Genomic DNA, 57,671 nt, shown 5'->3' with positions numbered 1-57,671 from the left:
AGATAGCGGCAGCCTGCATCGTAAAAGGCCCGAATGGCATCGCGCCAGGTGGTCGCCAGATCGTCAAAGTAATCTTTCAGATCCGGGTAGACCGTGGCATCAATATCCTTGCGGCCACCGCGGAAATGCAGCACGCTCGGGCTCGGAATGGTCATCTTCGGCTGTGCGTTACCGCTGATGCTTTTGAGGTAGCGGAAATCTTCCAGCATAGGATGATCGCCGAAGCCCAGTTTGCCCGTTACGCGCACGCCATGGGCTTTGGTCTGCACCCCGTTGAACTGAATGCCCTGCTGGGAATCATAACGCTCTACGCCCTGTAGCCCGTCAAAGAAGTCAAAGTGCCACCAGGCGCGGCGGAATTCACCGTCCGTTACCACATGCAGACCGCAGGCGCACTGCTGCGCGACAACATGGCGAATGGCCTCGTCCTCAACCGCGCGAAGCTGACCGGCATCGATCTCACCGCTGGCAAATTGCAGACGGGCCTGTTTAACAGAATCCGGGCGTAAAAAACTGCCGACTACATCGGCGCGGTACGGGGCATGGTGTCGCTGCATGGAAATCTCCTCTGTCTGTCGGCGTTAATTGCCCACAGTGATAATTCATCTCTTGAATCTTTAGACTTCTGGATGTCTAAACGTCCTGAAAAGATGTCATACCGGCTCGCCGCCGACAAACGAGAAAATTTCATCTGTGTTGAAATAAATTCATGTTCACAGGGCGGGTGATGAAGATCCTGCAAACGCGAACCGCTCATCTTCCCAGCCGGTCATGCCCCCGAGCATAATCTTGACCGGCAGACCCAGACGCGCCAGCTTCAGCGCCGCCCTGTCCGCCCCGTTGCAGTGCGGGCCTGCACAATAGACGACAAACAGCGTGCCCTCTGGCCACGCTTTCATCCGCTCGGCGGTGATCTGGCTCCAGGGTAAATGCAGCGCGCCGGGCAGATGCCGCCGGGCAAAATGTTCAGGTTTTCCGACAACGTGCAGCAGAACAAAGTCCTGCTCACCGCTGGATACCGCGTGATGGACATCGGCGCAGTCCGTCTCGACGCTCAGACGACGCAGGAAATGCCCCACGGCTTCCTGCGGCTCAGCAGCCGGAAATTCAGTAACATAGCTCATGAATCTTCCTCATTTGTGGTGTTTGTGTTAACACTACTTTATCCCTTAATTCAGCCCATGAATGCGTCCGCCTATGCCAGAAAACAGCAAAAAGATGACAAACTTAAGACATCCCTCGCCGCGCGCGGTCGTGCTGGCATATGACGGTTTATGTACCTTTGAGTTTGGCGTGGCGGTAGAGATCTTTGGCTTGCCGCGCCCGGAGATGGGCGAGGACTGGTATCAGTTCGCCGTGGCGAGCGTGGATGACGGCGAGCTCCGGGCAACGGGCGGGATCCGTATTCTGGCCGATGGCGATCTGCGTCTGCTGGAGACGGCGGATCTGGTTGTCGTACCCGGCTGGCGAGGGCTGGATGACCCCGTACCCGACGCGCTCTGCCAGGCGCTCCGCGCGGCGCATGCCCGCGGCTGTCAGCTACTCTCGATCTGTTCTGGCGTTTTCGTTCTGGCAGCCTCAGGCCTGCTTGACGGGCGGAAGGCAACCACCCACTGGCGCTATACGCAAGCTCTGAAAACGCGCTATCCCGCCATCACCGTGGTCGACGATGTGCTGTACCAGGACGAAGGCGATATTCTCACTTCGGCAGGCAGCGCCGCAGGGATTGATCTGTGTCTGCATGTGGTGCGCCGGAATTACGGGATGGAGGCAGCAAACCGCGTGGCGCGTCGGCTGGTGATCCCGCCCCATCGGGACGGCTCGCAAACCCAGCAGCTTAGCCGACCGGTGGCTCAGTTGCGGGAGAGCCAGCGCCTGGGCCAGCTGTTTGATTATCTTCACCAGCATCTGGCCGTTTCCCATACCGTCGAATCGCTGGCCCTGCGGGTGGGTATGAGTCAGCGCACCTTTCTGCGCCGTTTCGAGGATGCGACCGGAACAACGCCCGCGCGCTGGTTATTAACTGCACGATTGCAGCGGGCAAAAGATTACCTCGAAAACAGTCGGCTCAGCATCGACAATATTGCGGAACAAACCGGATTTGGACAAAGCGGCACGCTGCGCCACCATTTCCGGCAGCAATTTGCGCTTTCGCCCGCGCAATATCGCAAACAATTTTCACAGCCGGTACGATAAACGGGCAAAAAAAAACCGCCATAATCTGGCGGTAAATGCTTGCATGGATAGATTTGTATTTTGGTATCTACGCTCCGGTATTCCATACCGGGATGTGGATCATCTGCAATCTACCACTGTGAGCCTCAACGAAGCATAAACGAATCGATTAACCCGCTTTGGTATTAATTTGCAGATAACGCATCAGCCCCTGCTCTGCACTCTGGCGGGCATCATCATTAATCGCTTCGAGATAAAACGCACGAGAGACCCCATACGGCGCCTGCTCGGATGGGTAAACGGCGAACTGGAAGGTTTTGCCCCTCGCCTTATTGGTACAGCCCAGCTCCCAGCGATCTTCACTTACCTGGGTGCTATTACATTCGACACGTCCGTAATCGCTGGTTAAATACGATCCGACACGGCTTTTTGCTGACTGAATATATTCTGGTTCTTCATTTGAATAGATGCTGGCCGCAGCACCCACCGCAACCACTACGCCCAGAAGTGATAGCACGATTATTTTTTTCATTTATTCGATCCAATCCTTAGCCAGAAAAATCTTATTGTAAATGATTTCCCAATAAATCTAGCTTCTCTTTGCATACCAGAAATGGGAGTTTACAACGGCGATATTGCTTTTAAGAATAGTCTTAAGTGAGTTTTATTGCGACCACAATTTTTGACAGTCTATTTTCTCAAATTTAAACAGTCGAATAATTACTCTATGAAATTATCCCTACGATGACCGTAGCGTATTTTCAGGGGATAATGGATGTTCAGAAAAGAATTTTCGCTACTGCTGGTGATTAGCGCCCTGTTCTCAGGGCAGATTATGGCGGAGCACAAAGGGCATGAATTTGTGTATGTGAAAAACGCCGACCATCAGCTTCGTCATGAAGCTGACAGCGACGAGTTACGCAGCGCGGCTGAGGAGTCTGCGGAGGGGTTGCGCGAGCACCATGCCTGGCAGAAATCGCGCAAACCGGATACCCACTCTGCGGGTTAGCTGCCTTTACGCTTCGGCAGGGTCTTCATCAAATCGTCAGGGCTGACGGAGGCCACAATGCTTCCCGGAGGCGGCATTTTGAAGATGTGATTCTTCATCTTGCCGATAACGTGCATTTCACACGGACGGCAGTCAAACTTCAGCGTCAGCACTTCATCGCCATTCACCAGCTGCATCGGCGTCGCTTTCCAGCTTTTAATATTGCCTTTCGCCTGTTTCGGACAAAGGTTAAAGGCAAACCGCAGGCAGTGTTTGGTGATCATCACCGGCACATCGCCCTTCTCTTCATGCGCTTCATACGCGGCGTCAATCAGCTGCACGCCGTGACGATGGTAAAACGCACGCGCTTTGTGGTTGTAAACGTTCGCGAGGAACGAGAGATGCGTGTCCGGGTAGACCGGCGCAGGCACCGTTTCGGCCTTACGGCTGCTGTGCGGATAGTTTGCCAGACGTGCTTCATCCAGCATCTCTGCCGTTTCACGGCGGAACTGGTTCAGCAGGCTGTTCGGCACGAACAGCGCGTCCGGCAGATTCACCTCAATATTGCGCGCGTAATAAATGGTCTGCCCCAGCTTCGCCACGCCATCCTTGAGGTTGCTAAGCGCTTTCTCCGCATTGTTCGCCACCTCGAACAGGCCGTCGAGCGTATGCGTCACGCTGATACCGTCTTCGCAGGTCATGGTCAGGATCAGCTGCTCTTCCCAGCCCCCCAGCGCGATATCCACCGCAATGCGGCGCTCGCTGGAGGTCTTGAGCAAGGCCTGCTGCCAGTTGTGATCCAGGTTACGGTTAAGCGCCGCATTAGGACGGGCTTTGTAGAGATCGGCAGGCATTTCGTTCGGCCAGACGCGATAGCGATTTTCGCCGGTTTTCTCCACCGTATTGGCGCGGAAACCCACTACTTCACGTTTGATCATCACGTTGAGACCATCGCCGTTCGCCAGCGGCTCTGTAACCTGAACGTCAAGATGATCTTTCGCCACTTTCAGCACTTCACCCACCGGCAGGCCGATAAACTTCGGTGAATCGAACGCGCCAATATCCCCTTTACGGGCATTCACGAAATAGTCCGTGCTGCCGCGGTGGAAGGTCTTGTCCGTCGACGGAATAAAGAAATGCTCTGTACGACCGGCGGACGCGCGCGCCAGGTCACCGCGATCGTCGATGATGGCATCCAGCATCTGACGATAATGGGCGGTGATATTTTTCACGTAGCTCATGTCCTTGTAGCGCCCTTCAATTTTGAAGGAGCGTACACCGGCATCGATCAGCGCGCCGAGGTTGGCCGTCTGATCGTTATCTTTCATCGACAGCAGGTGTTTTTCGAATGCCACCACGCGGCCCTGATCGTCTTTCAGGGTATACGGCAGACGGCAGGCCTGAGAGCAGTCGCCCCGGTTAGCGCTGCGCCCCGTCTGGGCGTGAGAGATATTACACTGCCCGGAATACGCCACACACAGCGCACCGTGGATAAAGAATTCAATGGTCGCGTCGGTCGCCTGGTGGATATCGCGGATCTGGTTCAGGTTCAGCTCGCGCGCCAGAACAATTTGCGTAAACCCGACGTCCGAAAGAAACTTCGCCTTCTCAACGGTGCGGATATCGCACTGGGTGCTGGCGTGCAGCTCAATCGGCGGGATATCCAGTTCCAGAACGCCCATATCCTGAACGATCAGGGCGTCAACGCCGGTCTGGTAGAGATCGGTAATAAGACGCTGCGCGGGCTCAAGCTCATCATCATGAAGAATGGTGTTCAGGGTCACGAACACCTTCGCCCCGAAACGGTGGGCGAACGGTACCAGCTCGGCAATGTCGCGCAGGCTGTTGCTGGCGTTATGACGGGCACCGAAGCCAGGGCCGCCAATGTAGACGGCATCTGCTCCGTGAAGAATGGCTTCACGGGCAATGGCGGCGTCGCGGGCCGGGCTTAGCAGTTCAAGATGATGGGAGTGCAGGCGCATACTTCGTCGTTATCCGTTATGGTCAAAATGGCGGCTATTGTAGTCAGAAGTCTGTGCCAGTGAAACCGTTTTGCGACGCTTTAGCGGGGATAATGGATCAGAGAGTGAAAATGCACCGTCCGGGCGCTGCTGTTGCGGTACGCGTGCGGTTTATCGCCGGCAAAACGCACGCCGGAATCAGCGTATAGCGTGCGCCAGACACCGTCAATCTGCATGTCCAGCTCACCGCTTATCACCACCACGTGCTCGATCACCCCGGCTTCGTGCGGCGTGGACTCACTCAGCGCGCCGGGCGACAGGGTGATGGAGAAATGGTCGAACTTAATCTGTTCATCCCAGGGGAAAAGCGGTTTCACCACCATCGCCTGCTGCTGCGGATCGAACACCGCCTGCGGTTCGCTCTCTGGAGTGATAAACGCCGAAAAAGGTACGTTCAGCCCAGTGGCGATTTTCCACAAGGTAGAGACCGTCGGGCTGGACTCATTGCGTTCGATTTGCCCAAGCATCGCTTTCGACACGCCCGTCTCTTCCGCCAGTTTCGACAGGCTCCAGCCCCGCGCCTGACGCAGCGCTTTCAGTGTGGTTGCCAGGTGTTGAGTGATATCCATAGTTCCTCCCGTTGCGGCAAAGCATACCACTTGTACGCTATAGCGCACAGTGATACCTTATCCCGGACGTTATAACGCACAACGGAGTATCCATGCGATCGACTGCCTCTCTCTTTCCTGCCGTGCTGGCCGGTTTTGTTGCCGTTCTGGTGGGCTATGCCAGCTCTGCCGCCATTATCTGGCAGGCGGCTGCGGCGGCTGGCGCCAGTACACAGCAAATTGCCGGATGGATGACCGCGCTGGGGCTCGGGATGGGGATCAGCACGCTGGCATTGTCGTGGTGGTATAAAGCCCCCGTGCTGACCGCCTGGTCGACTCCCGGCGCGGCGCTGCTCGCCACCAGCCTGCAAGGCGTGACGCTGGCGGAAACCATCGGGGTATTTATATTCGCGAATGCGCTGATTCTGCTGTGCGGCGTCACCGGCCTGTTTGCCCGGTTGATGAAACTAATCCCGCACTCGCTTGCCGCCGCTATGCTGGCGGGCGTGCTGTTACAGTTTGGCCTGAAGGCATTCAGCAATCTTGAGGGACACATTTTTCTTTGCGGCAGTATGCTGGCCGCCTGGCTGGTGACCAAAGCCGTAGCGCCCCGGTACGCCATTGTCGCCACGCTGCTGGTGGGCGTGTTCGTGGCATGGGCCGGAGGTGACGTTGTCACGAACAGGATGACGTTATCAGTCATCATGCCGGAATTCATTGCCCCTGCGTTCACCTTCACCAGCCTGCTCAGCATCGGCTTACCCTTCTTCCTGGTGACCATGGCGTCGCAGAATGCGCCCGGCTTCGCCACCATGCAGGCATCGGGCTATCCGCTGGCGGTCTCACCGCTGATCGTTGCCACCGGCGGGCTGGCACTGCTGTTATCCCCCTTCGGCGTTTATTCTATATGCATCGCCGCCATCACTGCCGCCATCTGCCAGAGCCCGGACGCCCATCCGGATGCCAGTAAACGCTGGCTGGCCGCGGCGGCGGCAGGCGGGTTTTATCTGCTGGCGGGGGTGTTCGGCGGGTCGATTTCCGGTCTGATGGCCGCCCTGCCGCTGAGCGGCATCCAGACGCTGGCCGGGCTGGCCCTGCTCGGCACTATCAGCGGGAGTTTGTATCAGGCACTGAACCATGAAGCAGAACGCGACGCGGCGATCGTTACCTTCCTGATGACCGCCAGCGGCGTCACGCTCCTGGGAATTGGCTCCGCCTTCTGGGGGCTGGTGCTGGGAGGGATCTGTTACGCCGTCTTCTCACGCCTTCGCCGCGCGTAGCTGTGACGGCGTAATGCCGGTCATGCTGCGAAAACGGTTACTGAAATGGCTGGCGGAGTTAAATCCGCAGGCCAGCGCGATGTCGGTGAGCGGCGTGGTCGTGTGCTGTACCAGCGCTTTGGCCTTCTCCATGCGGCGCTGCATAACGTACTGATGCGGCGCCAGCCCCATCGACTGGCGGAACATCCGCGCAAAGTGATACTCACTGAGTGCGGCCTGGCCCGCCAGTTCCGCCAGGGTTAAGGGTTGTGCAAGGTTTTCCTCGATAAAGGCCAGCACGTTGCGCAGTACAAACGGTGATAACCCGCCGGTCACTACCGGCAGCTTCCACTGTACGCTGGAATAGTGCTGGACCAAATGCGTCAGCAATAAGGTCGACGCGGTGCTCAGAGTGAGCTGATTGGCGTTTTGCTGCCAGTCGCAGCCGAGCAAAAATTGGCGATAAAGGGCGGTGATTTTCGGATCGCTGCCGAAGATTTTTTCCTCCAGCGTCAGCGATAGCGGTCGTTTATCCCAGATTTTCTCCCCCACGTCCCGCAGGTGTTCATCGGTGCAGTAGAGGTGCACAAACGACAGGTCGTCACGAATATCCCACGTGGATTCGCTCTCTTCCGGCATCAGACAAAAACGGTCCGGCCCGCCGCCATTTTTCCAGCCACACGGCGTTTTTTGATAGCTTTCATAGCCATCCGCCACATACAGGCTAAGGGTGTGATGGTTGCTTTTCACCGTGATCGTGTCGTGCTTGTTGTACCACGCCGCCAGTTGAATGCCAGTATTGAGCGCGACGGTTTCCCGCAGCACTGCATTTTGTTGGCGTAACGTTTCAAAGGTGTCGTAAACGAGAGACATGGCCGTAAACAGGTGATTAATCAGACTGTCAGTCTAAGAAGTGTTGCAGCCTGTTACCAGCCATTGTACGAGAAAAAAGCGCAAGAATTTGCAAGTCCGGCGCAAGGCGATGAAAGCCGGGCCCCCCTTCTTTCGCCACACTGTTGTTTTTCGCGGTATGAGAAGAGAGACACCATGAACGCATTACTCTATGGGCTGGTCGTTGTGATCTGGGGCACGACCTGGATCGCCATTTTTTTACAACAGGGGCCGGTTGCAGCGCCGGTCTCCATTTTCTGGCGCTTCGCCGTGGCCAGCGCCACGATGATGATCGTCCTGGTCGCCCTTCGCCGTCTGCGCAGGCTGGCGCTGCGGGATCATCTCTACTGCATGCTTCAGGGCTGCTGCGTTTTCTGTTTCAACTTCTGGTGCTTTTACACCGCCGCCGCCCATATCAATACCGGCCTTGAGTCGGTGATTTTCTCGATGGCCGTGCTGTATAACGCCATCAACAGCTTTATCTTCTTCGGCCAGCGCCCACCCGCACGCTTCTGGACGGCGGCAGCGCTGGGGCTTATCGGGATCATTACCTTGTTCTGGAACGATCTGCTCGCCAGCGGCTGGAGCGCGTCGTTGCTTACGGGCATCGGGCTTTCCGCCCTCGGCACCTACGGCTTCTCGTTGGGGAATATGATCAGCATGCGTCATCAGCGAAACGGGCTGGAAACTATGACCACCAACGCCTGGGCGATGCTGTATGGCACCGTCGTGATGGGCCTTATCGCGCTCTTCAGGGGCGATAGCTTTATGCCGGAATGGACGGTGAGCTATATGGGGGCGCTGCTCTATCTTGCGCTGTTTGGCTCGGTGATTGCCTTCGGCGCCTACTTTACGCTGGTAGGCCGCATTGGTCCCGGTAAAGCCGCGTACAGCACCCTGCTGTTCCCGCTGGTGGCGCTGTCGATTTCAACGGTGTACGAGGGTTACGTGTGGCATCTCAACGGGATCGTCGGCCTGCTGTTGATACTGGGCGGGAATATGGTGATGTTTACGAAGCCGGAAACCTGGTTCCGCCGCCTGCGGACGGCATAAAAAAACGGCCTGCGAAAATGCAGGCCATTTGTATTAATTTGCTGTCTGATGAACATCAAACATGGTGGCATCCGTCGCCATGTCATCCACAACCTGCTTCAGGGTGCCGAAGCCCATCGGCGTATTCTCGTTCGCCAGCTCTTTCCCTTCACCTTTACGAACAACTTTAACCACCGGTTTGTTCGTGGCCGCGTCGATCAGCTCACCTTCGAAGAACAGATGCGTATCCATGGTACGATGGCCCGTTGCCATCTGCGTACCCGCAACCAGCAGCGCCACAGGCACCACTTCATAGAACTGCAAACCTTCTTTGTCTGAGCTCACACCCGTGATGGCGCCGCGGAAGATCAGGCTATGTTTGCCCGGCGTCGTCACAATCGGCTTACGCTGGCCAATCGCGGTTTTCAGTTTGGTATTGGTATAATTCAACAGCTCATCAAGCGTTTTTTGCCCAAGCTGAGTGGTCGGTTTTGGCGTCGGATAATAGGTTATCGGCGTCCAGATAATGCTGTCGTAATTCGCCTCATTATAGGACGGGTCAACCCAACGCAGGGTTGGCTTCCCGGTTGCAGATTTCATCTCCTGCAAGCCGGAGTAATCTTTTAAAAAGCCTGAATATTGATCGGGGGCTGCGACTTTTGACGCACAGCCGGAAAGGGCCAACAGACCAGAAAGCACTGCAACTTTAAAAAAAGTGTGAGTACGCATGATGGTATTCCATTTTATCTGCAAGTATGCACTTGAAGTTATAACAAAAAACCGGGCGATGTGTTGTGGCAAAAAATGACGAAGACAGCACAAATAGCGAAAAAACTGCCCAACCGAAACCGGGCAGTGAAAAATTACTCCTTCAGGTCCACTTGCCAGAACAGGTGCTTGCCGAAAGGATCGATTTCATAGCCCGTGACCTCTTTACGGACTGGCTCAAAAATCGTCGAGTGGGCAATCATTACCGCCGGCATTTGATCGTGCATCATCTGCTGCGCCTGCTTGTACAGCGCCACGCGTTTTTCGCGATCGGTTATCGATTTAGCTTCGGCAATCAGGTTATCAAACGGCTTATAGCACCATTTGGCCGAGTTCGACCCGCCGTTGGCGGACGTACAGGTAAACAGCGGGCCGAAGAAGTTATCCGGATCGCCCGTCGCCGTTGTCCAGCCCATCAGTGCGGCCTGATGCTCCCCGCCCTTCACGCGCTTCAGGTATTCGCCCCATTCGTAGGTCACGATTTTGGTCTGCACGCCCACTTTCGCCCAGTCCGCCTGGATCATCTCCGCCATACGCTTCGCGTTCGGGTTATACGGCCGCTGCACGGGCATGGCCCACAGATCGATGCTTACGCCGTTGGCAAATCCCGCCTCCTTTAGCAGCGCTTTCGCTTTTTCTGGATCGTAATCATAGTCTTTCAGCTCGCTGTCGGCACTCCAGACGCCAGGCGGCAGCAGGTTTTTCGCCGCCGTGCCGGTGCCGTGGAACACCGCCTCAATGATGGCCGGTTTGTTAATCGCCATCGCCAGCGCCTGGCGCACTTTTACGTTATCCAGCGGCGGCTTTTGCGTGTTAAACGCCAGGAAACCGGTATTCAGACCGGCCTTGCTCATCAGGTTGATGTCTTTGTTAGCCTTCACACGCGGCAGGTCCGCCGGATTCGGGAACGGCATCACCTGGCACTCATTCTTCTCGACTTTGGCAAAACGCACCGAGGCGTCCGGCGTGATGGTGAACACCAGACGATCCAGCTTCGATTTTCCCTGCCAGTAGTCAGGGAAAGCGGTGAAGAGGATGCGGGAATCCTTCTGATATTGCGCCAGCTTAAACGGCCCGGTGCCAATCGGCTGCATATCGACCTTTTCTGGCGTGCCCGCTTTCAGCATGGCATCGGCATACTCCGCCGACAGAATGGAGGCAAAGTACCACGCCAGATCAGCGACAAACGGCGCTTCCGGATGCGCCAGGGTGAAGCGCACGGTGCGATCGTCAACTTTATCAATGGCGGTAATCAGGCTGCCGAACTCCAGACTTTCGAAGTTGGAATAACTGCCGTTGGAGACGTTATGGTAGGGATGATTCACATCCTTCTGGCGCATAAACGAGAAAATCACGTCGTCCGCGTTGAAGTCGCGCGTCGGCGTGAACAGCTTATTACTGTGGAATTTCACCCCTTTGCGCAGGTGGAAGGTGTAGATCTTGCCATCCTCGCTTACCTCCCAGCTTTCCGCCAGGCTCGGCACCAGTTCGGTAGTGCCCGGTTTGAAATCGACCAGACGGTTATAAACCGGTACGGCGCTGGCGTCCACGCTGGTCCCCGACGTATAGAGCTGAGGGTTGAAATTTTCCGGCGATCCTTCGGAGCAATACACCAGCGTTTTTGCCGCGACGGTGGAACTGACCGTCAGTGCAGCAAGCGCCAGCGTTATCATTGTGAATGTGCTTTTCATCATTTATTCCTGTCTTTTTAATTCGACGGCTAATTACTTCTTTTGCCATTTCATAAATAACATTAAAGTGATGGCGCAAACACATGAAAAATAAATACAGAAGGAAACACTATGGGCTCAGAACTCTCCAGACAATTAACCCAACGCTTTTTCCGCTATCTCGCCATCACCAGCCAGAGCGACCCGAAAGTCAAAACCCTGCCCTCCACCCCGGGTCAGCACGACATGGCGCGGGAGCTGGCGAAGGAGCTGAAAACGCTGGGGTTAGATGATATTGTGATAGATGAGTTCGCCACCGTTACCGCCGTGAAAAAAGGCAATGTTCCCGGCGCGCCGCGGATTGGTTTTATTACCCATATCGACACCGTCGACGTCGGTTTATCCCCGGATATTCATCCACAAATATTAACGTTTACGGGGGATGATCTCTGCCTGAATAAAGAGAAAGATATTTGGCTGCGCGTAAATGAGCACCCGGAAATTCTGGCTTATCCTGATGAGGAGATTATTTTCAGCGACGGAACCAGCGTATTAGGCGCAGATAATAAAGCGGCCGTCACCGTGGTCATGACGGTGCTGGAAAACCTCACCGCTGAACATAAGCATGGCGATATTGTGGTGGCGTTTGTACCCGATGAAGAGATTGGCCTGTGTGGCGCGAAAGCGCTGGATTTGAAGCGCTTCGACGTCGATTTTGCCTGGACCATCGACTGCTGCGAGCTGGGGGAGATTGTTTACGAGAACTTTAACGCGGCGGCGGCTGAAATTCGCTTTACCGGCGTCACGGCTCACCCGATGTCCGCCAAAGGGGTGCTGGTCAATCCGCTGCTGATGGCAACGGATTTCATCAGCCATTTCGATCGCCGGCAAACCCCGGAATGCACCGAGGGGCGCGAAGGTTATATCTGGTTTAACGGCATCCAGGCCGGGCAGAACGAAGCGATACTGAAAGCCAATATTCGTGATTTTGACAAAGATGGTTTCGCCGCCCGCAAGCAGCACATTGCCGATGTGGCGGCGCAAATAGCCGCGCAGCATCCCACGGCAAACGTGGAATACCGCATTGAGGATACCTACAGCAATATCAGCAATGCGATTGGCGAAGACCGCCGCGCGATCGACCTGATGTTCGAGGCGATGGAATCGCTCGGCATCACCCCAAAACCGATCCCCATGCGCGGTGGCACGGATGGAGCGGCCCTGTCAGCCAAAGGCCTGCTCACCCCGAACTTCTTCACCGGCGCCCATAACTTCCACTCGAAGTTTGAGTTTTTACCGCTGTCGTCGTTCGAGGCCTCCTGTCGCACGGCCCTGCAACTCTGTCTGCTGGCCGCGCGTTAAGCGGGCTTGCGTGCGAGCATGGTGGCGAAGCGCAGCTTGATACGGTTCCCGTTGGCATCGGTACGGTGGAGTTCCCCTACCTCTTCGTTGTACTTGATCAGCTCCCAGCTTTCGTAGTAGTTGCTCAGTTCACCGGTTTTGAAGGCAAACGGGAAGCCGACTGTGCACGGATAATCCTCCGTATCCATGGCAGCAACGATCAGGTTATAGCCGCCTGGTCTGGTGCAACGCTGCATATTGGCGATAAGACCAGGGATGGTATTCGCTTCGAGGAACATCAACACGACGGTGGAAAGAATAAAGTCGTATTCGCCGTCAAAGGTCAGGTTGTTCAGATCCTTAATCGCCGTTTTCAGATTCGCGATCCCTTCCGCCGCCTTAATGCGCTCGATGTTATCGATACTCATCGGGTTTTTATCCCACGCCGTCACGTCATAGCCGTTGGCAGCGAGGTAGAGGCTGTTGCGGCCATTTCCGCAACCCAGATCGAGCGTTTTACCCGGCTTAACAATGTCCGCGCTGAGCAGCACCTCTGAGTGCGTGCGGGTCAGCCCATATTTCTCAGTAAAGTAGTTTTCATCGACAGTCATTATTTTTCCTCAGATTGCATAAGCAGTGCCTTATCAGCGCGCACCAGAAGTTTGCCCTGCATCAGCAAGATAAAAGTACGGACCAGCAGCATCGCGATGATGAAGTTGGTGAAAATAAACAGGGGAACCGCGAGGGCATGAAAGAACCCTGACGGACTGCTCTGCCCCAGATGTAAACCGGTGGTCGCCAGCGCCGACACCCCGAACGAGAAGCTCCAGAACGACGCGTTGAACGGCTGCGACAGATACCACGGCATCAGACGCAGCATAAACAGGAGTTGCAACAGGCCATAGCCGAAAAGCATTTTGGCGAAGGTGTCCGCTTCGCCGCCGTTGACGCTAAACCAGGCGCTACAGGCCACCAGGGCAGGCGCAAGCTGGATCCCGAGCGAGGTACGAAGGGCAGCGGGCAGTTCGCCCGCGCTGCGCAGGCGTTGCAAAATGACCGGCTCCAGGCTCAGCCAGGAAAAGACCCCGGCACCAAGGAACACCAGCCCCGCGTCGTGGAAGCCTAGCGCACCGCAGGCCATCGCGCTGATAAAATTGTTCGCTACCGTCGGCAGATACAGTCCCGGCGTCGTGGCTTCTTCCGGATGCTTGCCGCGCCACAGCCCGGCGCTTTGCCAGGCGGCATACGCAAGCTGGATCACCACGCCCACGCTAAACAACCCCAGCGCCAGCGGGCGATACCACGGCACAAAGCCGATGGCCACCAGCAGCGTTGTGGCAGGAAACAGGCTGACAAAACTGCTCATTACCGGATGCCGCATCTCGGCCAGCACGCTATGTGGAAACCGTACCGCACGGGTAAGAAACGCCACGCTCAGAAGGAACCAGATCGCTACCGCCATCGCCACCAGGATCTCGCCCGGCCAGCGTGTCACCGGCCAGATGGTGCCGGCGTAACGCCAGGCGAACCCCATGCCTATGGTCCCGAGGACCATACCGAAATACCCGGCGGGCAAGTTAAGAACACGTTGGTTTTGGTTATGCATTTTTTTTAAACTTTAAAATGTATTTTAAATGCCATTTTAAGGGGTTTCCTGAGCGGACGCCAGCACTTCGAAAAACCAAAACTTTGCTACGTTTATTGAAAGGCTTTTCAGGGATATCACGATGACAAAAATATCGGCTTAGCAATGAAACGCGTCTCTGGCGCTGGCAGGACGGCTCAACGGCGTGCACAACGCCTCTCAGACAAATTATTGCCGTGAAGGATTTTAACGATGTGACCAGCGGGACTAAAGGCGGTTGGGTTGATGATGAACACGCGCTCGCCCAGGACGGGGATTGCTGGGTTTACGATGAAAACAGCGTGGTGTTTGCCGGGGCCAGGATATCCGGTAACGCCCGCCTCACCCAACCCTGCATCGTAAGCCACGGCGCACACGTTGGCGGCAACGGCTGGCTTGACGCGGCAGAGGTGAGTCACGGGGCGGTAATAAGTGACAACGTCACAATTCAGCACTCCACCGTACGCGGGGAATGCCGTATCGCGGGTGACGCGCGGGTGCTGCATAACAGCCTGGTGATTGCAGCTAAAGGGCTGACACCCGACCGTGAGCAGATCCTGCAAATCTATGACAGAGCCACGGTCAGCCAGTCGCGTATTGTGCATCAGGCGCAAATCTACGGCGATGCCATGGTGACCTGGGCCTTTGTTGAGCACCGCGCCGAGGTATTCGATCGCGCCATTATTGAGGGCAACGCGATGAATAACGTCTGGGTGTGCGACTGCGCCAAAGTGTACGGCAACGCCCGTCTGCTGGCCGGTCTGGAGGATGATGCCATCCCGACCGTGCGGTACAGTTCACAGGTCGCGGAAAACGCCCTCGTCGAAGGCAACTGCGTCATTAAACACCACGTATTAATAGGCGGCGAGGCGTGGTTACGCGGCGGGCCGATCCTGATTGATGACAAAGTGGTCATTCAGGGGCGGGCGCGTATCAGCGGCGATGTCCTGATTGAGCATCAGGTGGAAATAACGGACGATGCGGTTATCGAGGCGCTGGAGGGTGAAAGCATTCACGTCCGGGGAGCCAAAGTGATTAACGGCGACACGCGGATCACCCGGACGCCGCTGCTGGGGGCGCTATAGCGGGAAGATTCTGGCGTACAGGTTCACGTCATCGTAGCGACCGTTGAGCATTTCCGCTTCCCGCAAACAACCTTCCAGCGTGAAACCGTTGCGCTGCGCCACCCGGTTACTGCTCTGGTTATCCACGCGACACTTGATCACAAAACGGCGGATCTCACCGCGCTCAACGTAATAGCGCATAAACGCCTGGAGCGCCTGAGAAAGAATACCCTGCCCCTGATGCGCTTCGTCAAGCCAGTAGCCGATATACCCGGCCTTATTCGCAGGCTCGATCGCGTTGAAGGAGAGCACGCCTATCAGCTCGTCATTCATAAAAATCAGGAACATTTTGGCGTAACCGCGCTGGTGCAACATCTGGTTGCTCTGCACGTTGCGGCGCGTGTCCTCTTCGCTGCCGACATGCTGCGCCCAGTCAAAGGCGGTTTGCAGCCAGGTTTTGTTTTTGATTACGAGGTTATGCAGATCGGTGGTATAGCGCTCTTCGACGGCGCGAAGCTCGATTTCCTGGTTAACGGGGATGATTTCTGAAGACATGGTGCCTCTTAATTGCCGGGTGGCGCTAACGCTTACCCGGCCTACAAATGCGTCCGGAGCAGGCCGGGTCGCCACCCGGCACAAACCCATAAGGACTAGCGCATGATCCGGTCGTCAACGTAGTTACGTTTGTCCGGCGCGGGCGGGAAGTACTGGTACAGCCAGGTCTCGCTGATGGCATCGCCCTGACAGCGCAGGAACAGGCGCATATCCACCGGCTCGGTGGAGTCAGAGGTTGGATACCAGTCAAACAGAATGCGATACCCGTCGAACGGCTCGACGTAGAGGATCTCCACCTGCTTCGCTTCACCGCTGGACAGGGTGATCACCGGCTCAATGCCCTTCGGTGCGGCGGCCTTCAGATCGCCCCCGACGAAATCAATGGCAAAGCGACGGGCCCACACTTTCGGGTAATTTTCACCCGGCGCCCAGCCCTCCGGGAAGCCGCCCATACCGGTACGGGTGGCGTAGACGTTTGCCAGCGGGGAACGCACCGGCGGCTGTGCGCTCCAGTAGAGACGGTATTTGAAGTCCAGCTCATCACCCGCCTGCACCGGTTTCTCTGGCTGCCAGAAGCAGACCACGTTATCGAGCGTCTCGCCGGTTGTCGGGATCTCCATCAGGGCAATGGAACCTTTCCCCCAGTTGTTGCGCGGCTCGACCCACAGGCTTGGTCGCTTGTTATACCAGCCCATGACGTCCTGGTAATGGGAGAAGTCACGGTCAAGCTGCAACAAACCAAAGCCTTTCGGGTTTTTATCCTGGTAGGCGTTAAATTGCAGCTTTTGCGGGTTGTTCAGCGGCCGGCAGATCCACTCCCCGTTACCGCGCCACATCGCCAGGCGGTCTGAATCGTGGATCTGCGGATGAATAGTGTCGCACATGCGGCGTTCGTTGTTGCCGCAGCTAAACATGCTGGTCATTGGCGAGATGCCGAGCTGCTTGATGTCTTTGCGCGCATAGAGATGGTTTTCGACGTCCATGATCACCTGGCTCTTCTCACAGTGGATCACAAACTTATAGGCACCGGTAATGCTCGGGCTGTCCAGCAGCGCATAGACGGTAAAGGTGGAATCACCCGGCTTCACGGTTTCAAACCAGAAGGAGGTGAAATCCGGGAACTCTTCCGGGGTGTCGGTAAAGGTATCCACCGCCAGACCACGCGCAGAGAGGCCGTACTGGTAGGTATCATCCACCGCGCGGAAGTAGCTCGCGCCCAGGAACGAAACGATATCGCGTCGCGCCAGCTCCGGCGCTTTAAAGACGCGGAATCCGGCGAAGCCGAGGTCGCTCTGCCCTTCAAGCTGGCGGGTATCCACGCCCGTATCGCCGTAGCTGAACAGCTCAGGCCGGAAGTGGATCTCACGCGCCTGAGAGGTGGTTTGATCCAGCGAGAACATGCGCACGCGGCGGCGGAACCCCATCCCCATATGGAAGAACTGGGCGTCCAGCTGACGGCCTTCAATGTTATTCCACAACGACTGCTTCTCATCGTAACGGATGGCGTTGTACGCCTGCGGCGTCATGGTGGCCAGCGTTTCCGGCAGCGGACGCGGCGCACCGCCCCACGCGGTTTTCGCCAGATCGTGCGCCATGGATTGCAGAACAGAGAAGTCAAAGCGACGGCTCTGACCGTCGGCAATGTCGGAGTCAGCAGCATACGCCGCCTGGGAAAACAGAGAAGCAAGGCCAGAAGTGCCGCTCAGGGCAGCCATTGCCAGGGAACCTTTGAGAAAACGTCTGCGATTCATGCCTGAGAAAACGTCCTTATGGTCGTGTGAATGAGTTTCGCGCGCAGCGAAATGACGGCAAGAAAGAACGCACAGCCTAAACAAAAACGGTTAAGAATCCAATTGTTGGCGGGTGATTATCTGAACAAACCGAGAAATATTTTCTGTCGACCAGAACGGCCTGAAAGTGGTGTAAAAAACAGTAAATACACAAAATCATTCATGCTGGATCAAGGCGGCAAGTCTGAGAATCCCCAGGAGCTTACTCAAGTAAGTGACTGGGGTGAACAGACGTAGCCAACGCAGAGGCAGCCTGAAGGATGAAGTGTATTTAAAAGTGTCCCGGCTGGACATCAACAGCCGGGACCAACGAGGCGGTTATTTTACGCTGACATCGATACCCGGGAAGTACTTATCAGCCAGTTTAGCGATCGTGCCGTCGGCACGTACTTTATCAATTGCGGCATCTAGCTGCTTTTTGGTGGCCTCATCCCCCTTACGCAGCCCAAAGCCGATCCCACTGCCGAGGATGGTGTCGTCCGACACCGGTTTGCCGATAAAGCCAAACCCTTTACCCTGCGGCTTACTGAGGAAACCTGCCTGCCCGGCCGCTGACATGACCAGCGAGGCATCGATGCGGCCATTCAGCAGATCTCCCCAGGCCATATTCTGATCTTTATAAGACACCACGGTGACACCGTGCTTTTCCCAGTGCTCTTTGGCGTAAGTTTCCTGAATTGAACCCTGAAGAACGCCGATGGTTTTGCCCTTCAGCCCTTCGGTGGTAGCCTCTACCGCAGAACCGGCTTTGCCCACCAGCTGGGAGGGAATGCGATAGATGGGCTGGGTGAAATCAATGCTTTTGCGACGCTGTTCGGTGATGTTCATCGCCGAGTTTATGGCGTCGAACTTTTTCGCCACCAGACCGGGGATCAACGCATCAAACGAGGTTTCAACCCAGCTGCACTTCAGCGCGGCGGCTTTACAGATGGCATTTCCCAGCTCTACGTCAAACCCTTCCAGCTCCCCTGACGCATTGCGGCTTTCAAACGGCGGATATTCCGCTTCCAGCCCGTATCGCAACTCGGTAGCGGCAAACGACGAGAATGAACACAACAGTCCCATGCCGACAACTAACGCGCGTAATTTCATCTCAAATTCCTTAACGTGGTGTAACCCGACAAAGGGCCTGGGCACCTGCCCGTAACGTCGCCTCATCTTTCGCAAAAGAGAGACGGATTAACTTATTGTCCGTGCCATCGGCATAAAACGCCGACAGCGGAATGGTGGCAACCCCGTACTCGACAATCAGCCTTTTCACCATCTCGCTGTCGCGCTCGTCGCTAAAGCCGCTGTAATCCGCCAGAAGGAAGAACGAACCGGCACTTGGTAGCAGCCTGAACGGTGAGTCGGCGAGCAAACTTTGCAGCAGATCGCGCTTGCGCTGATAAAACGCCGCCAGCGACAGCCAGGTTTGCGGATCGGTCATGTGTTCGGCAAACGCGTACTGCATCGGCGTATCGGCCGAGAACATTAAAAATTGATGGACTTTACATATCTCATCCATCAGCTCCGCGGGTGCCACACAATAACCCACGCGCCAGCCGGTGACGTGATAGGTTTTTCCGAAAGAAGAAATAATCACGCTGCGCTCCGCCAGCTGCGGGTGCGTCGCCATTCCGTGGTGCGGTTCGCCATCAAAAACGACGTGCTCGTACACTTCGTCAGACAAAATGATGATGTCGGTGTGGCGCGTCAGCGCTGCCAGCTGGTGCAGATCGGCGGCTGAAAACACCTGCCCGCTCGGGTTGTGCGGCGTATTGACGATGATCATCCGCGTGCGCGGGGTAATAGCCGCCCGTACTTCATCCCAGTTCACGGCAAAATCCGGTACCGTCAGCTTAATGGCGATCGGCGTCGCCCCTTGCAGACGCACAATCGGCGCATAGCTGTCAAAGGAAGGCTCGAAATAGATCACCTCATCCCCAGGATGAACCAGCCCGCTGATGGCTGAGTAAAGCCCTTCGCTGGCGCTGGCGGTCACCAGCACCTCACTCGCCGGGTCATAGCGTGTGCCATAGAGCGTGGCAATTTTGTCCGCAATGCGCTCCCTGAGCGGTTGCAGCCCGGTCATGGAGGCGTACTGGTTATGCCCTGCCTCCATGGCGCGGGTCACGCCGGTGATAAGTTTTGGGTCGCAGGAAAAATTCGGCGCACCCTGAGAAAGGTTGATGGCGTTATGCCGGGCTGAAAGCTGGCCGATAACGGTAAAAATGGTGGTTCCCACCTCGGGCAATTTGGATCGTGTCTGCACCGGCGTTTTCAAAGTCATCCTCTGTCCCTTCTCGTGGTGAATGCATAACTATTCAAACAACAACTTCATTGCCGGGACAATCGAATTGTTGTCATAATAGCCATGACAAAAACGCATAGCTAAGGTGAGATATGTCGCGTCGATCATTTCCGCTCAATGCCGTAGAGACATTTATCGTGACCGCGCGTCACCTGAATCTAACCCATGCCGCCAGGGAGCTTTGTCTGACGCAGGGGGCGGTAAGCCGCAAAATCGCTTCGCTGGAAAGCTGGTTCGGCTTCCCGCTGTTCGAGCGCCATGCGCGCGGCCTGCGTCTCTCCTCTCAGGGAAGCGCCCTGCTGCCGGAGCTGCAATCTGCGTTTGAGCACCTGCTGAACGTTGCTGAACAGGCACGAACGCACCAGACCGTTATTCGTCTGAAAGCGCCTACCTGCGCGATGCGCTGGCTGGTGCCGCAGCTGCTACAGGTGGAGCGCGAACAGCCGGAACTCCAGATTGCGCTGACCACCACCACCGATCATAACGTCAATTTCAAAACCGAATCCTGTGACGCGGCGATTGTGTTTGGGACACACATGAGCGCCGGCGATCTGCTGTTCGAAGAGGCCTTAACCCCGGTGATGAGCCCGGTACGGGCCGGTTCTGCGCTGGAAACTCTCACCTTCCTTCACCCCACGCGGGACAAAACGGACTGGACGCTGTGGCTGGCGAAACAGCCGGGTCCGCCGCCAGCTATGCTCAAAAATCAACACTTCGAAACCATGGATCTGGCCATTACCGCCGCCATTCAGGGGCTGGGCATCGCCATCGCGGATGAAACGCTGGTGGAGGAGGACGTGCGCGCCGGACGGCTGATGCGGCCTTTTGACACAAGCATAAAGACGGGGGCGAGCTACCGGCTGATATTACGCGACGCACCCGGCCCGGAAAACGGACTGGATGCGTTTCGCGCCTGTCTGCTCAGTCGAGGCTGACGTGGTGTTTCATCACCCGTTTGAAGAGGCTCATACGGGCACGCATGAAGCGGTTTTCAAGCCGAAAACCTGCATGTTTATTCACACCGATACGTAACAGCACGTCTCGCCCTTTCCGGCAGGCGGGCCAGCGCGTGGGCCCTGTCAGGCTATCACGTCCCCCCGCATCCCGGGCGAAGCTCACCCAGTAATCCGCCACCTGAGCGGCGAAGGCCAGATCGCGTTCATTTACATACTGCCTCGAGGGTTCCACCTGTCCAAGGGTATCGAACACGTAGGGTACTTCGTTGCCGTGCCAGGCGCCGTTGATGTACGTCGCGTGCTCCGCTTCGGCCACATAATCAAACCAGTATCGCCAGCACAGGCCGCCCGCCCGCTGCTGGGCCTGCATCACCACGTATCCCATGGTGGTAAAGGCCATGTCGCGGCATACCTGCCTGCCAAGTTCCTCATCGCCCTTCACGCCAGGATAAAGCAGCTTTATCAGCCCCAGGCCAAAACGCCGCTCGCGGCGGAGCTTCTGGATCTGCCCGGCCAGATCGACCCCGAATACCGACATCACGCTGGCTTCGTCGCTGTTCGACCCAATCATCACCGGTACAGGATGCTGACGAGCCGCGAAGAAAACGTCGAGCATGGCCTCAGGCAAAACGCAGTCACCCACGATGGGCGCAGGGGCGATATTCAGCGGCGAGGTCAGCGGCCAGAACGCCTCAGGCGGGATCGCGCGAAGCTGTTCCGCGGTGGCATTTTGCAGGCCGAAATGGGCGGCAATCACTTCGCCTTTATGCATGGCCTGCCCGCGTGGGGTGTCGGGCAGCGTGTACCCGCTTTGCACAATGGCTTTATGGAACAGTCCTCCCGCAAGCGGGGAGGCCATCAGCGACAGCACGCTGCGCGCGCCGGCCGACTCGCCAAATACGGTGATGTTCTCAGGATCGCCGCCGAACGCGGCAATGTTATCGCGCACCCATTCCAGGGCCTGGATCTGATCGAGCAGCGCAAAGTTATGCACCACGCGCTCTTCTTCCCCCTCCAGCGCCGGATGGGCAAAAAAACCGAGGTGTCCGAGACGGTAATTGATCGTCACCACCACCGTGCCGCGCTTCGCCAGCGCCCTGCCGTTATACGGAGGCAGCCCGCCAGCACCGAGGGTAAATCCTCCGCCGTGCAGCCAGACCATCACCGGAAGCGGATCGGCGCGTGCGACTGGCGACCAGACGTTAAGGTAGAGGCAGTCTTCAGAGAACTGGCCGGGATCGCCGCCGCCCAGCTCCTGACAGCTTTCGCTGCTCTGCCAGCTGGAGGCGGAGAACGCCGTCGCCAGACGCACGCCATCCCAGCGCGCGGGGGGACGCGGGGAACGCCACCGCCACTGGCCTACGGGCGGCGCCGCATAGGGAATGCCGCACCACACGTGGGTATCGCCTTCAGTAAAACCAATCAGTGCGCCCTGGCGCGTTTCAACCACAGGGGCGGAGGGATTTTCCATACCAACCTTCTTTTTCCATCACACCCTTGCAGAGTAACGGTTTCAGAGCAAACCGCAACGCTGTTTGCTGCGCGCTTCCGCCTCCTCGTAAAGCGAAAACTCGTCGTACACCGCACAGCCGAGCGCGGCTTCGAAGGCATTGCGGCTGGCATTGCCGTGGCTGCGCGCCTGCGTTTCATTGCCAAGATTCGACTGGAAGATCCCCGCCGCACTGACGGGCAGAAAATCCTCGTAGGTGATGGGCTGTGCCACAACCCAGCCGCGCTCGATCAGCGGCTGCGGATCGTCGCCGGGACGAAATGCGTGGCGATGCGCCTCACCTGTCGGGGTCAGACGGTAGCGGAAATAAGCCAGCCGCTGACGGCGCAGGAACATTTCGCTGTCCGGGAAGGCGCTGAAGATCTCGCGCAGGTGAAGCTGGTGGGTCAGGTTGTCTTTGCCGGTCCCGGCCTGATTTAACAGACTGTCGTACAGCTCGCGTCCTTTCGGCGTAAGGGCCACGCCGCGCTGCTCAATCTCACCGAAACGCGCGGTATGGGTGCCCTTGTGTTCTCCCGCGAAAAGCACCGGCTCCTCCAGCGCCTTAAAGCTGGTCTGGCGCAGGAGGATCGGCACCTCGCGGCGCGGCGGGCCTTCTATCAGAATTTTCGGCTCAATGCCGTACTTCGGCATTAGCTCCTGCACCCGGTCGATATCCAGCGTGCGCGGCGTGAGATGGTTGATATGGCACCCCGGGAAACAGACCACGTCGGCAATCAGGCGATGTTCGTTGCTCAACGCCAGATAGGTTTCCTGATCGACCGTCGCATGGCGATGCCAGCGGAAGGTTTCCAGGGCTTCCTGCACAAATTCGCGCGCCTGTGCCTCAGTAAAGTGTCCCTGCGCATCATGCAGGTCGATCAGTTCCAGGCAGCGCGGCGTAAAGATGTTGCGCCGGGAGAGGATCTCCGCCGCCCTTTCGCGCAGCGCAACGTTTTCAATCAGCTCAAGGCGCAGCAGCGAGGTAAAAATGCGAAACGGATTACGGCAGAGCGCCGCATCGTCTGTCGGACGAAACGCCGTCGAGTGGACGGGCACGCCCGCCTGGGAGAGATCGTAATAGCTGACCGGGTACATGCCCATAATGGCGAAGATCCGGCGCAGGGTGGAAAGCTCCTGCGCGGTGCCAACGCGGATCGCACCGTGACGTTCAACATTCAGGCGCGCCAGTTCGTCTGCGTTTGCCAGTTGTTCATGTAAAAGTGGGTTATTTTCCAGAACCGCCAGGTTAACGTCCGCCACCAGTTCCAGCAAGGTGCCGTACTGCGGAACTTCCTGCTGGTACATCGCCGACATAGCCTGCGAAAAGTGTTCCCGAATATCATCAGCCGTGATGGTGTTCGCCATGATGTCATGCCTCCAGTGAATACTACCTGGAGTGTAGAGAAGCCCGTTCCTTTCGTTGGGAAGAATTTACGAATTGTGATCCAGGCAGACCAGTGGTCAAAGCGTGGGCATTTTCGAAAAACGGTTGTAACTCAAATAGATCAAATGTTAAAAATATTTTGCTATCAGGTTATCAAATTCAAACATCTTAACTTGTCACCCGCGTCGCTCTGTTTTTAACATCGCCTATGGAAAAAAATGGTCTGTTCAGTCAGCGCATACGCTTGCGCCATTTGCATACTTTTGTGGCCGTCGCTCAACAGGGAACGCTGGGGCGAGCGGCTGAAACCCTTAACCTCAGTCAGCCTGCACTATCCAAAACGCTGAACGAACTGGAACAGCTTACCGGAACCCGCCTGTTCGATCGCGGCCGTCTGGGCGCTCAGCTTACTCTCGTGGGTGAACAGTTCCTGACGCATGCCGTTAAAGTTCTCGATGCCCTCAATACCGCCGGTCAGGCGCTCAACCGCAAAGAGGAGTCGGCCAGCGACATCGTGCGCGTGGGCGCGCTGCCAACGGCGGCGCTGGGTATACTGCCTGCGGCGATCGGCCAGTTCCACCGTCAGCAAAAGCACGCCACGCTTCAGGTCGCGACCATGAATAACACCATGCTGCTGGCGGGCCTGAAGTCAGGCGAGCTGGATCTGGGTATTGGGCGGATGTCCGATCCGGAACTGATGAGCGGCCTGAATTACGAGCTGCTGTTCCTGGAATCGCTGAAGCTGGTCGTGCGTCCGAATCATCCCCTGTTGCAGGACACCGTGACCCTGAGCCGCGTGATGGAGTGGCCGGTGGTGGTCTCACCAAAAGGAACCGTTCCGCGTCAGAATGCGGAAGCGTTGCTGCAAATGCAGGGCTGCACGCTGCCTTCCGGGTGTATTGAAACGCTCTCGGCATCGCTGTCGCGCCAGCTTACGGTGGATTACGACTACGTGTGGTTTGTGCCGTCCGGCGCGGTGAAGGACGATCTGCGACGCGGCGTGCTTACGGCGCTGCCGGTAACATCGCCCGGCGCGGGAGAACCGATTGGGATCCTGACGCGGGTAGATGCCCCGCTCTCTGAAGGCGCCCAAACGCTGTTAAGCGCCATTCGTAAATCAATGCCTCTCTGACCCTAAACGCAGAACCCGCCGCGAGGGCGGGTCTGTCTTACTCAGAACGTTTCCCAGTTATCACCTGAGACGGCCCCCGCCGGGGTTAAAGGCGCGGATTTCGCTGCGGTTGCAGGGGCTGTAGTCCGTCCAGCCCCTGCCCCGATGAGACGAAACGCGCCAACGGCCTCCGTCAGACGTGCGCCCTGCTCTTCCAGCGAGGCCGCCGCCGCAGAAGCTTCTTCCACCAGCGAGGCATTCTGCTGCGTCACCTTGTCCATCTCGGAAATCGCCTGGCTCACCTGAACAATGCCGCGGCTCTGCTCATCGGACGCCGCTGCAATCTCCAGCATAATATCGGTGACGCGTTTAACCGCCTCGACGATCTCATTCATGGTATTGCCCGCCGCAACCACTTCCCCGGAACCCTGATCGATAAGCGACACAGATTCATTAATCAGGCTTTCAATCTCTTTCGCCGCATTCGCGCTGCGGCTTGCCAGGGTGCGGACTTCACTCGCCACGACCGCAAAGCCGCGTCCCTGTTCACCCGCACGCGCCGCCTCGACCGCCGCGTTGAGCGCCAGTATATTGGTCTGGAACGCGATACTGTTAATCACGGCGGTAATTTCAGAGATCTTCTTCGAGCTGGTGGAAATATTACCCATGGTTTTCACCACGCCGGAGACCATCTGCCCCCCGCGGCTGGCCTTACCGGAGGCATCTTCTGCCAGTTTACTCGCATGATGCGCGTTATCGGCGTTCTGTTTCACCGTCGCGGTGAGCTGCTCCATGCTGGCCGCCGTCTGTTCAATCGCCGCCGCCTGCTGCTCGGTACGGGAAGATAGATCGGTGTTACCCGCGGAGATCTCGCTGGTTCCACGGTAGATCTCCTCCGCCCCTTGCCGCACGGTGCCCACGGTTGTCACCAGCGCGTGCTGCATCGTATGCAGATCGCGCGTCAGGCGGCCAATTTCGCTGCGTCCGGTCGGTTCGTCCGGCATGGTCAAATCGCCTTTTGCGATATTTTCGATACGCGTAGCGGCTCGCTGGAGCGGGTTTATCACCGTACGGCGCAGCACCACAAAGGTGATCACCGCCAGCGCCAGCGCAAGGCCAAACGCGCCGAACATAAACATCAGCCCCAGCCGGGTGCGGGTGTGAGCCTGTGCCGTCAGCGCGTTGGCGCGTTCGGTGCGGATTTTTATCGCCTTCAGCAGCACCGCGTTATAGGCATCGTCCAGCGGACGCGCGGTCTCATTTTCGTGGTTAATAATGGCTTCAAACATGCCATTTTTGGCATATTTCAGCATCGGCTGCATACCGGCGATGTAGGCGTCATAGCGGGCTTTCAGATCGCCATCCAGCGCTTCATCAGCCGGGGTACGAACGGTGCGCTTCATATAGGCGGCAAATCCATCCTGCGACTGCCTGATGCGGATCTCAGCCTCAGCGATGTTTTGTTTCATCGCCTCCATCTCCGCGATACGGCTGGCCGCACCCGCGTGGATCATGTTGATACGGGCGGTGCGTAAATGGTTGGAACTGTTTGACAGACCGGTGCGCACCTGGATTTCTGCCGTGACATCCTGCTGATCGTTATCGGCCTGGAGCAGGAAATAGCCTGCCAGACCTGAGCTCAATGCAAACAGGAGAATAATGCCACCGAGAATGGAGGAAAACAGCGGAACCAGCCGGATGTGATGCAAGAAACTCAGCTTAGGCTGCGCCTGCATCGATGTTGTGTTGTCCATGACCGTCGACTCTCTTATAGGTAAGATGCGTAATAACACGCCTGTAAAAGAGTCATCGGCACGCCAGGGAATTAAATTACGTCTAAAAGCGCCGGACAGGTCACACTTTAGAGAAGATCTGGGAAGAAATGCCAGCGGAAAAAACCGCTGGCAGAATAATCAGTTGTCGCCGAAATGGATAACGGTGCGAATGGATTTTCCTTCGTGCATCAGATCGAAGGCTTCGTTGATCTGCTCCAGCGGCAGGCGGTGCGTAATGAACGGATCAAGCTGAATTTTACCGACCATCGCATCTTCAACCATGGCCGGCAGCTGAGTACGGCCTTTCACGCCGCCAAATGCTGACCCGCGCCATACGCGCCCTGTCACCAGCTGGAAGGGACGGGTTTTGATCTCCTGACCCGCGCCGGCCACACCGATAATGATGCTCTCGCCCCAGCCTTTGTGGCAGCACTCCAGCGCTGAGCGCATTACGTTGACGTTGCCGATACATTCGAAGCTAAAGTCCACGCCGCCATCGGTCAGCTCAACGATCACGTCCTGAACCGGTTTGTCGTAGTCTTTCGGGTTGATAAAGTCGGTCGCCCCCATCTCACCTGCGAGCTTAAATTTCTCCGGGTTGGTATCCACAGCAATGATACGCCCAGCTTTCGCCTGTACCGCGCCCTGGATAACCGCCAGACCGATCCCGCCCAGGCCGAACACCGCCACGGTGTCCCCTTCTTTCACTTTCGCCGTATTATGCACCGCGCCGATACCGGTGGTGACACCGCAGCCGAGCAGACAGACTTTATCCAGCGGGGCCTGCGGATTCACTTTCGCCAGCGAGATCTCGGCGCACACCGTGTATTCGCTGAAGGTGCTGGTACCCATGTAGTGATAAATGGGCTCGCCGTTATAGGAGAAACGGGTGGTGCCGTCCGGCATAAGTCCTTTGCCCTGCGTGGCGCGCACGGCCTGGCAGAGGTTAGTTTTGCCGGATTTGCAGAACTTACACTCGCCGCACTCTGCGGTGTAGAGCGGGATCACATGGTCGCCGGGCTTCAGGCTGGTGACGCCTTCACCCACTTCCACCACCACACCGCCCCCTTCGTGGCCGAGCACCGCCGGGAATACGCCTTCCGGATCGTCACCGGACAGGGTAAACGCATCGGTATGGCAAACGCCGGTGTGGGTAATTTTGATCAGCACTTCGCCTTTCTTCGGCGGAGCAACATCAATTTCAACGATTTTCAGCGGCTGGCCTGGGCCGAACGCGACAGCTGCGCGAGATTTCATGATGTCTTTCCCTTGTTGTGAGGTGTGTGGGTTTATTTTAGATAAGAGCGCAGTAAATGGCCGACTTCCGCCATCCGCACTGCCCGCTGATCCGGGGTGGTCTCCCCCGTCACCAGCTCATCTTTGAGGTGAATTTCGACCATTTCCCCCATCAGACCATTGGCAGCGCCGCGCACGGCGGCAATTTGCTGCAAAATGGCGAGACAGGGATCGCCCGATTCCAGGGCGCGTTCAAGGGCATCAACCTGGCCCCGAATGCGGCGGACGCGGGTCAGAATACGTTTTTTATCTTCGGGTGAATGCGGCATACGCCCTCCTGATACTATAGGGGGGTATTGTATCTGTTAATACGATTTTATGTAAACATGAAGTTTAGTGTGGGTTTTAAGTAGAGCCGTAGGAAATGTGAAAAATCAGCGTCTGGAGTTAATATTGGTGACTCGCTGATATACCAGAAGTGGGCAATCAGTTGCGTCATGAGCGAAAAGTAGATTGGATAAATCCATGGCAGACATGCACTGTCCCTTTAAAATTAACGTGTTGGTTGTTCTTGTTATTAAGTGTAATGCAAGTGTGGTACAGATGAAGTCATACAACGTCATTCTCCCTTAAAAATCCTACTTTTAAAGACTTGTGCAAGCACACTACCCCCCACTAAAGAATGTAGGTGTCATAAGAATACGAAAAAGAATAGACTAATACATGTTGGATATATTTATCTTTGATAACATTTAGCCTGTAGTAAACAAAATAACTCGGATACAGCATGTTCGGACAGAAAACATTGCTGAAACTGGTTCGGATCCGGTTTATCTAATAGAACTTCTATACACTTTGATAAATATTACTATCACAATTGGGTTTCACAAATTGAATTCGGATCACAACGCTTCATCATTAAGGAATGACTAAGTATGAAAAGAATTGTTCTCGCCTCTTTGGTTTTAGCTTTTTCGTTATCTGCTAACGCAAATCAATTAAGCATTGATGACCAAATTAATAATGCTTGCGCTAAGGCCTTAAGCGGTGACAAAGAACCTTTGGGTGACTTCCCGCCAGATAGTTATGCTGCAACAGTCAGTCCGAAAGTTAAAGATGCTTACAACGAAGTTTTAAAATCTCGGTCCTCTATTGTAAACGATCAGAGTTTACAGAATGCAACCAGTTGCGCCAACCTTGTTAGAGATAAACTGAAATCAAAAGGTGAGTACACAGAAGAAAAATAATTGCCAGGGTGGAGAAACAGCATTTTTTGTGGAACTGAACGCTTTCTCTATCAGAGTTCGTTCTTAAAAAAACATCGACAAGATAGTTCCGCAGCTGTGTTTTCCACCTCTCGCTGGTCCCTCAATACCCTAACATCCCGTTGCCTGAAGGCACCCTCCGTAATGACAGCGCCCGCCTAAACAGCACAGACGAGGCTGACGATATTTACGCTTTCGTCTCGTCGTGACCAACCCTATTTAGCTCAAAATGTTAAAAATCCGCACTTATATGGCACAATGTGAACAGAAATAACATTCTCGTCACCTAACATACTCGCTACAAACAAAATGGTGGTGTTAATGATTGTACTAAAGAGCTTTTTATTCTTCGTTGGCGCAGCAGCCGCCTGCGCACTTATTGTACTGTGTCTTTGGGTTGATATGCGGTTTGTCGGCCATGATATTCCGGAATTATCACTGACCGAAATTATGCAGGAAACGGTATTAGCGACTATTGTCTTTCTCCATTTTCGTCTGGCGAAAATGGACGAATCCATGCGTTACTGTAATATTCTGGTGGGCGGATTTTTCCTGACAATGCTAATTCGTGAACTGGACGCGCTTTTTGATCTCATTTCTCATGGGAGTTGGGTGTGGTTCGCGCTGATTACCTCTCTGCTGGCGTTAATTCGCCCCGTTATGCATTTTCGCGCTACCCTGGTACAGCTGGCAAAATATACCCAATCCCCCTGGTACGGCATTATGTTGAGCGGCCTGCTGGCTGTACTGGTCTTCTCCCGCCTCTTTGGAATGCAGGTGCTGTGGCACGACATCCTGGAGCATGGCTATATGCGTGTCGTGAAAAACGCCGTGGAGGAAGGTTCGGAATCATTCGGCTATATGCTGTGCCTGGCCGCATCCCTTGGCTATTACGTTACCTTTCGCACTCACGCACGGCAGAAACAGTCTCTTCGCGCTGCGTAGAGAACGACATTTTTTGGACTTTATGGTGGTCATGTAAGAAAGACATGTCCTAAAAAGGGTCAATCTGCCGTCGATTTCAGCGAATTCTCGCTCACTCCTGCAATCAGCGTCTATCCTTAGACTACCAACAAAAGGAGGCTGGAATGTCTGATTTCGACACTGATAAAAATGCACAGTACGCTGGCGATAAAGCCAAAAACAAACTTGATGAATTATCCGGCTCTGCGCAGCAGCAGTTTGGTGAATTCGTTGATTCCCCTAAACACCAGGTGAAAGGTGCAGCGAAAAAATATGCTGCCCAGGCCAGTGATGCCGTCTCGGATGTCACTGAAGCCGTCAGAAACAATCCCTTAACGGGCTTAATCGCTGCGGGTGCGGTAGGTATCGTTCTGGGACTTCTGCTGGGACGTAAATAATTTCAGGCCCTTCGGGGCCTTTCCTATTCCCCTCTTTCCTGCTCTTTCCCCCCCTATTGTTGATAGTTTTCCTGACAAAAACACGATCCACGTGAAAAGTTGTACAATTTTAATGTACAGATTTGATCGAATAGTATAAATTCAATGCCACTGATGTTACAAAATTGTTTGTTAACGGTGGAAAATTATGCGTCGCAACCATGCTCCCTCTACAGCAGAAAGCGCTATCACCTTGTATTTTAACAAGGATAACGTCCCAACACAGCAGGAAACCCTTGGTGCTATCGTCAGTGAGATCATCAAAGAAAATGTACAACTGAGCAGAATGACAATCTGTACAAAGCTGTTGCGCAGAATTGAAGAGTCAACGTCTGACGTTGAGAAAGCGCACTATAACGGTCTGATAGCCCTCTTCTTCGAGCGTTAACCTGAACACTGTTTTTTTAACTTACTAAGTTAGTCATGCTGAGTGAGAATAGAGCTCCTGAATGCGATGACTAACCCCATGCTACAGCCTCCTGCGTGTAGCAGAGTGAGATTGAAGCTATGCATAGAACTAAATTTGAACGACTTAAGGATGACCTTATCGGTGAGGCCGTATTATCCATACTGAAAGAGAACGGACCTATTACCTTTGCGTCTCTTGCTGGTCGCCTGCGGGCGATGGCTAACGTTGAATCAAATGATGAACGCAAAAATGCATTGATTGCCGCTGAAGATGAAGTACGCCAGCGTGTAACCGGCGTATCGCACGACCGGGGAAGAGTGATGGGCGATTATGATATTGGGCGCATGCGCTCTCTCTTTACTCACAACACGCTTCTGACCCCAGACAAGAAACACTAATTTTAACCGAAACGGTGACCACCATGAGTAAAGCGATTATGCAGCAAACGTATAATTTTGAAGCCCTGCAGGATAAAGGACTGGCGGAACATTTTCTTAATGCTGGAAAGCATCTCAGTGGTGAGGTTGAAGTGTTGGGCTCGGCAATACGCTGTATTATGCTGACCGGTGACAATCTCTCAAATAAAGAGATTATCCTGCAACTGATTCACGCCCTCGAAATTACCGAGGAGCCCGAAGCCTGCGATGTCATTCGAAACACGCTTGAAATTGTTGTCGGTTTTACGCGCGATGATATCTGATAACAGATTATTGCCCTGGTGAGTGACTGTTTTTGCTGGTGGTCGAAGAGTTAAGTCTGTCGTACCACCAGTATAGTGAAGCCATTAACTAAATAGCCGTACCATTCGATCCAGCTCTTCTTCTTTAACCGCCCGGGAAAGATAATATCCCTGGAAGCGCTTAACCCCTAATGCGACAAGTTTTTCAAATTTTTCTTCGCTATCGACGCCTTCCGCAACGCATTCCCTTCCCGTCATGTCGCTGTATATCTGTATCGCTTTAATAATGCTATTGTCATTGTCGTTAGCAACAAAGTGCTCAACTATATCGCGGTCAAGCTTCAGTCCATCAAAATTAATCTGTCGGATGGGTAACATAGCGTAATCTCTGGAAAAGCAATCATCCAGAAACAGCCGACACCCCTCGGCGCGTAAACGCTGGAGAGTGACAGGAATATTTGGATCCTTTGTTACATCAATGGTTTCAGCTAATTCGAAGACAAGTTTCCCGGCCCACTGCGGCTTCAGTAACATTTCAACGGCTTTTTTCGCCATTCCCGGCAGCGCATTCCCGGCAGCCAGTTGAGGAGGAATATTAACCGAAAAATAATATTTTCCATTGTATCTATTGATACCTGATACGGCCGCGTGAATGACTAACGCCGTCAGCTTGAGCCAAATTTCGCCATTTTTTATCCCATCCAGAAATTGGCCTGGTTTCAGGACCTGACCGTTTTTATGCCAGCGCAGCAGAATTTCAAAGCCTACTCCTTTTTTATCGCTATCGGTAATAATTTGATAAGCCGCAAAGATTTCCCGCTTATGTAACGCCTGCAATATATTTATTTCTGCTTCCGAAAACCCCTGCGCTTTGTTCTTTACTGCACAGACCTCATCCCTTAAGACACGTGCATCGCTAAACCACACTCTGATAAGATATAATTTACCCAACCCCACTTTACGATGAGTATAAATGGTTTTATCTGACAAACCTAACCTCGCTGACTGCTCTTTTATCGAAATACCTCGATAAAAATTCAGCAATACGATTAATTCACGTTTTGATAAACCATGCAGGCTTTCCTTACCTTCTTTCTCAGGTCCTTCACGCAATAAACGTGACGAATCGGCATGTACTTCAGAAATATTCTCTACACAATTCATTACCTCTGAAATATTCGCCACCCTGATCCTCGACAACGATCTGGTATTATTAACGAGACTTTTCAGCGTGGCATAAAGCCACCTTTCTGGTATTGCACCATACAGGGTCACGCTACAAATAACCGGCAGTGCATTCAGAACCGAGACCAACCGTTTCAGGCTTTCAAGAAAGGCAGTCACGTCGCGACCAAGAAAAACAGAAATATCAGGCTGTTGATTTTGCATCATTTTTTGCACATCACCTGAGCAAACTTCATCATCTTCAAAATGGAGCCGCGTGACGTTTACGCCACGAGACTTGAGAAGCAGGCTATACCCCTCGAAGGTGAAACCGCAGGCTGAAATAACGAATCGTTGCTTGTAGCAAGTACCTTGCATAAAAGGTAAGTTTTGAGACATAACCTGCTCCTGAGAATGCAAACATCATTCCCAAATGTGATTAAAGCCAATATTCTTTGTCGCATTGAATAATTTTACCGCACCCCATTTGGTTAATAAACCGTTATCAATGTTATGCACGGGAACATCTTTGCGTTAATCAACCCACTCATCCATATGCAGCATAAATATTACTTTCTTTTCATATAACGACAGTAAATATGCACTTCACAAGGTATAATGAAAATTCCGAAAAAGAAGACCGGACACTTCATCTTATCGGCCCAGACAAAAAGAGAAAATGCCATGGATAATCACATTTCATCCAGGGCTTTGCTACATCGAAGGGATGTTATTAAAAACAACCCGCGATTTGGTGAAGCTATAACAGAGCACTACAGAATCAATGATGCCATTTATAAAAAACAACCCTTGTTCTACAAAACGATGCTTCAGGAATCACGCTTCAACATAATACTGTCAATGTGTTGTTTTGTTTTTGGTAATCAGGCTGAATCAGTTTCAGAGATAAAGGCACTGTGTACCCGCTATAATATCGCCAGTCCTAACAGTGTTATCGCGATCATCACCATACTTAAGACCACCGGGCGAATTAAGACCTGGCGCTGTACCGAAGATCGCCGAAAAACAAAAATCGCGCCAACGGAAAAAGGACTGGATGAGCTGAAACGCTATATGTCTGGGGCATTTACGCCTGTCAGCATTCTTTATCCGACATTCAACATTAATGTTAACCTTCTGGACAATGACATTTTGAGGCACAACTTTTTCCGGCGCGCCGCAGAGTACCTTTTCCGCGGATTAACATTCAGGAAAGTGCTTCCGGAGGTGGGTTTATTTATTGATAAGGATGGTGGCCGAATGATTATGCTCTATCTCTATTTGCAGGCCATTAAAAACAAAACAGCACACGGTGCCATAATAGCGTATTCAGCCAGCACACTGGCAAAAGAATTTTTCGTCTCGCGTATCCACGTCAACCGCATTATCAAATCGGCGCAGGAGGCAGGTTACCTTAAAGATCGCGGCGATGGCCGGATGTCAATTTACCCGGCCTTTATCGAGCTGGTCGAAAATTATGCCGGATTATATTTTGCGTATGTCACACATTACATTAATGTGGTACCAAAAGAACGACGCCATGTTGTCAACATGACGCCTACACTCTGATCTGACGGGCGTTCGGTTTGCTGAACGCCTTTTTTATCGCTCGCGCAGCGCCTCTTTTGCCTTATTCAACGGTTTCAGCAGATAATCAATGACGGATTTACTGCCGGTTTTGATATCAACTGTGGCTATCATGCCCGGGAACACCGGGAATTCCTTGCCCTGCCTGTTGGTCAGATGGTTACTGTCCGTACGGATATAAACGCGATAATAATAAACATCCCGTTTAACCTCGTCCTGAAGGGTATCCGGGGAAATCATCGTCACCTCCCCTTCCAGCCCGCCGTAGATGGAGTAATCATAGGCGGTGATTTTCACCAGCGCTTTTTGCCCGGGATGGATAAACGCGACATCGCGCGGCGAGATTTTCGCTTCTATCACCATCTGGTCATCAAGCGGTACCAGGCTCATCAGTTTGCCGTTCGGCGGGATCACTCCGCCCACCGTCGTCACGTCAATGTCCTTCACGATGCCACGCACCGGCGCATTAAACGTTAAGCGGGTGAGTGAATCTTCGCGTCCTTTCATGACCGAACGCTGCGCTTCCATTTCCGCGTTCGCTTTTGCCAGTTCTTCGCGGGCGCGAACGTAGTACTGGTTTTTCATTTCGGTGATTTTGCTCTCCAGCTCATTTTTTTGACGTTCAAGGCGTAAGACTTCGACCTTACTGGCCGCCCCCTGCGTCACCAGCGGGCGCGTTAATGCCAGTTCACGCTGCACGAGATCTGCTCCCTGGCGTAAACCCGCCAGCCCTTTTTCAAGGCTTTCGCGACGTGACTGATAAAGCGCCGTTTCCTGTTTGACCAACTCAACGTCGTCATCCAGCTCTGCCGGGAATGTCAGCCCGGTGTCGTTCACCTCAGCATTCAGACGCGCGGCCGTCGCCATCGCGGCGTTTAATCGAGACTCGCTCTCCAGCACGCTGGACTCGGTTTTCGTCCGGTCCAGTTGGGCAAGCTGTTGACCACGCTCGACGATATCGCCCTCGCGCACCATCAGACTGTGAATAATCCCTCCTTCAAGGGACTGGATCACCTGCTCGTGAGAGGACGGGATCACCTTGCCGCTACCCGTCGTGACCTCATCCAGCTGGAACAGGCTGGCCCAGGTAATAAAGACCACCAGCAGGGCAAACAGCGACCATGCCACCAGCGACGAACGCGGCAGGCGCGGCTCCTTGAGCCGGCTGTTAAAGCGGGAGAAATCATTCATGCCACGCCCTCCGTTTTCAGTTTAACCGTGCGCTGCGGCGCCTGCTGCGGGGCCATTCCGTGCTGGCGTAAAATGGCATCACGAGGGCCATCCATCACCACTTTGCCGTTTTCCAGGACGATGATGCGGTCAACCAGGTCCAGAATCGGCAGACGATGCGTCGCCACCACCAGCGTCCGGCGCTTACCGAGCCACTGGTGCAGATGCTGGATAAACTGCTTCTCGCTGACCTCATCCAGCCAGGCGGTGGGTTCATCCAGCAGCAGAATATTCGGCGAGGTGATCAACGCGCGCGCCAGCAGCAGCGCCTGACGTTGCCCGCCGGAAAGCCCCGTTCCGCCCTCATTGATGATGGTGTTCAGCCCCATTTTCTGCTTGCGCACAAACTCCAGCGCGCCGCTGTTGACCAGCGCCTGATGGATTTCCTCGTCTGTCGCCAGCGGATTACCCATCAGGATGTTGTCACGTACGGAGCCGAAGAACAGCCGCGCCTGCTGGCTGAGCAACTGCATGTCGCGGCGCACGTCGGCCGGGTCAAGATGATTGAGAGCAATATCGTCCAGCAAAATGCTGCCCTGCTGTGGCTCCTGCATTCCCGCCAGCAGATGCAGCAAGGTGCTTTTCCCCGAACCATTCCGCCCGAGCACCGCCACGCGCTCCCCGGCGCGAATGCGCAGTTTGCTGATATTCAGCACGGTAAGCTTCTCTTCTTCGTCGTAATAAAACCCGACGTCGTCCAGCCGATAATCACCGCGCAGATGGGCTTTATGCACTTTTTTGCCGTGCTGGGGATCGTCAATCGGGCGCTGCATCAGGTCATCCAGTCCCTTGCGGGCCACCTTTGCCGACTGCCAGCGGGAGAGCACGCCGGAAATCTGCGACAGGGGCGCGATGGTGCGGGACGCCAGAATCGAGGTCCCCACCAGCGCACCGGTGGTCATGTCGCCGCTGATGACCAGATAACACCCCACCAGCAGCACCACGGCGTAGACGATAGACTGCACCTCCTGGGTCCATGTCAGCAGCAGCCCCGTCAGCCAGCGCTGCTTCATGCCGACGCTCGCGGCAACGTCATTGGTGTTATTCCACTGGTTCTGGAACCGCTGCTCGGCGCGCATTAGCTTGATGTCCTCAAGCCCCTGCACCGCTTCCACCAGCGTGGCGTTACGAATCGCCGATTCACGCATCCCTTCGCTGGAGAGTTTTCCCAGCGGGCGCTGCACCAGCAGGCCGGGAATGAGCAGCAGCGGTACGGCCAGCAGCACCACCAGCACCAGCGGGCCGCCAATCATCCACAGAATGAAGACGAACAGCAGGAAGAACGGCAGATCGGAGATAGCGGCAATGGTGGTGGAAGTGATCAGCTCCCGCACCGACTCCAGCTCGCGGATCTGGGCGATAAACGACCCGGTCGATTTCGACCGTGCGCCGTTTTTAATCCTCAGGGCGTGGGCAAACACGCGCTCGGAAATACGCAGGTCGGCGCGTTTCCCTACCACGTCCGAAATATGCACCCGCAGCATGCGCATGATGAATTCAAACACGATGGCGATCATCACACCGCCAAACAGCACCCACAGCGTGGCCTCCGACTGGGACGGCACCACCCTGTCATACACCTGCATGGAAAAGACCATGCCGGAGAGCGCCAGCACGTTGGCGACCAGCGCCACCAGCATTATGTCGCTGTAACGACGCCAGTCTTTCAGCGCCAGCTGCCAGAACCAGTTTTTCTCATAGGGTTTGATGTAATCATCCACGCGCGCATCCGGCGTGGACTCCAGGGGACGCAGCACCATCAGCCCCTTTAACCGCGAACCGAGTTCGTCGCGCGTCAGCGTCGTCTCCAGGCCCCCGTCGCCGCTAAACTGCACGCTGACGTTCCCTTCGTTGTCCATACGGTTGATGACCGCAATTTGCCCGCCGCTGAACTCCGCCAGCAGCGGTAAACGCCACGGATCGAGCGCTACGGCTCCCGCCGCCACCCAACGCATCCCCAGCCCAAGCTGGCGCGCCATCTCCTCCAGCACCAGCTGGCGTGGAGACTGGCTTTCATGGTTAATCGTGACCCGAACATGCTCCGCCGAAAAATCCAGCCGATAATATTTCGCGATGATGAGCATGCCCTGCAACCAGGGTTCGTACTGTGGATGTGTCTTCATAATGCTACGTCCTGTTCAGGGCGATGATTTCGCACTGAAATGATACCTTTCCGGGATGATTAGAAATCGAACACTGTCTAAACGAGCCCGCAAAATAATCTTGTGAAATATAGGGTTGTGGCTATTCGTGTAAAGAAACGCAAAAGGCCGCGAGGATCGCTCCCCGCGGCGTTGTTTTACGCAATTAACAGTTGATGATTGGCCAACAGCGTCGCCAGATCCGTCTGCACGCCGTTCAGCGTTACCAGCGTGGTGGGCGTGAACTGACCGCCCGTCCCGTCCAGGTCAACCTGGATCTCGGTGTTGCTGCCGTTTTGCACAACGCGGATGTAGTCGGCGATGTTGCCCGCGCTGCTGTCCAGCGTCGCCACGCCGTTCACGTAGCTCGCCGAGCCGGTGCCGGTATAGCCGCTGTCGGAAAGCAGGTCGCGCAGATCGATACGGTCCGTATCCGCCGTCCCTTCCCAGGTGCCAACGGTAAAGCCGTTCACCACATCGCTACCGTTACCGCCCGTCGCGTCAGACGCGTTGATCAGCTTATAGAGCAACGTATCGTGACCGCCGCTGCCGATGTTGAAGGTGTCGTTCCCGCCCCGGCCTTCGAACTGGTTATCACCGCTGTTGCCGGTGATCACGTCGTCATAGTCGGAGCCGTTAATCCCTTCAATATTCAACAACCGCGTGGTACCGAATCCGGTGTCCTGCGCCGTTGAGAGGCGCAAATCAACGGTTATCCCAGAGGTGGCATTACGATAATCCACCACGTCCATGCCGCCGGTATTGCTCCAGGTGTCGTAGTCGGAATGGGTATTCCAGCCGCCGGAGCCGTTATAGGTATAGGTCCCATCCTCTGCGATAAAGGTGTCGTTATACCCGGTACCGGTGATGGTTCCGCTGTGGCCGCCGGTGGCCGCTTCGGCGGTGAGAACATAACCCTCTTTGCCGTTGCCCGCGTCCAGGCCGGTCCAGGTGACGTTATCCGATACGCCGTTGGTGATCTTCACGATCTCCGCCGAGTAGGTTTCGTTCGGATCCAGCCCGTAGAAACTCACCAGCGCAGAGGTATCGTTCGAGCCAATGCCGGACTGAGCGTTGATGATCTGCGAGGCCACCAGCACGCCCGCAGCGTTATACAGATTGACCGTATTGCCGTAGTACGCGTTGATGCCTTCGCTATCGACAATGTGCAGATGCATCGCGGTACCGTCAGCGATCTCCGCATTGTTCTGCACCAGCACCACCTTACCGTTCTGCTGAGACACCAGCAGATCCTGCGCACCGTCCCAGTTGTAGTCCACCGCGGCGACGCCGGTGACGTTGGCCAGCCCAGAAGCCAGCTGGCTTGAAGTCCAGGTTGAGCCGTAGCCGTTGTTGGTGAACAGGGTCGCCGTCTGTGAGCTGCCGTAGGTGCTGAGCTTGATGATGTCCATCTGCCCGTCACCGTTCCAGTCTACCGCCACCGACAGATAGCCCGCCGTGGCGTTAGAGGCTTCCACCGCGCTTTTGGTCGTGGAAAGCTGCCCGGTACCGTCGTTGTAGTAAATCACCCCGCCGTTGTTGTTGTAGCTGCTGCCGAGGTACAGATCCATGTAGCCATCGCCGTTAAAGTCCGCCCACGTCATGGAGGCCGCCGTGGTGGTATTCGAGGCGTTGGCCACAAACACGTTGGTCAGGTTCTGGCCAATGGAAAGCGTACCGTTCCCGTTGTTGTTAATCACGGTGAGCGAGTACGCCCCGCTGCGGTTGGTGTGCTGCACGATGTCCACGGTACCGTCGTTGTTCAGGTCGACGCCGGAGATTTCACGCCCGGAATCGAACTGGCCGTAGAATCCACCTTCCCCGCCGGTGCCGTCCGGCGACAGAACGCCGTTGGTATTCACCAGGTAGGTCAGGGAGTCCATACCGGCATCGCCGTACGCCAGATCAAGATAGCCATCGCCGGTTTTGTCGTAGGCAATTACGCCGCCGTACCAGATGGTGGTTCCCATCGCCAGCTGGCTGGCGGTGTAGCTGCTGCCATCGTAGGTCCACATCACCTGCGTAGAGCCCGCGTAGGTGTTCTCCGTCGCAAAGATATCCTGCGTGCCGTTACGGTCAAAGTCAGCTGCCGTCTGGCTCACCACATAGTAGCTACGGGTGTTAGTTAACGTATTCCCGGCATAGGTTGAATCATCGCTGCTGGAATAAGACTGTCCATTAGCAATGATATTCCACAGCCCGCTGCTGTTCATGCCGAGAGTCATGGTTGAGTTGTTGCTGTTCCCCGCAGTGGTCGCCCAGTCGGTATTCACCGAGGTGGTATCGATCACCAGGCTACCGGTTGCCGTACCGGTGGTGTTACCGTTGCCCGCGCTACTCTTCACCTGCGCGGTTACGTCGTAACTCGCCACACTCAGGGCATCGCTGTCCGGGATCTGTAGATACCAGGTATTGTGATCCGGGTCGACGACCACCGCACCGCCGGTCTGGGAGGTGTAGGTTTTCCCGTTCACCGTCACCACCAGATATTCACCGTTCACCAGGTCTGCGGAGACCGTACCGCTGACAATCGGCGTGGTATCCGAGGTGGTCTGGGCAGTAATCGCCGCGGTGGTGGTCGGGATGCTGGTATCGACGTTCAGCACAAAGCCATCCGATTCCGTGTAGTTACCGGCTTTGTCGGTGACGCGCAGAATATAGGTGTGATTCCCGTCGAGCAGGCCGTTGTCCTGATAGGACCAGCTTGCGCTGCCGTTCATCGTGACCTGACCCAGCAAGATCCCGTCCCGGTAAAGCTGCACGATTTCGCCATCTTCCGGAGCGCGGTTAAGCGTACCGTTGATCAGCGGCGAGGTATCGTCCGTCGCGACTGATGCGCCGTACGTGCCTGTACGTTCACCTTCCCCGTCGGTATAGCTGACCACCGTTCCCACCGTGTCAGGCGGCGTGGTATCAACCGTTACCACCTGCGAAGAGGTTGAGCCGACGTTGCCCGCCTGGTCGATGATCCGCACCTGGTAGGTGTAATCCCCGTCCGCCAGATCGCGGGTATCCGTATAGCTCCAGCGCTGGTTAGTGACGGTAGTGTCAATCCAGGTATTACCGCCGTCGAGGCTGATCTGTACGCGCTCGTCGCTGGCCAGCGCGCTGCCCAACGAGCCGTTGATCGTCAGCGAGGTGTCCATGGTGATGAAATCACTCCCGGACTGCCCGGTATCTTCGCTGATGCTGTCAATGGTGATGCCGTACTGCGGCGCCTGGGTATCCACCGTCACGTCCTGCGTGGTGGTGGCCCCGACGTTGCCCGCCTGATCGACAACCCGCACCTGATAGCGGTAGTCGCCGTCGGCCAGGGTGCGGGTGTCGTTATAACTCCACCGGGTGCCGCTTACCGTGGCGTAAACCCAGGTGGTGCCGCCATCCATGCTCACCTGTACATACTCACCGGCCCCGAGTTCGGCCCCGAGCGTCCCGTTGAGCGTGTACGAGGTCGAACTGGTCAGGAAGTCGTTATTGTCGAAGCCGGTATCGACGGTGATGTTATCCACGGTCACCGTAATCGCCGCATCCGGCGCGACCGTATCGACCGTCACCTGCTGATGAGCGCTGGCACCAACGTTGCCTGCCGCATCCACTACTCGAACGTAGTAGTCATAGGTCTGGTTACCCAGCGTGCGGCCGTCCACGTAGTACCAGCTGTTGCCAGTGACGATCACGTTCTGCCAGGTGACCCCGCCGTCGATGCTGATCTGGGCATATTCGCCGTCGGCCAGCGTTGCGCCGAGCGAGCCGTGCAGCGTCAGGGAGGTGTCATTGGTGATAAAGTCGCTGCTGCTCAGGCCGGTATCGTCGCTGATGCTGTCGATAGCGATCGTTTTGCTGGCGTCCGGCGCGACGGTATCAATGGTCACCACCTGGCTGGTAGTGGCGCTGATATTCCCCGCGTCGTCAATCACCCGCAGCTGATAGTTGTAGTCTCCGTCGGCCAGCGTGCGGCCGTCAACGTAGGTCCAGCTCAGGCCGCTGACGCTCACGTCAGTCCAGGTTGCGCCACCGTCGAGGCTGATCTGAGCGTGGTCGCCGCTGCCCAGGGCCGCGCCGAGCGTCCCTTTCAGGCTGATCTGGTTGTCGCTGGTAATAAAGTCGCTGTCGGACAGGCCGGTATCCTGCGAGACGGAATCCACGGTAATAGTCGCCGCCGCAGGCTTCGTCAGATCGATTACCACGTCCTGGCTGTCCGTTGCCCCAACGTTGCCTGCATTGTCGATCACGCGCACCTGGTACTGGTACGTACCGTCGGTCAGGGTACGGCCATCGGTGTAGCGCCAGGTGGTGCCGGTGACGGTCAGGTCAATCCAGGTGGTACCGCCGTCAAGGCTGATCTGCGCCTTCTCGTTATTGCCGAGCTGCGCGGTCAGGGAACCATTCACCACCACCTGGCTGTCGTTGGTGATGAAGTCATTCGCGCTGAGGCCGGTATCGTTTTGCAGGGAATCAATGCTGATCCCCATCGACGGTGCGGTGAGATCCACGGTAACGGTATGGTTATCGCTGGCGCTGTTGCCGATGGCGTTGCTCACCTGCGCGTTAATCACGTACGAACCGCCGTCCGCCAGCGCGGTCACGTCTGCGCTGCCGACCGTATAGCTCCAGGTGCCGTCATTTTGAACGGTAGCCGTGTAGGTTTTACCGTTAAGCGTAATGGTCACCGTCTGGCCCGTTGGCGCATCGGTGGTGCCGCTGATAACCAGCGGCGTGCCGTGCTCGGCGGCGTTGACGATATCATCCTGCGCAAAGGTGTTAATGGCGATGGTCGGCACGTCACCGTTCAGCGTCACGTCGTGCGTTGCGCTGCCCGGGTTACCTGCCTTATCGCTCACCGTAGCCGTAATGGTGTAATCCCCGTCGCTCAGTCCGAGGAAGTCGCGTCCCGGCACGAAGACGGACCAGGAGCCATTCGCCGCCACGGTCGCCTGATAGCTGTGGCCGTTGAAGGAGACGGTCACCGTCTGGCCCTGCTCCGCGGTGGTGGTCCCGCTGATGGTCTGTCCCGCCAGCTGCTCGGCGTTGTTGACGATATCGTCATCGGCCACGGTGCTGATGGTCACGGCTGGCGCGACGGTATCGACCGTTAAGGTATGCGTCGTCTGGCCGTTATTACCCGCCTTGTCGTTCACCGACGCGGTGACCGTCAGCGCGCCTTCGCTCAGGTTGGCAAGATCGGCGGCCGGGACGTCGAGCGTCCAGGTGCCGTCGTTTGCCACAAGCGCAGTGTAGGTTTTCCCGCCCAGCGTGACGGTCACCGTCTGGCCTGCTTCCGCGCTGGAAGAGCCGTGTACGGTGAGCGGCTGCTGGGCTTCCGCCGCATTCAGCACATCGTCGCCCGACAACGTGTTCACGCTAATCACCGGCGCGGTGGTGTCCACGCTGATGGTGTGCGTCGCCGAGGCGCTGTTCCCGGCGCTGTCCTGCGCCGAAACAGAAACCTGGTAGCTCGCGCCGTCGGCCAGGGTGCCCACGTCGGCGGCCGGTACGGTGGTTGTCCAGGAGCCATCGCTCTGGATAGTGGCCGTATAGCTCTTACCATTCAGGGTGATAGTGACCTGCGTACCGCTGGCGAACTGCGCGCTGGAGCCGTTGATGACCAGCGACGCCCCCGCTTCTGCCGCATTGATCACGTCATCGCCGCTGAGTGTGTTGACGGTCAGCGCGACCGATGCGGTATTTACCACCACGTCATGGGTCTGGGTGCTGCTGTTGCCCGCGCTGTCGGTGATTGTCGCGCTGAGGGTCACGGTGCCGTCGGTCAGGGCAGAAATGTCGCTGGCAGGAACGCCCACGCTCCATTTGCCACTGGCGTCAACGGTGGTGGTGTACTGGTTCGAACCGATGGTGATGACCAGCTTATCGCCGACGCTCGCGCCGGTTGCGGTACCGCTGACGATCTGCGCCTGCCCGTGCTCAACGCTGTTGATGACGTCATCGCCCGCCACGACGTTAAAGCTGACGGTCGGCGGCGTGGTATCGAGCGTAATCGCTTTGCCCGCGCTGCCCGGGTTACCCGCGGCGTCACTCACGCTCACCTGCACGGTGTAGCCGTTGTCCGCCAGCGCGGACAGATCGGCCGCCGGAACGTTCACACTCCAGACGCCGCCCTGCTGAACCTGCGCGGTATAGCTATTGCCGCCGAGGGTGACGGTCACCGTCTGGCCGACTTCAGCCGTGGTGGTGCCGGAAATGGCCACGCCCGCAGCCGCTTCGCTGCCGTTGATCACGTTGTCGCCGGCTACTGTGTCAATGGTCACGGTTGGCGCCGTGGCATCGACGCTGTACTCCCGGCCCGCAGACGCGCTGTTGCCGTTCACATTGGTCACGCTCACCTGCACGCTGGCGTCGCCGTCTTTCAGACCCGCAAGATCCGAGGAAGGCACGGTGGCCGTCCAGTTGCCGTCGGCATCGACTTTGGCGGTGTAAGACTTGCCGCCAAAGGTGATGGTCACGGTCTGGTTCTCTTCCACATTGGAGGTGCTGCCGGACAGCACCAGATCCGCACCTTTCTCCGCCGCGTTAATCACGTCGTCGGTGGCGATGGCATCAATGCTGATCGCCACGGCTGCCAGATCGACGGTGACGTCGTGGCTGATAGAGACCGGATTGCCCGCCGCGCTCTGGCCTGCAACGGTCACGGTAACCGAGCCCGCAGCCAGGGCCCCGACGTCTGCTGCCGGGATCGCCGCGCTCCAGGTACCGTCTGCCAGCACGGAGGCCGCATAGGTTTTGCCATTGACGGTCACGGTGAGCGTAGTGCCTGCCGCCAGTCCGTCGCTGGAGCCGGTGACAATCAGGTTCTGTCCATGCTCGATGCTGTTAATCACATCGTCGCCCGCGACGGTATCTACGCGCAGGCCCGGCAGGCTGGCGTCGATAGTGATATCGCGCTCGCCCGTTCCCGTATTGCCATGGTCATTAGTGACGGTCGCTGACACCGTTAAATCGCCGTTGCCCAGCGCCGTCAGGACGGAATCCGGCACGTTGACGGACCAGCTGAGATCGCTCTGCACCGTCGCGGTATAGGTGTTGCCGCCGATGTTCACCGTCACGGTGTTACCGATGTCCGCGTTCGCCACCTTACCGGTAATGGTCTGGCCTGCGGCCACTTCCGCCGCGTTGATGACGTTGTCCCCCGCCACGGTGTTGATGGTGACGGTCGGCAGCGCGGTGTCGACCAGCAGGTTCGCCGTATTGCTGACGCTATTGCCCACGCCGTTGGTGGCGGCGGCGCTCAGGGTATAGTTCGCTTCGCCCAGACCCGCCAGATCCGCTGCCGGAACGGTCAGGCTCCAGGTACCGTCCGACGCCGTCGTGGCCGCGTAGTTTTTACCGTTAAGGGTCACGGTGACCACGGTGCCTTCCGCCAGGTTGGCGCTGGTGCCGTTGACGCTCAGATCCTGGCCTTTTTCTACCGCGTTCAGGACGTTGTCATCGCTGATGGCGTTGAAGCTGACCGACGGCAGACCGGTATCGACGGTCACATTATGCGTGCCGCTGCCGGTATTGCCCGCCGCGTCGGTGACTGACGCAGTGACGGTCACGCTGCCGTCGCTGAGGCCTGAAATCACATTCGCCGGGACGCCCACGCTCCAGTTACCCGCCGCGTCCAGCACGGTGGTGTACGACTGGCCGCCGATGGTGACGGTGACGGTGTCGCCCGCCGCCGCGCCGGTGGCGGAGCCGCTGATAATTTGCGCCTGATTGTGTTCAGCCACGTTAATCACATCGTCGCCTGCAACGGTGTGGATGGTCACCGCAGGTACGGTGACGTCCACCGTCAGGGTGTGGTCAACCGACGCCGGGTTACCCGCCTTGTCGCTGACTGAGGCGGTGACCGTCACGCTGCCGTCGGTTAATCCTGCCAGATCCGCCGCCGGAACGTTCAGCGTCCAGCTGCCGTTCGCGCTGACGGTTGTGGTGTAATCTTTGCCGTTCAGCGATACGGTCAGCGTCTGGCCTGCTTCGGCGGTACTGGTGCCGGAGATTGCCAGGTCGGACTGCGCTTCCGTGGCGTTCAGGATATCGTCGGTGGCAATCGTGTTGATGGTCACGGACGGCGCGGTAGCATCCACGCTGTACTCACGGCCCGCCGAGGCGCTGTTGCCGTTCACGTTGGTGACGCTCACCTGCACGCTGGCGTCGCCATCCTTCAGGCCAGCCAGATCCGCTGACGGCACGGTGTAAGTCCAGTTGCCGCTGTCGTCCACGGTGGTGGTGTAGATCCTGCCGTTCAGACTGATGGTCACGGTCTGCCCGGCTTCCACGTTGGTGGTCACACCGGACAGCACCAGATCCGCGCCCTTCTCCGCCGCGTTAATCACGTCGTCGGTGGCAAGCGCATTGATGCTGATGGCAACGGTAGCCAGATCCACGGTCACGTCGTGGCTGATGGTGATCGGATTACCCGCCGCGCTGTCACCGGTAACGCTGATTTTCACGGTTCCTTCCGGCCACGCGCTCACGTCGGTGGACGGGATCGCCGCGCTCCAGGTGCCGTCTGCCAGCACCGTTGCCGCGTAATCTTTACCGTTGACGGTAACCGTCAGCGCCGTGCCCGGCGCCAGCCCGTCGCTGGAGCCTGAAACAATCAGGTTCTGCGCGTGCTCGATGGTGTTGACCACGTCGTCACCCGCCACGGTATTCACGCGCAGGCCCGGCAGGTTAGCGTCGATAGCGATCTCGCGTTCGCCGGTGCCGGTGTTGCCGTGGCCGTTGGTGACGGTCGCCGTCACGCTCAGGCTGCCGTTGCCGAGTGCGGTCAGCACGTCAGACGGCACGTTGACGGACCAGGACAGATTATTCTGCACCGTTGCGGTGTAGCTGTGGCCGCCGATAGTCACGGTCACGGTGTTGCCCGCTTCGGCATTCGCCACGGTGCCGCTCAGGGTCTGTCCTGCCGCCACTTCCGCCGCGTTGATGACGTTGTCGCCCGCCACGGTGTAGATGGTAACGGTTGGCAGCGCGGTGTCGACAAGCAGGTTCGCAGAACTGCTCACGCTGTTGCCAACGCCGTTGGTGGCCGTCGCGTTCAGGGTGTAACTGGTCTGACCGAGACCGGCCAGATCCGCAGCCGGAACCGTCAGGCTCCAGGTGCCGTCTGCCGCAGTCGTCGCCGTGTAGTTTTTACCGTTCAGGGTCACGGTGACCACGGTGCCTTCCGCCAGGTTGGCGCTGGTGCCGCTGACGCTCAGATCCTGGCCTTTTTCAACGGCGTTCAGGACGTTGTCATCGCTGATGGCGTTGAAGCTGACCGACGGCAGACCGGTATCGACGGTCACATTATGCGTGCCGCTGCCGGTATTGCCCGCCGCGTCGGTGACTGACGCAGTGACGGTCACGCTGCCGTCGCTGAGGCCGGAAATGACGCTGGCCGGAATGCCCACGCTCCAGTTACCCGCCGCATCCAGCACGGTGGTATAAGTCTGGCCGCCGATGGTGACGGTAACGGTATCGCCCGCCGCCGCGCCGGTGGCGGAGCCGCTGATAATCTGCGCCTGATTGTGTTCAGCCACGTTAATCACGTCGTCGCCTGCCACGGTGTGGATGGTCACTGCCGGAACGGTGACGTCCACCGTCAGGGTGTGGTCCACCGACGCCGGGTTACCCGCCTTGTCGCTGACGGCCGCGGTCACGGTGACGCTGCCGTCGGTTAATCCTGCAAGGTCAGCTGCCGGCACGTTCAGCGTCCAGCTGCCGTTCGCGCTGACGGTTGTGGTGTAATCTTTGCCGTTCAGCGATACGGTCACCGTCTGGCCTGCTTCGGCGGTGCTGGTGCCGGAGATTGCCAGGTCGGACTGCGCTTCTGAGGCGTTCAGGATATCGTCGGTGGCAATCGTGTTGATGGTCACGGACGGCGCGGTAGCATCCACGCTGTACTCGCGGCCCGCAGACGCGCTGTTGCCGTTCACGTTGGTGACGCTCACCTGCACGCTGGCGTCGCCGTCTTTCAGACCGGTCAGATCCGCAGACGGCACCGTGGCGGTCCATTTACCCTCAGCGTCCACCGTGGCGGTGTAGTTCTTGCCGCCGAAGGTGATGGTGACGATCTGGTTTTCTTCGACGTTCGAGGTGGTGCCGGAGAGCACCAGATCCGCACCCCTCTCGGCGGCGTTGATCACGTCATCGGAAGCGATGGCGTCAATGCTGATGGCGACGTTTGCCAGATCCACCGTCACATCATGGTTGATAGTCACCGGATTGCCCGCGCTGCTCTGGCCTTCAACGTTCACGGTGACCGTGCCTGCGGCAAGGGCACTCACGTCCGCAGAAGGGATCGCCGCGCTCCAGGTGCCGTCTGCCAGCACGGTGGCCGGATAGGTTTTACCGTTTACGGTGACGGTCAGCGCCGTACCCGCCGTCAGGCCGTCGCTTGAACCCGTGATAATCAGATTCTGCCCGTGTTCGATGCTGTTAATCACGTCATCGCCCGCTACGGTGTCCACGCGCAGGCCCGGCAGATTCGCGTCGATAGTGATATCGCGCTCGCCGCTGCCGCTGTTGCCCACGCCGTTCGTGACGCTGGCGGTCACAGTCAGATCGCCATTGCCCAGCGCGGTGAGCACAGAATCCGGTACGCTGACGGACCAGGTGAGATTGTCCTGTACCGTTGCGGTGTAGCTGTGGCCGCCAACAGACACAGTCACGGTGTTGCCCGCTTCGGCATTCACCACTGTGCCGCTAATGGTCTGGCCGGTTGCCAGCTCCGCTGCGTTGATTACGTCGTCGCCCGCCACGGTGTTGATGATGACGCCAGGCAGCACGGATTCCACGTTCACGGTGTGCGAGGTGCTGGAGCTGTTGCCGACGCTGTCCGTCGCGGAGGCCGACACGGTGTAAAGCGCTTCACCCAGTTGCCCCACCTCGCTCGCCGGAACGGTTGTGGTCCATTGGCCATTGGTGTCCACCGTGGCGCTGTACGCTTTGCCGTTGAGCATCACGGTGACCACCGCGCCCGCTGCCAGCCCGGAAGCCGTACCTGTGATGGTCAGATCCTGCGTTTTCTCGCTGCTGTTGATCACATCGTCACCGGACACGGTGTCAATGGTCAGCACCGGCGCGGTGAGGTTGACTTCAACCTCGTGCGTTGTGCTGTTGCTGTTTCCGGCTTTATCGGTCAGCGCCGCGGTGATGGTGTAATCCCCGGCGGCCAGGGCACTCACGTCCGCCGCAGGCACGCCCACGCTCCACCTGCCGGAAGTGTCCAGGGTCGCGGTGTAATCTTTGTTATTGATGGTGACGGTCACCACGTCGCCCGCCGCCGCACCGGTCACGGAACCGGTGACAATCAGCGCCTGCGCATGCTCGGCGCTGTTGATCACGTCGTCGTCGGAAACGGTGTTAATGGTCAGCTGTGGCACCGTGGTATCCACCAGCACATCGCGGTCCGCCGAGGCCGGGTTACCCGCCTTATCCGCGACGGCTGCCGTGATGGTGTAATCGCCGTCGGTAATCGCGCCGATATCCGCAGACGGTACGGTGACGCTCCAGCTGCCGTTCGCCTGTACGGTGGTGGTGTAGTCCACGCCGTTCAGCGTCACGGTCACGGTCTGGCCCGCTTCGGCGTTGGAGACACCGTTAACGACCAGATCCTGCTGCGCTTCGGCCGCGTTGATGATGTTGTTGTCGCTGACGATCTCGATGGACACCGTCGGCGCGGTGGCGTCCACGCTGTACTCGCGGCCCGCCGAGGCGCTGTTGCCGTTCACGTTGGTGACGCTGACCTGCACGCTGGCGTCGCCGTCTTTCAGTCCGCCCAAATCGGCAGACGGTACGGTCGCCGTCCAGTTGCCGCTGGCATCCACCGTCGCAGTGTACAACTTGCCGCCGAAGGTGATGGTAACGGTCTGGTTTTCTTCCACGTTGGTGGTCGAGCCAGACAGCACCAGGTCCGCGCCTTTCTCAGCCGCGTTGATTACGTCGTCCGAGGCAATCGGATTAATGCTGATGGCGACTGCCGCCAGATCCACTTTCACGTCGTGGCTGATGGAAACCGGGTTACCCGCCGCGCTCTGGCCGTCAACGGTCACGGTGATTGTGCCTGCGCTCAGCGCGCCGACGTCCGCCGCCGGCATAGCCGCCGTCCAGGTGCCGTCCGCCAGCACGGTTGCCGCGTAGGTTTTGCCGTTGACGGTGACCGTCAGCGCCGATCCGATCGCCAGCCCGTCGCTGGAGCCGGTGATAATCAGGTTTTGACCATGTTCGATGCTGTTGATCACATCGTCGCCTGCCACGGTATCCACGCGCAGGCCCGGCAGGCTGGCATCAATCGTGATGTCGCGTTCGCCGGTGCCGATGTTGCCGTGGCCGTTGGTCACGCTCGCTGTTACGGTGAGATCGCCGTTACCGATAGCGGTTAAGACGTCAGACGCCACGTTAACCGACCAGCTCAGGTCGTCCTGAATCGTCGCGGTATAGGTGTTGCCCCCGATACCGATCGTGACAGTGTCACCGCTCGCCGCGCCGCTCACTTTCCCGCTCAGGGTTTGTCCGGAAGCCACTTCCGCCGCGTTAATCACGTCGTCGGTGGCAACCGCATTAATGGTGACCTGCGGCAGCGCGCTGTCGACCAGCACGCTATGGCTGGTATTCGCGCTATTACCCGCGGTATCGGTCACGCTGGCCGTCACGCTGTAGCTCGCTTCGCCCAGTACCGAGACGTTTGCCGCCGGAACGGTGACTCTCCAGTTACCGCTGGCATCGGTGGTGGCGGCGTAACTGATACCGTTCAGGGTTATGGTGATGCGGGTCCCGCCCGGCTGGTTGCTGGTGCCGGAGATCAACAGGTCCTGGCCTTTTTCGGTCGCGTTGATCACGTCGTCAACCGCCAGGGTATTGATGGCAATCACCGGCGCGGTCAGGGAGACGTCAAACGCGTGCGTCGCGCTGGTGCTGTTGCCCGCTTTATCGGTGAGTGTGGCGGAAATCGTCTGATCGCCGTTAGCCAGCGCGCCCACGTCCGTCGCCGGAACGCCCACGCTCCAGTTGCCGGACGCATCCAGCATCGCGGTGTAGTCTTTCCCGTTCAGGCTCAGGGTAATCACATCGCCCGCCTGCGCGCCCGTCACCTTGCCGGTGACAATCAGCGCCTGGCCGTGCTCGGCAATATTAACAATGTCGTCGCCCGCCACAATGTTGAAGGTAATCTGCGGCACGGTAGTGTCGACCAGCACGGACGCCCCCGCGCTGGCCGGGTTGCCCGCTTTATCGGACACGGTCACCGTGACCGCCGCGCTGCCGTCGGCGATCCCCGCCAGATCCGCCGCCGGAACGTCCAGCGTCCAGCTGCCGTTCGCCTGCACCTGGGCGATGTACTGATTGCCGTTGAAGGTCACGGTGACCGTCTGGCCTGCTTCGGCAGTAGACGTCCCGCTCAGGGTCAGATCCTGCGCCGCCTCTGCCGCATTCAGCATGTTGTCGCCGCTGATGGTGTTGATGGTGACCGCTGGCGCGGCGGTATCGACGCTGAATGCCTGCGAGGAAGAGGCCGCGTTGCCGTTCACGTTGGTGACGCTGACCTGTACGCTGGCGTCGCCGTCCTTCAGGCCGCTCAGATCGGCAGCCGGTACGGTGCAGGTCCAGTCACCGTTGGCATCGACCGTCGTGGTCCAGGTTTTACCCGCAAAGATAATGGTAACGGTCTGGCCCGCTTCAACGTTCGAGGAGGAGCCGGACAGCACCAGATCCTGGCCTTTTTCTGCCGCGTTAAGCACGTTGTCGTCCGTCACGCTGTTGATGCTTATCGCCACCGGGGCGAGATCGACATCCACAACGGTACCGATATTCACCGGGTTGCCGGAGGTATCCTGCGCGCTGGCGCTGATGGTGAGCAACCCTTCCGCCCACCGGGAGACGTCGGCAGCCGGAACCGCAGCCTGCCAGGTGCCATCCGCCAGTACCGAAGCGGAATAACTCTTGCCGTTGATGGTCACGGTGACGGTGCTACCCGCCGCCAGGTCGGTGCTGGTGCCGGAGATAACCAGGTTCTGCGCGTGTTCCATAACGTTAATGACGTCGTCACCGGCGACGGTATCAATGCGCAGGCCGGGCAGCTGGGCGTCAATGGTGACATCCAGGGAAGACGATCCGGTATTGCCGTGCGCGTTCGTCACGCTGGCCGATACGGTCAGGTCGCCGTTACCGAGCGCGGTTAACTGACTCTGGGTTAACGGCAGGCTCCAGGTGAGATCGTCCTGTACGGTGGCCGTGTATGTCTGCCCGCCGAGGATAATCGTGACGGTATCGCCCGATGCCGCGTTAGAAACCTTTCCGGTCAGGGTTTGCCCTGCGGCCACTTCCGCCGCGTTGACGATATTGTCGCCCGCGAGGGTGTTGATGGTGACCACCGGCAGCGAGCTGTCCACCAGCACATCGTGCGTGGCAGCGGCGCTGTTGCCCACATTATCGGTGACGCTCGCCGTCACGGTGTAATTGGCTTCACCCAGCGCGCTCACCGCAGAGGCGGGGACGGTAACGCTCCAGTTGCCGCTGGCGTCGGTGGTGGCGGTGTAGTTGATACCGTTCAGATTAACGGTGATGGTGGTTCCTTCCGGCTGGTTGCTGGTACCGGAAAGCAGCAGATCTTCGCCCTTCTCTGCCGCATTGATCACGTCATCCGCGGCCAGCGTGTTAATACCGATAACGGGCGTCACAGTATTGACCACCACATCCACTGAACTGCTGCCGGTGTTGCCGGATTGGTCGGTCACGGAGACGTTAATGGTCCAGGTGCCGTCCGTCAGCCCCTGAACGACGGACGCAGGCAGGCCGAGGCTCCAGTTGCCTGCCGCATCCACCACGGTGGTGTAGTCCACGTTATTGATGGTGATGGTGACCAAATCGCCCGCCGCCGCGCCGGTGACGGAGCCGCTCAGGATCTGCGTCTGAGAATGGGCCAGCTGGTTAACGGTGTTGGTGTCGGTGACGAAATCGTTGATGGTCACCTGCGGCACGGTGGCATCCACCAGCCCAACGCGGTCCGCGCTGCTGCTGTTGCCCGCCACGTCACTGACGGTGGCCGTCACGGTGACATTGCCATCAGTCAGCGCGCCAACGTCGGCGGCAGGCACGTTCAACTGCCAGCGACCGTCCGCCTGTACCGTGGTCTGGTAAGATTTACCGTTCAGCGTTACGGTGACCGTCTGGCCCGCTTCAGCGGTTGTGCTGCCGCTGAGCACCAGATCCTGCTGCGCTTCTGCCGCATTAATGATGTTGTCGTCGGTCAGGTTATCAAGCGTAATGGCTGGCGGCTGCGTATCGACGATCACCACGCGTGAGGCGTCCGCGCTGTTGCCGTTGACGTTAGTCACGCTGACGCTCACCTGCGCACGCCCGTCGATCAGCGTTTCCATCGCGCTCGCCGGAACGGTCAGGTGCCAGGAGCCGTCCTGCTGCACCTGTGCAGTAAAGGTTTGATCCGCGAATTTCACCACCACGGTCTGCCCGGCCTCCACGCCCTGCGTCTGACCAGAAAGCGTGACATCCGCGCCTTTTTCCGCCGCGTTGAGCATATCGTCAGTGGTTACGGTATCGATGGTGACGGCCACCGCATTCAGGTCAAGCTCGATCGGGTGTTCAGCCGCCACGGTGTTGCCCCAGGCATCTTCCGCGCTGACGCTGACGGTCATGCCTCCCGCCGTCCATGCCTGAAGGTCCGCCGCCGGCACGCCAATCTGCCAGTTGCCGCTGGCGTTAACCGTGGTGACGTATTCGACATTATTGATGGTAACGGTGATCTGTGTGCCTTCGGCCAGATGAGTACTGGAGCCGGTTACGGCCAGATCCTGCTGCTGCTCGATGGCGTTAATCACGTCATCGCCAGAGATCGTGTTCACGCGCAGGCCCGGCAGTTCGGCGTTGATGTTGATATCACGTTCGCCGGTGCCGGTATTGCCGTGCGCATTGGTGACAGAGGCGCTGAAGGTTAAATCGCCGTCGCCAAACGCCTGGAGGTCGGCCGATGGGATCGTCACGCTCCATTTGAGGTCGCTGCCAACCGTCGCGGTGTAGCTCTTGCCGCCCACGGTGACAGAGACGGTATCGCCCGCCGCCGCGCCGGTGACGCGTCCACTGAGGGTTTGGTCAACCGCCGCTTCGGCGTTATTGACCAGGTTATCCCCGGCAAAGGTGTTGACGATCACCTGCGGCAGCACGGTGTCTACCAGCAGATTCGCCTCGGCGGAGCCGCTGTTACCCACGCTGTCGGTGCCGCTGACTCTGACGGTGTAAAGGGTATTCGCCAGATCCAGCACGTCGGAAACCGGCACCTGAACGGACCAGCGACCGTTCTCAACGGTGGCCTGATAGTTAACGTTGTTCAGCGTCACGGTGACAGCGCTGCCGTTCGGCAGATTACTGGTCCCGCTCAGGCTCAGGGGCTGCATGGCCTCCTGCGCATTCAGGACGTTATCCTGGCTGATGGGGTCAAGGGTAAATTCCGGCGGGTTGCCGCTCAGCGTAATGCCGTGCGTCGCGCTGCCGGTGTTGCCCGCCGCATCGGTCACGGAGACCGAAATGCTGTGGCTACCTTCCCCCAGCGCGCCAATGACGGAGGCAGGCACGCCGACGCTCCAGCTGCCGTCCGCCTGGACGGCACCGGTAAAGGTCTTGCCGCCAACGGTCACGGTGACAACGTCGCCCTCCGCCGCGCCGTTCGCCTGGCCGGAAATAATCTGCGCCTGCCCCTGCTCGCTGGTGTTCAGTATGTCGTCGCCCGCGACGGTGTTGATAGTGACCACTGGCGCTGCGGTATCGACCGTGAAATCGGCGGTGGTGGATGACCCGTTACCCGCTTTGTCGCTGACGTTTACCGTCAGGGTGTGCTCGCCGTTAGCCAGCGCCTGTACTTCACTGGCCGGAAGCGTAACGGACCAGCTGCCGTCGCTGCCCACGGTCGCCGTGTGATTTTTGCCGTTTAGCGTGACCGTCAGAATCTGGCCCGCTTCCGCATCGGTTTTCCCCGTCAGCGTCAGCGGCTGATTATGTTCAGCCGCATTGATGATGTCGTCCTGGGCGATCGTGTCGACAGAGATCACTGGCGAGGCGGTATCCACGCCAATCGTCTGGCTGCCGGACACGGTGTTGCCCGCCGCGTCTTTTCCGCTGACGTTGACCGTCCAGGTACCATCGCCCAGCGCCTGTGCGTCGGCAGCAGGGACCTTCACGCTCCATGCGCCGTTTGCCCCCACTTCTGCGGTATAGGTTTTACCGTTGAGCGTGACGGTAAGCGCCGTTCCCTGGGCCAGGTTTTTGCTGGTGCCGGACAGTGTAAAGCCAGCGGCCTGCTCGCTGGCGTTGATCACGTTATCGCCCGCCGTGGTGGCGAGCGTCACGCTGGTATCCGCTGTAGAAACGGTTACGGTAATACTGCCCGCAGAGGTCGTTTTACTGCCGTCGATCTGTACGACGGACCAGGTATGTTCCCCGTCCGCCTGGGTCGGGAGTGTTACCGTCCAGGTGCCGTCCTTCGCGACCATGGTGCTGGCGATGGTGCTGCCGCTGCCGTCTTTAACCTGAATGGTCGCGCCCGGCTCCCCGGTACCGCTGAAGGTGGGGGTGTTGTCATCCGTGACCTCTTTTGCACTCAGCACGCCCTGCTTGTCACCCGCGTTGTCCGTCAGCAAAAATGTCGGCGTGGCGCTTTCGACTTCTTTTGTATTATCAATAACCCTGGTTTTGGTTTCGCCATCGCCGCCGTGAGCCAGCAGTGCGCCGATCGCACCGCCCCCTAACGCCGCACCGGCAATCCAGCCCCACGGCGCATCGCTTAAGACGCTTCCCTGCTCCAGGAAAGGTTCAATGCTGCTAATGGGTGCAGCCTGGGCGGTTAATTCGGTGGCGGCAACGCCTGATGCTTCCCCGGCATCGGCAAATGAAATATGCGTCAACGCCTGGTTATCGTTAAATACCAGTTCGGAATGATTATGGGTTTCCGTGTCTTCGACAAAATAATTATTGCAGCGGATCACGCTGCCATCTTTCATATAAATGAGGAGGTCATTCCCCTGGCGGACATAACGCACCACGTCCTGAGCAGAACCCTGAATTTCAATCACGCTCGGTGAGGAAATAGAGACCGAGAGATTCCCTTCACCGGTTAATTTCGTCTTCTCTGCCGTTTTGCGAATGATGACATCAACAACTTTTGCGGTACTCATATTCTTCTCCTTGCAGGTGCGCGTATTCCTGTGGATATGTCCACCAGAGGGATGTAGCTATCCTTGGGAAAAATCACCCATTATTGTCTGACTTATTTCGCGCAGAAAGGCGCGCCTTTTTTTAACTTAAATCAGGTAATTTCGCGGCAGCGTTTTTCTCTATTCCGATAAGCGGCATGAGATTATCCACCGCGGAGGCGTAATTAATCGCCGCACTCCAGCCATCGTATTCAGCCATTATTTTCGCTGAGGTGGCAGACCAGACATCCTGCTCCACGCTGAGCAGATCGTTAATGCTGCGCTTGCTCAGGGTATATTCATTTTTGTAGACATCGCGGGCGCGCAACGCATTTTCCAGCTGACGTTTCCCGGCTTCCATTCGTCCACGCGCCCCGGTCCAGTCGGCCTGTGCGACGGAGGCTTTTTGCAGGACATCAAAACGGGCCTGATCGACCTGGGACGATGCCATTGCCCTTGCGCCCTCGGCCTGACGGACGCGCGCCGAGACCGCGCCGCCCTGATAAAGCGGTGCGTCAATATTGAGCTGGATCTGATCATCCCAGTACGCGCGATTATCAGACTCATAGCGGGTGCGGCCCCCTTTCAGGCTTAAGGTCGGCCAGTGCTGAGACCTGGCGGTTTCTACGCCGTACTGGGCTGAACGCTCCATGTTCTGCGCGGCCATCACCGTTGGGATCAGTGAATAATCAATCCGATTGAGAGAATCCGGCTCCACGGCCAGACCTCCCGGAACCGGTGAATAGCGTTCAGCCTGTATGCCAGTTAATACCGCCAGCCGCGCGCGGGCGCTGTTCAGAGACGCATTATACTGCTCTACCGTCGCCTGCATCCCGGCGATACGGGTGCGGGTCTGAAGCTCATCAGAGGTGGAGCTTACGCCAGCATCGGCGCGGAGTTTTGCCAGTTGCTCAACGTTTTTAAGCGCCTGCACGTTCTCTTTTGCCGCCTGCAACAGATCGCTGTAGCGTTTTACTTCCACATAGCTGAGGGCCGTTTTTTCCGCGACGGCAGACATCGTGCTCATCAGTTGGTAGCGATAGCTGTCACGCTGAGCTGAAGACTGGCTGATGCTGTTATTGGTCTTGCCAAAATCGTACACCAGCTGCGTCAGGCTCAGGCCCCAGGCTGCGGAATTTCGCAACGAGCCGCTTGAATCGGTGGTCTGGCTGTGACCCGTACTCCCGTTCAGGGCTATTTGTGGCATCCAGCCACTGCGCGCTTCGTCTATTTGTGCCTGGCCGATCCCCAGTTGCGCAGCCTGCTGGCTCACCGAGGGGTCGCGATCGAGAGCGAAAAGAATACTTTCTTTCATCGTCATTGCCGCAACGGGAGATATCCCCGCCTGGCCGTTATTTGCATTAGCCGCAGTCACCACCAGCGAAATTAAGGTCAGGGAGACAGATAATCTGAGCAACCTGTTATTGCATTTCATCTTCATAATATCCCCCGACTCCAGGTGATAGCCAAATAAATACCCAGGAAGAGGTATAAATAATTCTTCAGAAATCCTCACCTCTTCTCGATTAATTTGGGTAATAGTTCCCCAAGCCCATTTCAATTGAGATGAGAGCCGTTCAATCTCTTTTTTTCTTTTAAGAATTTACTTAAATATTTATTGATTCGCAGCATAACAAAATG

Annotated in this window: 39 protein-coding genes and 1 pseudogene (1 of these 40 running past the window's edge); 16 read left to right on the top strand and 24 right to left on the bottom strand. The window is 57.1% G+C overall.

The genetic code is table 11. The features are described from left to right. Both IM290_RS11005 and IM290_RS11000 read right to left on the bottom strand, forming a co-directional pair. On the bottom strand, nucleotides 1-557 hold the 5' portion of the coding sequence (locus tag IM290_RS11005) for a cobalamin-independent methionine synthase II family protein (protein ID WP_193042170.1). Its footprint begins 547 nt before the window's first position; only the first 557 of its 1,104 coding nucleotides appear in the window; it begins with the start codon at nucleotides 555-557; its stop codon lies off the left edge, out of view. A gap of 156 nt (nucleotides 558-713) precedes the next feature. Next, nucleotides 714-1,124, bottom strand: coding sequence for a rhodanese-like domain-containing protein (locus IM290_RS11000; protein WP_023300088.1), 411 nt, complete (start codon nucleotides 1,122-1,124; stop codon nucleotides 714-716). Between the two features lie 73 nt (nucleotides 1,125-1,197). Here IM290_RS11000 and ftrA point away from each other — a divergent pair, with 73 nt between their 5' ends. Next, on the top strand, nucleotides 1,198-2,196 hold the full coding sequence (ftrA, locus tag IM290_RS10995; protein ID WP_193042171.1) for a transcriptional regulator FtrA: 999 nt from the start codon (nucleotides 1,198-1,200) through the stop codon (nucleotides 2,194-2,196). A gap of 148 nt (nucleotides 2,197-2,344) precedes the next feature. On the opposite strand, the gene IM290_RS10990 is transcribed toward ftrA, so the two are convergent. Continuing rightward, nucleotides 2,345-2,707: a hypothetical protein gene (locus IM290_RS10990; RefSeq protein WP_015570547.1), complete on the bottom strand. Its 363-nt coding sequence runs from the start codon at nucleotides 2,705-2,707 to the stop codon at nucleotides 2,345-2,347. Between the two features lie 243 nt (nucleotides 2,708-2,950). On the opposite strand from IM290_RS10990, the gene IM290_RS10985 reads away from it, so the two are divergent. After that, nucleotides 2,951-3,184 carry a DUF2554 family protein gene (locus tag IM290_RS10985; protein WP_015570548.1) on the top strand — a complete coding sequence of 78 codons (234 nt, stop codon included), beginning with the start codon at nucleotides 2,951-2,953 and terminating at the stop codon, nucleotides 3,182-3,184. Here IM290_RS10985 and IM290_RS10980 read toward each other — a convergent pair. Together IM290_RS10980 and IM290_RS10975 are read right to left on the bottom strand one after the other, a co-directional pair. Continuing rightward, nucleotides 3,181-5,145 (bottom strand): U32 family peptidase, encoded by a 1,965-nt coding sequence (locus IM290_RS10980; RefSeq protein WP_193042172.1) that lies wholly within the window; start codon nucleotides 5,143-5,145, stop codon nucleotides 3,181-3,183. The two genes, IM290_RS10985 and IM290_RS10980, sit on opposite strands and share 4 nt — an antisense overlap. A gap of 80 nt (nucleotides 5,146-5,225) precedes the next feature. Then, complete coding sequence (locus IM290_RS10975; protein ID WP_193042173.1) at nucleotides 5,226-5,753, bottom strand: helix-turn-helix domain-containing protein; 528 nt, start codon at nucleotides 5,751-5,753, stop codon at nucleotides 5,226-5,228. A 92-nt stretch (nucleotides 5,754-5,845) separates the two neighbouring features. Here IM290_RS10975 and IM290_RS10970 point away from each other — a divergent pair, with 92 nt between their 5' ends. Then, a complete protein-coding gene (locus IM290_RS10970; protein ID WP_039270769.1) occupies nucleotides 5,846-7,012 on the top strand; it encodes a benzoate/H(+) symporter BenE family transporter in 1,167 nt (388 codons plus the stop codon). Here the strand turns inward: IM290_RS10970 and IM290_RS10965 are convergent. Beyond that, a complete protein-coding gene (locus tag IM290_RS10965) occupies nucleotides 6,992-7,864 on the bottom strand; it encodes a helix-turn-helix domain-containing protein (RefSeq protein ID WP_032648282.1) in 873 nt (290 codons plus the stop codon). The two genes, IM290_RS10970 and IM290_RS10965, sit on opposite strands and share 21 nt — an antisense overlap. Nucleotides 7,865-8,038: 174 nt before the next feature. Between IM290_RS10965 and IM290_RS10960 the strand changes: the two genes are divergently transcribed. Beyond that, entirely contained in the window at nucleotides 8,039-8,935 is an 897-nt protein-coding gene (locus tag IM290_RS10960; protein ID WP_023303719.1) for a DMT family transporter, read from the top strand. Between the two features lie 33 nt (nucleotides 8,936-8,968). Here IM290_RS10960 and IM290_RS10955 read toward each other — a convergent pair whose 3' ends face one another. Next, nucleotides 8,969-9,643, bottom strand: coding sequence for a DUF3313 domain-containing protein (locus tag IM290_RS10955; protein ID WP_111962067.1), 675 nt, complete (start codon nucleotides 9,641-9,643; stop codon nucleotides 8,969-8,971). 134 nt (nucleotides 9,644-9,777) lie between these two features. Continuing rightward, on the bottom strand, nucleotides 9,778-11,373 hold the full coding sequence (locus tag IM290_RS10950; RefSeq protein ID WP_193042174.1) for an ABC transporter substrate-binding protein: 1,596 nt from the start codon (nucleotides 11,371-11,373) through the stop codon (nucleotides 9,778-9,780). A 111-nt stretch (nucleotides 11,374-11,484) separates the two neighbouring features. Here IM290_RS10950 and pepT point away from each other — a divergent pair, with 111 nt between their 5' ends. After that, on the top strand, nucleotides 11,485-12,714 hold the full coding sequence (gene pepT / locus IM290_RS10945) for a peptidase T (protein ID WP_017693444.1): 1,230 nt from the start codon (nucleotides 11,485-11,487) through the stop codon (nucleotides 12,712-12,714). Here pepT and tehB read toward each other — a convergent pair. Together tehB and tehA are read right to left on the bottom strand one after the other, a co-directional pair. Then, nucleotides 12,711-13,304: a tellurite resistance methyltransferase TehB gene (gene tehB / locus IM290_RS10940; RefSeq protein ID WP_193042175.1), complete on the bottom strand. Its 594-nt coding sequence runs from the start codon at nucleotides 13,302-13,304 to the stop codon at nucleotides 12,711-12,713. The genes pepT and tehB overlap by 4 nt on opposite strands. Continuing rightward, complete coding sequence (gene tehA / locus IM290_RS10935; RefSeq protein WP_193042176.1) at nucleotides 13,304-14,299, bottom strand: dicarboxylate transporter/tellurite-resistance protein TehA; 996 nt, start codon at nucleotides 14,297-14,299, stop codon at nucleotides 13,304-13,306. Before tehA ends, tehB begins: the two co-directional genes overlap by 1 nt. Nucleotides 14,300-14,427: 128 nt before the next feature. Between tehA and ydcK the strand changes: the two are divergent. Further along, nucleotides 14,428-15,402 (top strand): annotated as a pseudogene (gene ydcK / locus IM290_RS10930) (YdcK family protein); the annotation flags it as partial. On the opposite strand, the gene rimL reads toward ydcK, so the two are convergent. Beyond that, the gene (gene rimL, locus IM290_RS10925) at nucleotides 15,397-15,936 is read right to left on the bottom strand and encodes a 50S ribosomal protein L7/L12-serine acetyltransferase (RefSeq protein ID WP_017384000.1); all 540 of its coding nucleotides are present in this window, start codon (nucleotides 15,934-15,936) and stop codon (nucleotides 15,397-15,399) included. The pseudogene ydcK and the gene rimL sit on opposite strands and share 6 nt — an antisense overlap. Nucleotides 15,937-16,031: 95 nt before the next feature. After that, nucleotides 16,032-17,687 (bottom strand): glucan biosynthesis protein D, encoded by a 1,656-nt coding sequence (locus tag IM290_RS10920; protein WP_193042177.1) that lies wholly within the window; start codon nucleotides 17,685-17,687, stop codon nucleotides 16,032-16,034. Nucleotides 17,688-17,717: 30 nt separating this feature from the next. Between IM290_RS10920 and IM290_RS10915 the strand changes: the two genes are divergently transcribed. Continuing rightward, complete coding sequence (locus IM290_RS10915) at nucleotides 17,718-17,963, top strand: hypothetical protein (RefSeq protein ID WP_072049628.1); 246 nt, start codon at nucleotides 17,718-17,720, stop codon at nucleotides 17,961-17,963. An 81-nt stretch (nucleotides 17,964-18,044) separates the two neighbouring features. Here IM290_RS10915 and IM290_RS10910 read toward each other — a convergent pair whose 3' ends face one another. Together IM290_RS10910 and IM290_RS10905 are read right to left on the bottom strand one after the other, a co-directional pair. After that, nucleotides 18,045-18,818, bottom strand: coding sequence for a transporter substrate-binding domain-containing protein (locus IM290_RS10910; RefSeq protein WP_193042178.1), 774 nt, complete (start codon nucleotides 18,816-18,818; stop codon nucleotides 18,045-18,047). 10 nt (nucleotides 18,819-18,828) lie between these two features. Continuing rightward, nucleotides 18,829-19,998, bottom strand: coding sequence for a pyridoxal phosphate-dependent aminotransferase (locus tag IM290_RS10905; RefSeq protein WP_193042179.1), 1,170 nt, complete (start codon nucleotides 19,996-19,998; stop codon nucleotides 18,829-18,831). A gap of 113 nt (nucleotides 19,999-20,111) precedes the next feature. Between IM290_RS10905 and IM290_RS10900 the strand changes: the two genes are divergently transcribed. After that, on the top strand, nucleotides 20,112-20,954 hold the full coding sequence (locus IM290_RS10900) for a LysR family transcriptional regulator (RefSeq protein WP_193042180.1): 843 nt from the start codon (nucleotides 20,112-20,114) through the stop codon (nucleotides 20,952-20,954). Here IM290_RS10900 and IM290_RS10895 read toward each other — a convergent pair. Together IM290_RS10895 and IM290_RS10890 are read right to left on the bottom strand one after the other, a co-directional pair. Then, nucleotides 20,941-22,446, bottom strand: coding sequence for a carboxylesterase/lipase family protein (locus tag IM290_RS10895; protein WP_193042181.1), 1,506 nt, complete (start codon nucleotides 22,444-22,446; stop codon nucleotides 20,941-20,943). The two genes, IM290_RS10900 and IM290_RS10895, sit on opposite strands and share 14 nt — an antisense overlap. Nucleotides 22,447-22,488: 42 nt before the next feature. Further along, nucleotides 22,489-23,832, bottom strand: coding sequence for a VOC family protein (locus IM290_RS10890; RefSeq protein WP_017384005.1), 1,344 nt, complete (start codon nucleotides 23,830-23,832; stop codon nucleotides 22,489-22,491). 227 nt (nucleotides 23,833-24,059) lie between these two features. Between IM290_RS10890 and IM290_RS10885 the strand changes: the two genes are divergently transcribed. Continuing rightward, a complete protein-coding gene (locus tag IM290_RS10885; protein WP_015570563.1) occupies nucleotides 24,060-24,983 on the top strand; it encodes a LysR substrate-binding domain-containing protein in 924 nt (307 codons plus the stop codon). Between the two features lie 41 nt (nucleotides 24,984-25,024). Here IM290_RS10885 and IM290_RS10880 read toward each other — a convergent pair whose 3' ends face one another. From IM290_RS10880 to IM290_RS10870, 3 genes are all read right to left on the bottom strand, one after another. Beyond that, a complete protein-coding gene (locus IM290_RS10880; RefSeq protein WP_193042182.1) occupies nucleotides 25,025-26,716 on the bottom strand; it encodes a methyl-accepting chemotaxis protein in 1,692 nt (563 codons plus the stop codon). 159 nt (nucleotides 26,717-26,875) lie between these two features. Then, nucleotides 26,876-27,994, bottom strand: coding sequence for an S-(hydroxymethyl)glutathione dehydrogenase/class III alcohol dehydrogenase (locus tag IM290_RS10875; RefSeq protein ID WP_193042183.1), 1,119 nt, complete (start codon nucleotides 27,992-27,994; stop codon nucleotides 26,876-26,878). A 32-nt stretch (nucleotides 27,995-28,026) separates the two neighbouring features. Continuing rightward, nucleotides 28,027-28,302 (bottom strand): metal/formaldehyde-sensitive transcriptional repressor, encoded by a 276-nt coding sequence (locus IM290_RS10870; RefSeq protein WP_003857256.1) that lies wholly within the window; start codon nucleotides 28,300-28,302, stop codon nucleotides 28,027-28,029. 606 nt (nucleotides 28,303-28,908) lie between these two features. Here IM290_RS10870 and IM290_RS10865 point away from each other — a divergent pair. The 6 genes from IM290_RS10865 to IM290_RS10840 all read left to right on the top strand — a co-directional run bounded on the left by IM290_RS10865 (nucleotide 28,909) and on the right by IM290_RS10840 (nucleotide 31,747). Continuing rightward, the gene (locus tag IM290_RS10865; protein ID WP_047062800.1) at nucleotides 28,909-29,220 is read left to right on the top strand and encodes a hypothetical protein; all 312 of its coding nucleotides are present in this window, start codon (nucleotides 28,909-28,911) and stop codon (nucleotides 29,218-29,220) included. Nucleotides 29,221-29,559: 339 nt separating this feature from the next. Continuing rightward, entirely contained in the window at nucleotides 29,560-30,183 is a 624-nt protein-coding gene (locus IM290_RS10860; RefSeq protein WP_193042184.1) for a transporter, read from the top strand. A gap of 143 nt (nucleotides 30,184-30,326) precedes the next feature. Then, nucleotides 30,327-30,599, top strand: coding sequence for a YqjD family protein (locus IM290_RS10855; RefSeq protein ID WP_003857263.1), 273 nt, complete (start codon nucleotides 30,327-30,329; stop codon nucleotides 30,597-30,599). A 187-nt stretch (nucleotides 30,600-30,786) separates the two neighbouring features. Next, complete coding sequence (gene ycgZ, locus IM290_RS10850) at nucleotides 30,787-31,026, top strand: regulatory protein YcgZ (RefSeq protein ID WP_003857265.1); 240 nt, start codon at nucleotides 30,787-30,789, stop codon at nucleotides 31,024-31,026. Nucleotides 31,027-31,145: 119 nt separating this feature from the next. Further along, nucleotides 31,146-31,445 carry a hypothetical protein gene (locus IM290_RS10845; protein WP_032669919.1) on the top strand — a complete coding sequence of 100 codons (300 nt, stop codon included), beginning with the start codon at nucleotides 31,146-31,148 and terminating at the stop codon, nucleotides 31,443-31,445. A 23-nt stretch (nucleotides 31,446-31,468) separates the two neighbouring features. After that, a complete protein-coding gene (locus IM290_RS10840) occupies nucleotides 31,469-31,747 on the top strand; it encodes a biofilm development regulator YmgB/AriR family protein (protein ID WP_193042185.1) in 279 nt (92 codons plus the stop codon). An 84-nt stretch (nucleotides 31,748-31,831) separates the two neighbouring features. Here IM290_RS10840 and IM290_RS10835 read toward each other — a convergent pair whose 3' ends face one another. Beyond that, nucleotides 31,832-33,289 carry an EAL domain-containing protein gene (locus IM290_RS10835; RefSeq protein WP_193042186.1) on the bottom strand — a complete coding sequence of 486 codons (1,458 nt, stop codon included), beginning with the start codon at nucleotides 33,287-33,289 and terminating at the stop codon, nucleotides 31,832-31,834. A gap of 285 nt (nucleotides 33,290-33,574) precedes the next feature. Between IM290_RS10835 and IM290_RS10830 the strand changes: the two genes are divergently transcribed. Further along, nucleotides 33,575-34,459: a hypothetical protein gene (locus IM290_RS10830; protein WP_063864007.1), complete on the top strand. Its 885-nt coding sequence runs from the start codon at nucleotides 33,575-33,577 to the stop codon at nucleotides 34,457-34,459. Nucleotides 34,460-34,492: 33 nt separating this feature from the next. Here the strand turns inward: IM290_RS10830 and IM290_RS10825 are convergent, their stop codons facing one another. The 4 genes from IM290_RS10825 to IM290_RS10810 form a co-directional block, all read right to left on the bottom strand. Then, nucleotides 34,493-35,668, bottom strand: coding sequence for an HlyD family type I secretion periplasmic adaptor subunit (locus IM290_RS10825; protein ID WP_032104109.1), 1,176 nt, complete (start codon nucleotides 35,666-35,668; stop codon nucleotides 34,493-34,495). Further along, on the bottom strand, nucleotides 35,665-37,830 hold the full coding sequence (locus tag IM290_RS10820) for a type I secretion system permease/ATPase (RefSeq protein WP_193042187.1): 2,166 nt from the start codon (nucleotides 37,828-37,830) through the stop codon (nucleotides 35,665-35,667). The genes IM290_RS10825 and IM290_RS10820 overlap by 4 nt, the downstream gene beginning before the upstream one ends. A 176-nt stretch (nucleotides 37,831-38,006) precedes the next feature. Beyond that, the gene (locus IM290_RS10815) at nucleotides 38,007-56,012 is read right to left on the bottom strand and encodes an Ig-like domain-containing protein (RefSeq protein ID WP_193042188.1); all 18,006 of its coding nucleotides are present in this window, start codon (nucleotides 56,010-56,012) and stop codon (nucleotides 38,007-38,009) included. Between the two features lie 121 nt (nucleotides 56,013-56,133). Then, on the bottom strand, nucleotides 56,134-57,471 hold the full coding sequence (locus tag IM290_RS10810) for a TolC family outer membrane protein (RefSeq protein WP_032671120.1): 1,338 nt from the start codon (nucleotides 57,469-57,471) through the stop codon (nucleotides 56,134-56,136). Nucleotides 57,472-57,671 lie beyond the last annotated feature (200 nt).

This window comes from Enterobacter cloacae complex sp. S1 (genome assembly GCF_014930525.1).
Taxonomy (GTDB): Bacteria; Pseudomonadota; Gammaproteobacteria; order Enterobacterales; family Enterobacteriaceae; genus Enterobacter; species Enterobacter hormaechei_C.
Note: the sequence above shows the minus strand (reverse complement) of the source record. Positions and strands in the feature narration are given on the sequence as shown.

Coding starts and splice junctions, on each gene's coding strand:
- IM290_RS11000 (WP_023300088.1), bottom strand. CDS start 1,124: ATGAGCTATGTTACTGAATTTCCGGCTGCTGAGCCGCAGGAAGCCGTG.
- ftrA (WP_193042171.1), top strand. CDS start 1,198: ATGCCAGAAAACAGCAAAAAGATGACAAACTTAAGACATCCCTCGCCG.
- IM290_RS10990 (WP_015570547.1), bottom strand. CDS start 2,707: ATGAAAAAAATAATCGTGCTATCACTTCTGGGCGTAGTGGTTGCGGTG.
- IM290_RS10985 (WP_015570548.1), top strand. CDS start 2,951: ATGTTCAGAAAAGAATTTTCGCTACTGCTGGTGATTAGCGCCCTGTTC.
- IM290_RS10980 (WP_193042172.1), bottom strand. CDS start 5,145: ATGCGCCTGCACTCCCATCATCTTGAACTGCTAAGCCCGGCCCGCGAC.
- IM290_RS10975 (WP_193042173.1), bottom strand. CDS start 5,753: ATGGATATCACTCAACACCTGGCAACCACACTGAAAGCGCTGCGTCAG.
- IM290_RS10970 (WP_039270769.1), top strand. CDS start 5,846: ATGCGATCGACTGCCTCTCTCTTTCCTGCCGTGCTGGCCGGTTTTGTT.
- IM290_RS10965 (WP_032648282.1), bottom strand. CDS start 7,864: ATGTCTCTCGTTTACGACACCTTTGAAACGTTACGCCAACAAAATGCA.
- IM290_RS10960 (WP_023303719.1), top strand. CDS start 8,039: ATGAACGCATTACTCTATGGGCTGGTCGTTGTGATCTGGGGCACGACC.
- IM290_RS10955 (WP_111962067.1), bottom strand. CDS start 9,643: ATGCGTACTCACACTTTTTTTAAAGTTGCAGTGCTTTCTGGTCTGTTG.
- IM290_RS10950 (WP_193042174.1), bottom strand. CDS start 11,373: ATGAAAAGCACATTCACAATGATAACGCTGGCGCTTGCTGCACTGACG.
- pepT (WP_017693444.1), top strand. CDS start 11,485: ATGGGCTCAGAACTCTCCAGACAATTAACCCAACGCTTTTTCCGCTAT.
- tehB (WP_193042175.1), bottom strand. CDS start 13,304: ATGACTGTCGATGAAAACTACTTTACTGAGAAATATGGGCTGACCCGC.
- tehA (WP_193042176.1), bottom strand. CDS start 14,299: ATGCATAACCAAAACCAACGTGTTCTTAACTTGCCCGCCGGGTATTTC.
- rimL (WP_017384000.1), bottom strand. CDS start 15,936: ATGTCTTCAGAAATCATCCCCGTTAACCAGGAAATCGAGCTTCGCGCC.
- IM290_RS10920 (WP_193042177.1), bottom strand. CDS start 17,687: ATGAATCGCAGACGTTTTCTCAAAGGTTCCCTGGCAATGGCTGCCCTG.
- IM290_RS10915 (WP_072049628.1), top strand. CDS start 17,718: ATGAGTTTCGCGCGCAGCGAAATGACGGCAAGAAAGAACGCACAGCCT.
- IM290_RS10910 (WP_193042178.1), bottom strand. CDS start 18,818: ATGAAATTACGCGCGTTAGTTGTCGGCATGGGACTGTTGTGTTCATTC.
- IM290_RS10905 (WP_193042179.1), bottom strand. CDS start 19,998: ATGACTTTGAAAACGCCGGTGCAGACACGATCCAAATTGCCCGAGGTG.
- IM290_RS10900 (WP_193042180.1), top strand. CDS start 20,112: ATGTCGCGTCGATCATTTCCGCTCAATGCCGTAGAGACATTTATCGTG.
- IM290_RS10895 (WP_193042181.1), bottom strand. CDS start 22,446: ATGGAAAATCCCTCCGCCCCTGTGGTTGAAACGCGCCAGGGCGCACTG.
- IM290_RS10890 (WP_017384005.1), bottom strand. CDS start 23,832: ATGGCGAACACCATCACGGCTGATGATATTCGGGAACACTTTTCGCAG.
- IM290_RS10885 (WP_015570563.1), top strand. CDS start 24,060: ATGGAAAAAAATGGTCTGTTCAGTCAGCGCATACGCTTGCGCCATTTG.
- IM290_RS10880 (WP_193042182.1), bottom strand. CDS start 26,716: ATGGACAACACAACATCGATGCAGGCGCAGCCTAAGCTGAGTTTCTTG.
- IM290_RS10875 (WP_193042183.1), bottom strand. CDS start 27,994: ATGAAATCTCGCGCAGCTGTCGCGTTCGGCCCAGGCCAGCCGCTGAAA.
- IM290_RS10870 (WP_003857256.1), bottom strand. CDS start 28,302: ATGCCGCATTCACCCGAAGATAAAAAACGTATTCTGACCCGCGTCCGC.
- IM290_RS10865 (WP_047062800.1), top strand. CDS start 28,909: ATGAAAAGAATTGTTCTCGCCTCTTTGGTTTTAGCTTTTTCGTTATCT.
- IM290_RS10860 (WP_193042184.1), top strand. CDS start 29,560: ATGATTGTACTAAAGAGCTTTTTATTCTTCGTTGGCGCAGCAGCCGCC.
- IM290_RS10855 (WP_003857263.1), top strand. CDS start 30,327: ATGTCTGATTTCGACACTGATAAAAATGCACAGTACGCTGGCGATAAA.
- ycgZ (WP_003857265.1), top strand. CDS start 30,787: ATGCGTCGCAACCATGCTCCCTCTACAGCAGAAAGCGCTATCACCTTG.
- IM290_RS10845 (WP_032669919.1), top strand. CDS start 31,146: ATGCATAGAACTAAATTTGAACGACTTAAGGATGACCTTATCGGTGAG.
- IM290_RS10840 (WP_193042185.1), top strand. CDS start 31,469: ATGAGTAAAGCGATTATGCAGCAAACGTATAATTTTGAAGCCCTGCAG.
- IM290_RS10835 (WP_193042186.1), bottom strand. CDS start 33,289: ATGTCTCAAAACTTACCTTTTATGCAAGGTACTTGCTACAAGCAACGA.
- IM290_RS10830 (WP_063864007.1), top strand. CDS start 33,575: ATGGATAATCACATTTCATCCAGGGCTTTGCTACATCGAAGGGATGTT.
- IM290_RS10825 (WP_032104109.1), bottom strand. CDS start 35,668: ATGAATGATTTCTCCCGCTTTAACAGCCGGCTCAAGGAGCCGCGCCTG.
- IM290_RS10820 (WP_193042187.1), bottom strand. CDS start 37,830: ATGAAGACACATCCACAGTACGAACCCTGGTTGCAGGGCATGCTCATC.
- IM290_RS10815 (WP_193042188.1), bottom strand. CDS start 56,012: ATGAGTACCGCAAAAGTTGTTGATGTCATCATTCGCAAAACGGCAGAG.
- IM290_RS10810 (WP_032671120.1), bottom strand. CDS start 57,471: ATGAAGATGAAATGCAATAACAGGTTGCTCAGATTATCTGTCTCCCTG.